57 protein-coding genes (1 of these 57 only partly in view) are annotated in these 57,671 nt (G+C 37.2%); 9 read left to right on the forward strand and 48 right to left on the reverse strand.

Annotated features, from left to right (window positions below; all coding sequences use genetic code 11):
- The 3 genes from hpf to EKM68_RS00515 all read right to left on the reverse strand — a co-directional run.
- Window positions 1-343 carry the 5' portion of a ribosome hibernation-promoting factor, HPF/YfiA family gene (gene hpf / locus EKM68_RS00505; RefSeq protein ID WP_125587716.1) on the reverse strand. 206 nt of this gene lie to the left of the window's left edge, so the window shows 343 of its 549 coding nt (coding positions 1-343); its start codon is at window positions 341-343; the stop codon falls past the left edge of the window.
- A gap of 93 nt (window positions 344-436) precedes the next feature.
- Window positions 437-1,117 carry a ComF family protein gene (locus EKM68_RS00510; protein WP_125587717.1) on the reverse strand — a complete coding sequence of 227 codons (681 nt, stop codon included), beginning with the start codon at window positions 1,115-1,117 and terminating at the stop codon, window positions 437-439.
- Complete coding sequence (locus tag EKM68_RS00515) at window positions 1,114-2,418, reverse strand: helicase-related protein (protein ID WP_125587718.1); 1,305 nt, start codon at window positions 2,416-2,418, stop codon at window positions 1,114-1,116. The genes EKM68_RS00510 and EKM68_RS00515 overlap by 4 nt, the downstream gene beginning before the upstream one ends.
- A 31-nt stretch (window positions 2,419-2,449) precedes the next feature.
- Between EKM68_RS00515 and EKM68_RS00520 the strand changes: the two genes are divergently transcribed.
- Window positions 2,450-3,079, forward strand: a complete 630-nt coding sequence (locus EKM68_RS00520; protein WP_125587719.1) for a YigZ family protein — start codon at window positions 2,450-2,452, stop codon at window positions 3,077-3,079.
- A gap of 43 nt (window positions 3,080-3,122) precedes the next feature.
- Here EKM68_RS00520 and EKM68_RS00525 read toward each other — a convergent pair whose 3' ends face one another.
- From EKM68_RS00525 to EKM68_RS00585, 13 genes are all read right to left on the reverse strand, one after another.
- Window positions 3,123-4,208 carry a glycosyltransferase family 4 protein gene (locus EKM68_RS00525; RefSeq protein WP_125587720.1) on the reverse strand — a complete coding sequence of 362 codons (1,086 nt, stop codon included), beginning with the start codon at window positions 4,206-4,208 and terminating at the stop codon, window positions 3,123-3,125.
- Between the two features lie 131 nt (window positions 4,209-4,339).
- Window positions 4,340-5,905 (reverse strand): ribonuclease Y, encoded by a 1,566-nt coding sequence (rny, locus tag EKM68_RS00530; protein ID WP_125587721.1) that lies wholly within the window; start codon window positions 5,903-5,905, stop codon window positions 4,340-4,342.
- A gap of 127 nt (window positions 5,906-6,032) precedes the next feature.
- Window positions 6,033-7,178 (reverse strand): recombinase RecA, encoded by a 1,146-nt coding sequence (gene recA, locus EKM68_RS00535; RefSeq protein ID WP_125587722.1) that lies wholly within the window; start codon window positions 7,176-7,178, stop codon window positions 6,033-6,035.
- Between the two features lie 96 nt (window positions 7,179-7,274).
- A complete protein-coding gene (locus EKM68_RS00540; RefSeq protein ID WP_125587723.1) occupies window positions 7,275-7,829 on the reverse strand; it encodes a nicotinamide-nucleotide amidohydrolase family protein in 555 nt (184 codons plus the stop codon).
- A 23-nt stretch (window positions 7,830-7,852) separates the two neighbouring features.
- Window positions 7,853-8,437: a CDP-diacylglycerol--glycerol-3-phosphate 3-phosphatidyltransferase gene (gene pgsA / locus EKM68_RS00545; RefSeq protein ID WP_125587724.1), complete on the reverse strand. Its 585-nt coding sequence runs from the start codon at window positions 8,435-8,437 to the stop codon at window positions 7,853-7,855.
- Between the two features lie 117 nt (window positions 8,438-8,554).
- Window positions 8,555-9,406: a helix-turn-helix domain-containing protein gene (locus EKM68_RS00550; protein ID WP_125587725.1), complete on the reverse strand. Its 852-nt coding sequence runs from the start codon at window positions 9,404-9,406 to the stop codon at window positions 8,555-8,557.
- A gap of 65 nt (window positions 9,407-9,471) precedes the next feature.
- Window positions 9,472-10,191, reverse strand: a complete 720-nt coding sequence (gene ymfI, locus EKM68_RS00555; RefSeq protein ID WP_125587726.1) for an elongation factor P 5-aminopentanone reductase — start codon at window positions 10,189-10,191, stop codon at window positions 9,472-9,474.
- Between the two features lie 10 nt (window positions 10,192-10,201).
- The gene (yfmH, locus tag EKM68_RS00560) at window positions 10,202-11,428 is read right to left on the reverse strand and encodes an EF-P 5-aminopentanol modification-associated protein YfmH (RefSeq protein WP_125587727.1); all 1,227 of its coding nucleotides are present in this window, start codon (window positions 11,426-11,428) and stop codon (window positions 10,202-10,204) included.
- 9 nt (window positions 11,429-11,437) lie between these two features.
- Window positions 11,438-12,715 carry an EF-P 5-aminopentanol modification-associated protein YfmF gene (gene yfmF / locus EKM68_RS00565; protein ID WP_125587728.1) on the reverse strand — a complete coding sequence of 426 codons (1,278 nt, stop codon included), beginning with the start codon at window positions 12,713-12,715 and terminating at the stop codon, window positions 11,438-11,440.
- Window positions 12,712-15,150, reverse strand: a complete 2,439-nt coding sequence (locus EKM68_RS00570) for a DNA translocase FtsK (protein WP_125587729.1) — start codon at window positions 15,148-15,150, stop codon at window positions 12,712-12,714. The genes yfmF and EKM68_RS00570 overlap by 4 nt, the downstream gene beginning before the upstream one ends.
- Before the next feature lie 143 nt (window positions 15,151-15,293).
- Window positions 15,294-15,707: a DUF1149 family protein gene (locus EKM68_RS00575; RefSeq protein ID WP_125587730.1), complete on the reverse strand. Its 414-nt coding sequence runs from the start codon at window positions 15,705-15,707 to the stop codon at window positions 15,294-15,296.
- A gap of 68 nt (window positions 15,708-15,775) precedes the next feature.
- On the reverse strand, window positions 15,776-16,285 hold the full coding sequence (gene trmL / locus EKM68_RS00580) for a tRNA (uridine(34)/cytosine(34)/5-carboxymethylaminomethyluridine(34)-2'-O)-methyltransferase TrmL (protein ID WP_125587731.1): 510 nt from the start codon (window positions 16,283-16,285) through the stop codon (window positions 15,776-15,778).
- Between the two features lie 192 nt (window positions 16,286-16,477).
- On the reverse strand, window positions 16,478-17,686 hold the full coding sequence (locus EKM68_RS00585; RefSeq protein WP_125587732.1) for an AI-2E family transporter: 1,209 nt from the start codon (window positions 17,684-17,686) through the stop codon (window positions 16,478-16,480).
- 76 nt (window positions 17,687-17,762) lie between these two features.
- Between EKM68_RS00585 and EKM68_RS00590 the strand changes: the two genes are divergently transcribed.
- The 3 genes from EKM68_RS00590 (at window position 17,763) to EKM68_RS00600 (ending at window position 20,371) form a co-directional block, all read left to right on the forward strand.
- Window positions 17,763-18,782: a lactonase family protein gene (locus tag EKM68_RS00590; protein WP_125587733.1), complete on the forward strand. Its 1,020-nt coding sequence runs from the start codon at window positions 17,763-17,765 to the stop codon at window positions 18,780-18,782.
- Window positions 18,783-18,808: 26 nt separating this feature from the next.
- On the forward strand, window positions 18,809-19,651 hold the full coding sequence (locus tag EKM68_RS00595; protein ID WP_125587734.1) for an undecaprenyl-diphosphate phosphatase: 843 nt from the start codon (window positions 18,809-18,811) through the stop codon (window positions 19,649-19,651).
- A gap of 81 nt (window positions 19,652-19,732) precedes the next feature.
- Window positions 19,733-20,371, forward strand: coding sequence for a copper homeostasis protein CutC (locus EKM68_RS00600; protein WP_125587853.1), 639 nt, complete (start codon window positions 19,733-19,735; stop codon window positions 20,369-20,371).
- A 23-nt stretch (window positions 20,372-20,394) separates the two neighbouring features.
- Here EKM68_RS00600 and EKM68_RS00605 read toward each other — a convergent pair whose 3' ends face one another.
- From EKM68_RS00605 to EKM68_RS00665, 13 genes are all read right to left on the reverse strand, one after another.
- Window positions 20,395-21,180: a shikimate kinase gene (locus EKM68_RS00605; RefSeq protein ID WP_125587735.1), complete on the reverse strand. Its 786-nt coding sequence runs from the start codon at window positions 21,178-21,180 to the stop codon at window positions 20,395-20,397.
- On the reverse strand, window positions 21,173-22,012 hold the full coding sequence (locus tag EKM68_RS00610; RefSeq protein ID WP_225422941.1) for a prephenate dehydrogenase: 840 nt from the start codon (window positions 22,010-22,012) through the stop codon (window positions 21,173-21,175). Before EKM68_RS00610 ends, EKM68_RS00605 begins: the two co-directional genes overlap by 8 nt.
- Complete coding sequence (gene aroA / locus EKM68_RS00615) at window positions 22,012-23,292, reverse strand: 3-phosphoshikimate 1-carboxyvinyltransferase (protein ID WP_125587737.1); 1,281 nt, start codon at window positions 23,290-23,292, stop codon at window positions 22,012-22,014. Before aroA ends, EKM68_RS00610 begins: the two co-directional genes overlap by 1 nt.
- A complete protein-coding gene (gene aroD, locus EKM68_RS00620) occupies window positions 23,276-23,992 on the reverse strand; it encodes a type I 3-dehydroquinate dehydratase (protein ID WP_125587738.1) in 717 nt (238 codons plus the stop codon). Before aroD ends, aroA begins: the two co-directional genes overlap by 17 nt.
- A 15-nt stretch (window positions 23,993-24,007) precedes the next feature.
- Window positions 24,008-25,066: a 3-dehydroquinate synthase gene (aroB, locus tag EKM68_RS00625; RefSeq protein WP_125587739.1), complete on the reverse strand. Its 1,059-nt coding sequence runs from the start codon at window positions 25,064-25,066 to the stop codon at window positions 24,008-24,010.
- A gap of 3 nt (window positions 25,067-25,069) precedes the next feature.
- Window positions 25,070-26,056: a 3-deoxy-7-phosphoheptulonate synthase gene (aroF, locus tag EKM68_RS00630; protein ID WP_125587740.1), complete on the reverse strand. Its 987-nt coding sequence runs from the start codon at window positions 26,054-26,056 to the stop codon at window positions 25,070-25,072.
- A 26-nt stretch (window positions 26,057-26,082) separates the two neighbouring features.
- Window positions 26,083-26,883, reverse strand: a complete 801-nt coding sequence (gene aroE, locus EKM68_RS00635; protein ID WP_125587741.1) for a shikimate dehydrogenase — start codon at window positions 26,881-26,883, stop codon at window positions 26,083-26,085.
- A 17-nt stretch (window positions 26,884-26,900) separates the two neighbouring features.
- Window positions 26,901-28,874 (reverse strand): transketolase, encoded by a 1,974-nt coding sequence (gene tkt / locus EKM68_RS00640; protein ID WP_125587742.1) that lies wholly within the window; start codon window positions 28,872-28,874, stop codon window positions 26,901-26,903.
- 18 nt (window positions 28,875-28,892) lie between these two features.
- Window positions 28,893-30,068: a chorismate synthase gene (aroC, locus tag EKM68_RS00645; RefSeq protein WP_125587743.1), complete on the reverse strand. Its 1,176-nt coding sequence runs from the start codon at window positions 30,066-30,068 to the stop codon at window positions 28,893-28,895.
- A 504-nt stretch (window positions 30,069-30,572) separates the two neighbouring features.
- Window positions 30,573-31,946 (reverse strand): magnesium transporter, encoded by a 1,374-nt coding sequence (gene mgtE, locus EKM68_RS00650; protein ID WP_125587744.1) that lies wholly within the window; start codon window positions 31,944-31,946, stop codon window positions 30,573-30,575.
- 5 nt (window positions 31,947-31,951) lie between these two features.
- Window positions 31,952-32,860, reverse strand: a complete 909-nt coding sequence (locus EKM68_RS00655; protein ID WP_125587745.1) for an RluA family pseudouridine synthase — start codon at window positions 32,858-32,860, stop codon at window positions 31,952-31,954.
- On the reverse strand, window positions 32,847-33,659 hold the full coding sequence (locus tag EKM68_RS00660; RefSeq protein WP_125587746.1) for an NAD kinase: 813 nt from the start codon (window positions 33,657-33,659) through the stop codon (window positions 32,847-32,849). Before EKM68_RS00660 ends, EKM68_RS00655 begins: the two co-directional genes overlap by 14 nt.
- A gap of 2 nt (window positions 33,660-33,661) precedes the next feature.
- Entirely contained in the window at window positions 33,662-34,318 is a 657-nt protein-coding gene (locus EKM68_RS00665; RefSeq protein ID WP_125587747.1) for a GTP pyrophosphokinase, read from the reverse strand.
- 158 nt (window positions 34,319-34,476) lie between these two features.
- On the opposite strand from EKM68_RS00665, the gene EKM68_RS00670 reads away from it, so the two are divergent.
- Window positions 34,477-35,127 (forward strand): DsbA family protein, encoded by a 651-nt coding sequence (locus EKM68_RS00670; protein WP_125587748.1) that lies wholly within the window; start codon window positions 34,477-34,479, stop codon window positions 35,125-35,127.
- Between the two features lie 2 nt (window positions 35,128-35,129).
- Here the strand turns inward: EKM68_RS00670 and EKM68_RS00675 are convergent, their stop codons facing one another.
- The 11 genes from EKM68_RS00675 to EKM68_RS00725 all read right to left on the reverse strand — a co-directional run bounded on the left by EKM68_RS00675 (window position 35,130) and on the right by EKM68_RS00725 (window position 44,311).
- Window positions 35,130-35,996, reverse strand: coding sequence for a competence protein CoiA (locus EKM68_RS00675; RefSeq protein WP_125587749.1), 867 nt, complete (start codon window positions 35,994-35,996; stop codon window positions 35,130-35,132).
- Between the two features lie 69 nt (window positions 35,997-36,065).
- A complete protein-coding gene (locus EKM68_RS00680; RefSeq protein ID WP_125587750.1) occupies window positions 36,066-36,785 on the reverse strand; it encodes an ATP-binding cassette domain-containing protein in 720 nt (239 codons plus the stop codon).
- The gene (locus EKM68_RS00685; protein WP_164509314.1) at window positions 36,766-37,728 is read right to left on the reverse strand and encodes an iron ABC transporter permease; all 963 of its coding nucleotides are present in this window, start codon (window positions 37,726-37,728) and stop codon (window positions 36,766-36,768) included. Before EKM68_RS00685 ends, EKM68_RS00680 begins: the two co-directional genes overlap by 20 nt.
- A complete protein-coding gene (locus tag EKM68_RS00690) occupies window positions 37,715-38,599 on the reverse strand; it encodes an ABC transporter substrate-binding protein (protein ID WP_125587752.1) in 885 nt (294 codons plus the stop codon). Before EKM68_RS00690 ends, EKM68_RS00685 begins: the two co-directional genes overlap by 14 nt.
- Window positions 38,577-39,374 (reverse strand): NEAT domain-containing protein, encoded by a 798-nt coding sequence (locus EKM68_RS00695; RefSeq protein WP_125587753.1) that lies wholly within the window; start codon window positions 39,372-39,374, stop codon window positions 38,577-38,579. Before EKM68_RS00695 ends, EKM68_RS00690 begins: the two co-directional genes overlap by 23 nt.
- Complete coding sequence (locus EKM68_RS00700) at window positions 39,374-41,182, reverse strand: coiled-coil domain-containing protein (RefSeq protein ID WP_125587754.1); 1,809 nt, start codon at window positions 41,180-41,182, stop codon at window positions 39,374-39,376. The genes EKM68_RS00695 and EKM68_RS00700 overlap by 1 nt, the downstream gene beginning before the upstream one ends.
- Before the next feature lie 182 nt (window positions 41,183-41,364).
- On the reverse strand, window positions 41,365-41,739 hold the full coding sequence (locus tag EKM68_RS00705; RefSeq protein ID WP_125587755.1) for a type II toxin-antitoxin system PemK/MazF family toxin: 375 nt from the start codon (window positions 41,737-41,739) through the stop codon (window positions 41,365-41,367).
- A 2-nt stretch (window positions 41,740-41,741) separates the two neighbouring features.
- Window positions 41,742-41,963 carry a type II toxin-antitoxin system PemI/MazE family antitoxin gene (mazE, locus tag EKM68_RS00710; RefSeq protein ID WP_125587756.1) on the reverse strand — a complete coding sequence of 74 codons (222 nt, stop codon included), beginning with the start codon at window positions 41,961-41,963 and terminating at the stop codon, window positions 41,742-41,744.
- A gap of 159 nt (window positions 41,964-42,122) precedes the next feature.
- The gene (locus EKM68_RS00715; RefSeq protein WP_125587757.1) at window positions 42,123-42,899 is read right to left on the reverse strand and encodes an SDR family NAD(P)-dependent oxidoreductase; all 777 of its coding nucleotides are present in this window, start codon (window positions 42,897-42,899) and stop codon (window positions 42,123-42,125) included.
- Window positions 42,900-42,963: 64 nt separating this feature from the next.
- A complete protein-coding gene (locus EKM68_RS00720) occupies window positions 42,964-43,437 on the reverse strand; it encodes an S-ribosylhomocysteine lyase (protein WP_125587758.1) in 474 nt (157 codons plus the stop codon).
- 28 nt (window positions 43,438-43,465) lie between these two features.
- Window positions 43,466-44,311, reverse strand: a complete 846-nt coding sequence (locus tag EKM68_RS00725; RefSeq protein ID WP_404810779.1) for a MetQ/NlpA family ABC transporter substrate-binding protein — start codon at window positions 44,309-44,311, stop codon at window positions 43,466-43,468.
- 521 nt (window positions 44,312-44,832) lie between these two features.
- Here EKM68_RS00725 and EKM68_RS00730 point away from each other — a divergent pair.
- Window positions 44,833-45,036, forward strand: coding sequence for a hypothetical protein (locus EKM68_RS00730; protein ID WP_125587760.1), 204 nt, complete (start codon window positions 44,833-44,835; stop codon window positions 45,034-45,036).
- Between the two features lie 23 nt (window positions 45,037-45,059).
- Here the strand turns inward: EKM68_RS00730 and EKM68_RS00735 are convergent, their stop codons facing one another.
- The 4 genes from EKM68_RS00735 to EKM68_RS00750 form a co-directional block, all read right to left on the reverse strand.
- Window positions 45,060-45,743 (reverse strand): adaptor protein MecA, encoded by a 684-nt coding sequence (locus EKM68_RS00735; RefSeq protein WP_125587854.1) that lies wholly within the window; start codon window positions 45,741-45,743, stop codon window positions 45,060-45,062.
- An 84-nt stretch (window positions 45,744-45,827) separates the two neighbouring features.
- Window positions 45,828-48,449, reverse strand: coding sequence for a BspA family leucine-rich repeat surface protein (locus EKM68_RS00740; RefSeq protein WP_125587761.1), 2,622 nt, complete (start codon window positions 48,447-48,449; stop codon window positions 45,828-45,830).
- A 262-nt stretch (window positions 48,450-48,711) separates the two neighbouring features.
- Entirely contained in the window at window positions 48,712-49,110 is a 399-nt protein-coding gene (spxA, locus tag EKM68_RS00745) for a transcriptional regulator SpxA (RefSeq protein WP_025023189.1), read from the reverse strand.
- 259 nt (window positions 49,111-49,369) lie between these two features.
- Window positions 49,370-50,092, reverse strand: a complete 723-nt coding sequence (locus tag EKM68_RS00750; protein WP_125587762.1) for an MBL fold metallo-hydrolase — start codon at window positions 50,090-50,092, stop codon at window positions 49,370-49,372.
- Between the two features lie 43 nt (window positions 50,093-50,135).
- Between EKM68_RS00750 and EKM68_RS00755 the strand changes: the two genes are divergently transcribed.
- The gene (locus EKM68_RS00755) at window positions 50,136-50,579 is read left to right on the forward strand and encodes a hypothetical protein (RefSeq protein ID WP_125587763.1); all 444 of its coding nucleotides are present in this window, start codon (window positions 50,136-50,138) and stop codon (window positions 50,577-50,579) included.
- Here the strand turns inward: EKM68_RS00755 and EKM68_RS00760 are convergent.
- Together EKM68_RS00760 and EKM68_RS00765 are read right to left on the reverse strand one after the other, a co-directional pair.
- Window positions 50,569-52,527: an ABC transporter permease family protein gene (locus EKM68_RS00760; RefSeq protein WP_164509315.1), complete on the reverse strand. Its 1,959-nt coding sequence runs from the start codon at window positions 52,525-52,527 to the stop codon at window positions 50,569-50,571. The two genes, EKM68_RS00755 and EKM68_RS00760, sit on opposite strands and share 11 nt — an antisense overlap.
- Window positions 52,528-52,558: 31 nt before the next feature.
- Window positions 52,559-53,335 carry an ABC transporter ATP-binding protein gene (locus tag EKM68_RS00765; RefSeq protein WP_125587765.1) on the reverse strand — a complete coding sequence of 259 codons (777 nt, stop codon included), beginning with the start codon at window positions 53,333-53,335 and terminating at the stop codon, window positions 52,559-52,561.
- A gap of 72 nt (window positions 53,336-53,407) precedes the next feature.
- Here EKM68_RS00765 and EKM68_RS00770 point away from each other — a divergent pair, with 72 nt between their 5' ends.
- Complete coding sequence (locus EKM68_RS00770; RefSeq protein ID WP_125587766.1) at window positions 53,408-54,082, forward strand: response regulator transcription factor; 675 nt, start codon at window positions 53,408-53,410, stop codon at window positions 54,080-54,082.
- A gap of 11 nt (window positions 54,083-54,093) precedes the next feature.
- Window positions 54,094-55,089 (forward strand): sensor histidine kinase, encoded by a 996-nt coding sequence (locus EKM68_RS00775; protein WP_125587767.1) that lies wholly within the window; start codon window positions 54,094-54,096, stop codon window positions 55,087-55,089.
- Between the two features lie 80 nt (window positions 55,090-55,169).
- Here the strand turns inward: EKM68_RS00775 and EKM68_RS00780 are convergent, their stop codons facing one another.
- On the reverse strand, window positions 55,170-57,236 hold the full coding sequence (locus EKM68_RS00780) for a heavy metal translocating P-type ATPase (protein WP_225422937.1): 2,067 nt from the start codon (window positions 57,234-57,236) through the stop codon (window positions 55,170-55,172).
- On the reverse strand, window positions 57,233-57,652 hold the full coding sequence (locus EKM68_RS00785) for a CopY/TcrY family copper transport repressor (RefSeq protein ID WP_125587768.1): 420 nt from the start codon (window positions 57,650-57,652) through the stop codon (window positions 57,233-57,235). The genes EKM68_RS00780 and EKM68_RS00785 overlap by 4 nt, the downstream gene beginning before the upstream one ends.
- Between the last annotated feature and the right edge of the window lie 19 nt (window positions 57,653-57,671).

The following is a 57,671-nucleotide window of genomic DNA, read 5'->3' on the forward strand; positions in this document are numbered from 1 at the left end:
AAACATCATCTAAAGGAATATCCTTGATGCTGCCTGATTCACGTCCCTTACGATTTACACGTGTCTTAAATTTCTTAACTTGTCTTTCAAGCTTATCAGTAACAAGGTCAACTCCTGCATACATGTCATCATTCATTTCTTCAGCTCTTAGAGTCATGTATGGTAGTGGAATGGTTACTTCGACCTTAGTCCCCTTTGATGGATAAGTTTTCAAATTAACGTGAGCAATTGGATTGCTTTCGTCACTGAAATATTTTTCCATTTTGGATAGTCTTTTTTCAACATAGTCGCGAATTGATTGTGTTACCTCGATATTTTCACCACGAACATTAATTGTTAACATAAGAATCTCTCCTTCCGACGATAGGAAATTAAAGAGTGTATCTACTCTTCAATATAATTATATAGTTCTTACGTGAATGTGACAACGGTTTCACTACCTAGATAATGAAAAAGTACAAATATTATTGAATCCGACTATTTCAAGAGCCTGTCGCGCGTGCATCATTGTGCGCCCTGTAGTATAAATATCATCCAAAATCAGAACCTTACTTTTTCTTGATATATCAAGGTCATCTGACTGAAAATAAAAGGTCTGCGGCGTTTGAAGTCTTTCATAGCGGTTCTTTTGAGCCTGAGGCTTATCGGCATCAAGCTTGACCAACATTGGCGTTAAGTCAAATATTTGGTGGTACATTTTCCATACCGGATCGAAACCTCGTACCTGTAAATGCCCATTGCTTGCAGGAATATACGTAATTATATCGAATTTATTCTTTTGGGACCAATTATGTAAATCTTTAGAAAACAACTCTGCTAATAAGATATCGCCATACCTTTTATAGTTTTTAAAATAACTATGTATGAATTGATTATACTCAAACAGCGCCTGATGACAATTGATAATTTGATATTTTTCTTCCCACGATCGACAATCTTGACAAATGCTTTCATTATTTTTTTTATAACATCTCATACAACCATCCCTTGAATTTAATGGTTCCAATTGATTACGACATTGTTGACAAATTTTATCACGAATTATTTTATCAAAACCAAACAATTCTTTTAATGTCCAATCATTGATTATTGAACCACCACAGAATAAACATTTCATATTTTTGCTTGCCGATTCAAATAATGTATTTCAGAACATGCATGCTTGATCTGCCGATTATAGCTTTGATAATAAAAATGAACCTCATCATCAAAATACTTTTTGTCTCGGCCAGCACGACCAGCTATTTGAATCAAAGCAGTCTTAGAAAACTCATTAGCATCTGCATCAATGACTATTACTGTTATATGCTTAAAAGTAACGCCACGTTCTAAAATAGTCGTGGTCAATATTGCCTGGACCTCACCATTTCTAAATTGTGCAACTTTGTCCAAGCGAGCATCATCTTTTGAACTTACATCTACAAATGTCAAATTTGGAAACAATAATCTTAAATTATCCGCAAACTCCAACATTTGAGGAATTTTCGGAAAAAACAGCATAAATCTTTCTCCATTTTTAATCATCTGTTTTATTTTCCATTTCAATCTGATATTTATTTTTTTGTAATTACTCGGTCGAAATAACATATGACACACGGGCTCAGGTAATGGATGCGTGTGAAATCTTTGATATAATTTAGAGATAGTAATACTTTTACTTTCGACCTTCTTCAGGAGTTCTTTTGGTGGTGTTGCTGATAAATAAAGTGTGTTACCGATTGGTTTTACGGATTTTTGAATAGCCATATTTAACATTTTACTCCCTGCCAAGGGATATGAATCAACCTCATCAACTACCAATATGTCAAACGCTTGTTCAAACTTTACTAATTGATGAACTGTTGCCAGTACGATCTGGGTCAATGAATATGGAGTTTCGCTTCGACCATGAAACAATCCAATGCTAACTTCCGGAAAAGCTGCCTGGATTCGAGGATACAATTCAATGCAAACATCAATTCTGGGTGAACAGATAGCAATTCGCTTCCCCTGAGCAACGGCCTTGTTGATCATTGGAAAAATCATTTCCGTCTTGCCTGCTCCAGTTACAGCCCACACTAAATGATCTGTATGTGTATCAAAAGCCGTTATTAGCTCTTCAGCGGCTTTTTGTTGCATTGCCGTTAATGTACCATTCCACTTAATTGAATCGGTTAAACATGGCAAAACAACCTCTGATGGTGAAATAATCAGTTCATCCCCTTGAGTTATTCGACCAAGGTTTATACAACTTCGACAATAGACCATTTTTGATTTACTATTCTTAATATCAATTGTCATTAAACATCGCTGACATTTTCGATCAATTATTGCCGGTTTTCTTTTACCGCCGATACTAATTAAAAATTCAATCTCTGCCTGAGACAATTCCGCCGAGTTAAATATTCGACCACCTAAATACGCTTTTATATTTTCCATATACTAAATTACGAGAGGAAGTTAAATTTCTTTGCAAAATTACAAAACAATTGCCAAAAGTGGCAGTTTCGAAAAAGACATTAAAAAATCTCGCTTCATAGCCCATATTGCTCAGACGTTCTCTGAAAATGAAGCAAACGAATTCATTCAACAGATTCGTGACCAAGAATCGAGTGCAACTCATAACTGCACCGCCTTTATCGTCTTAGAAAATGTCGAAATTGAACGAATGTCCGATGATGGTGAACCTAGCGGAACTGCTGGTTCCCCAATTCTAAATGTTCTTCAACAAAATAATTTAAAAAATGTCACGGCCGTAGTTACCAGATATTTCGGTGGCATCAAGCTTGGTGCTGGAGGATTGATTCGTGCATATTCCTCAACCACCGCCGATGCCATCAAAGAAATTGGCTTAGTCGAGAATCGACTACAACAAGGCTATAATCTAACGATTCCGTACCATTTGTATGATAAGTTCGAAAATTATGCCAAGAACAAAAAAATTATATTAGAAAACAAGGCTTTTTCGACTGACGTAACCTGCGAAGTATCCTTGGACTTAGACAATCATGAAGACATTATTCAGGACATAACTAACCAATTTCAAAACCAAATTCAGTTTGCAGAAACAAATCAAGTTTATAAACAAGTTGCAATTTAAACAGCTAAAAAGGGAATGCCATCAAAACGGCATTCCCTTTATTTTAATCTTTCTTTTCTAATCGCTTAACAAACTTCTGAATCGCTCGCAGCAAAGGCTGTCGATTATCACCGATCAAACCAATCGATTCAACGAACAACTCAAGTCCAAATAGTACCCCAATCGTTAATAACACGCTGCCCCACAAACTTGATAGTGGGTATAGTAATGAAATAAACGCGAAAACTAAGGATAAACCATAGATGACTAAAACTGTTTGTCTATGTGACAATCCCAATTGCATCAATCGATGGTGCAAGTGATGCTTATCAGCTTGTGTAATTGGCTTCTTATTCAAGAATCTTCTCAACATTGCATAAACAGTATCAGTAATTGGTACACCCAAGATAACTACTGGAATCAGCATAGTGACGAACGTAACATTCTTTAATCCCTTGAGCGAGAATACAGCCATCATGAAGCCGATGAACAACGCTCCGGTATCTCCTAAGAAGATACTAGCCGGATGGAAATTATGCGGCAGGAAGCCTAATAGCGATGCCACTAGGGCAAAGATCCAGATTGATACATATACGTTAGTTGTATTCAAGAAAAAGTAACCAACGATTCCCATTGTGAATAAGGCAATTATTGAAACACCTGTCGCCAATCCGTCTAATCCATCAATTAGATTAACCGCATTAGTGATTGCTAAGATCCAAATAATTGTGATTGGGAAACTCCACCAACCCAAATTGAATGTCCCCAAGAACGGTATAACAACTTCATTCATCTTGATGCCAGCAAGGAAGTAAATCACACATGCAGCTGCGAAGATACCTGCCATTTTTGCTTTTGGAGATAATTCTCTAATATCATCGATAATACCAGTCAGAATAATTATGCATTCAGCTAAGAAAACACTGAATAATTCATGACTCGGAAATTGATTCCGTAACAATACAAAAGTCGAAAATGTAAAAGCAATAAAAATAGCCATTCCACCCATTGTAGGCATTGGCTTCTTATTCACACGACGCGCATTGGGATTATCAACAGCACCCAAAATGTAAGCAAGTTTAATTACAAAGGGAGTTATTACCGCTGACAATATCATTGTCAAAAACAAATATACAATTACATTAAACATACATGGATTACCCCCGAAACTCACTTTCTCATAATATTTCAATTATACAATAATTGAGTTCAATACTAAAACTTAATTAAAAAAAGACCGCAACTCATTACAAGTCACGACCCCCCTTTGCTTACAAGTAACTACTTAGCAAGCTCAACTTTTCTAACCTCACGTACAACTGTAACTTTAATATGTCCAGGATACTCAAGGTTCTCTTCGATTTCATTCTTAATGTCACGTGAAAGAATTGCTGCTTGATCATCGGAAATTTGTTCTGGTTTAACCATAACACGAATCTCATGACCGGCTTGAATAGCATAACAATGATCAACACCATCATGCTTATTCGCAATTTCTTCTAGTTTTTCTAGACGGTGAATATAATTCTCCATCGACTCTGATCTTGCACCAGGTCTTGCGGCTGAAATTGCATCAGCTGCAGCAACGATAGTAGCAATCAGAGATGTTGGTTCAACATCCCCATGGTGCGAAGCAATTGTGTTAATAACTGTTTCTGGTTCTTTATATTTAGTTGCGATATCCACACCTATTTCTACGTGCGAACCGTCAACTTCACGATCTATAGCTTTACCTATATCGTGTAATAAACCTGCTCGTTTTGCCATCATAACATCTTCACCCAACTCCGCTGCCATTATGGCGGATAATTTAGCAACTTCGATTGAGTGACTCAAAACATTTTGACCATAACTTGTACGATACTGCATACGACCGATAATCTTGATCAAATCCGGATTAATGGAACTGATACCCAAACTATAAATAGTCTGTTCACCAATTTCACGGATATGATCATCCATTTCTTTTCTAGCTTTATCAACCATTTCTTCGATACGAGCTGGATGAATTCGTCCATCTTCGATCAACTTCTCCAAAGCCATACGAGCAACTTCTCTTCTAATTGGATCATATCCACTCAGAGCAACTGCTTCCGGAGTATCATCGATAATCAAATCAATCCCTGTTAGGGCCTCGATCGTACGGATATTTCTACCTTCTCGACCAATAATTCTACCCTTCATGTCTTCGTTTGGTAATGAAACGGTTGTAACGGTTGATTCAGATACGGTATCGGCAGCACTTCTTTGAATAGCAGCAACAATCAATTCTTTTGCTTCTTTACCAGCATATTGTTTTGCTTGTTCATTACTGTCATTAATCATCGTAGCACGTTCATGTGTTAACTCTTTATTCAAATCTCCTAGAATAATCTTTCTCGCTTGATCACGAGTCAAATTACTTACTCTAGTTAATTCCGCCTTTTGTTCTTCAAGAGTTGCAGTCAATTGTTTGTCTTTTTCGTCAAGCTTATGTTGACTAGCAGCAATATGGTTCTCGTTCTTTTCGATATTTTCCTCACGTTTTTCAAGCGATTGGTCTTTTCGATCCAAAATATCTTGACGTTCAAGGGCACGATTCTCTTGTTTCTGAACATCTTTACGACGTTCCTTCAAATCATTCTCTTGCTCTTCACGATACTTATGAATTTCATCTTTTGCTTCAAGTAGCGTTTCTTTTTTCAAAGATTTAGCTGCTTTGTTAGCATTATCAACGATATCATCAGCTGTTTGTTTAGCTTGCGAAAGTTTTTTTTCATAGGCATCTTTACAGAATGCATATCCGAAGAAGATACCCACAATTAATGTTATTAACGCGAAAGAGAAGGTTACGATAGCATGATACATGCCATCACCTCCAAATCGGTAATTATTTATTTGTTTGTAAAAGCAATTATTACAGAATTTTTACATACAACGTTTATATTATAGAATAAATATCCCCTGTCAACCAAATAAAAAGCAAAAAAGAGACCTATTTGGTCTCTTTTTCTTCTGAAGTACCCAAATCTAGTTCTGTACTAGCGTTTTTGGACTCATCTTTTTTGTCAGTTTTTGAGTTTTTGTCATCAGAATCTTTTTCTTTTGAATCTTTTCCCTCAAGTTCTTTCTTTTCTTCTTCAGCTTTACCATCCATATTGTAAGCATCACGAACTAGCTGACGAATCTCGGCCATCTTTTCAGGGTTTTCTGCCAAGAATGTCTTAGCATTCTCACGACCCTGTCCAATACGTTCATCGTTATATGAATACCATGAACCAGCTTTGTTGATAATGTCCTTCTCAACGGCCATATCAACTAATTCACCAGTTTGTGAGATACCCTTACCATACATGATATCAACTAAAGCAACCTTGAATGGTGGAGCAACCTTATTCTTAACAACTTTGATCTTAGTTCTATTACCAATAACATCAGATCCATCTTTGATCTGTTCAGCACGACGAACCTCAAGTCTAATAGTTGAATAAAACTTCAAAGCACGACCACCAGGAGTTGTTTCTGGGTTACCAAACATAATACCGACTTTTTCACGAATCTGATTAATAAATAAAGCAATGGTCTTAGTTTTATTGATTGAACCAGATAGTTTACGCAAGGCTTGTGACATTAATCGAGCTTGCAAACCAACGTGGGCATCACCCATGTCACCTTCGATTTCGGCACGTGGTACCAAGGCAGCAACTGAATCGACAACAACGATATCAACCGCACCACTGGATACCAAGGCATCAGCAATCTCTAATCCTTGTTCACCAGTATCTGGTTGAGATAATAACAGGTCGTCAATATTAACACCTAATGCTGTGGCGTATGCAGGATCCATCGCATTTTCAGCATCGATGTAGGCGGCAGTTCCGCCTTCTTTTTGTACTTGAGCAACGGCGTGAAGCGCTACTGTAGTCTTACCAGAACTTTCAGGTCCATAGATTTCAACGATTCTACCACGTGGAAATCCACCTACACCTAAAGCATTATCTAATGCTAAAGAACCAGTTGATACAGTCGAAATTTGGGTATTCAAATCATCACCCATACGCATAATGGCACCTTTACCAAAATCCTTCTCGATTTTCTTTAAGGCAACATCTAATGCTTTTTGTCGTTCATCTTTAGCCAAATTGTTTTCCTCCTAATGCATTCATCATTAGTATCTTATTAGTAATTATTCAAAAAAGCAAGAAAAAAGCGAACAAATGTTTGTAATAAAAAATAATTATTGATGAATGAGTCTTTGTACGAGGACGAATGCTGTAATAACGGATTTTAATCGTACTGCCCGTCTTGATCCTTCAAAATGAAATTCTCTCGCTACACCAGAATCTTCCGTCTTATCGTAAACACCAATAAAGACGGTTCCAACCGGACTACCTTCAAGTGGATCAGGTCCAGCCACACCGGTCAAACCCACGCCAATGTCGGAGCCAATTATCTTAGAAGTATTCTCAGCCATTGCCTGCGCAACAGTGGAACTGACGACCGTATACTTCTCAATAATATCAGCATCAATATGCAGCAATTGTGACTTAACTTCATCAGAATAGGTCACAAAACCACCTTCAAATATCTTTGAAGCTCCAGGGACATCAGCAATAGCTGATTGAAACATCCCTGCAGTCAAACTCTCGGCAGCTGAGATACTTAAATTAAGTTCCTGAAGCTTCTTAACCGTATCTTCAGGAATCTGCTTATAATAATCCGAAATACCTGATTCAAAGTCAGCAGCTTCGATCATTTCACGAAATTGAGCAAAAGTTTTTACGTTTTCCATTGTCCTCACTTCTAAATTACGTTTTATTTTTTGAAAAGGTCTTTAGATTGGATGAAATAATCTGCACCAGAGTACAAAGTAAAGAATAAGCAGATGTATAAGAAGATTTCACCAATTGGAATATTGATAGCTGAGAAGAAAATATTGTGTAGTAGTAAGAAGATAATTGCAAACATCTGCGTTGTTGTTTTGATCTTACCAGGCATTTGGGCAGCCATAACAGTACCACCTTGCTCTAGAACTAACATTCTTAAACCTGTAACAGCTAACTCACGACAAACGATAATGGCAACTACCCAAGCTGGAGCCATTTTTAATTCTACTAAAAAGACAAAAGCTGTCATAACTAACATTTTGTCGGCTAATGGATCAGCGAACTTACCGAAATTGGAAACAAGGTGATTGGCACGAGCAATTTTACCATCTGCCAAATCAGTTAATGATGCCACGATGAATACGACCGTTGCCCAAACATGACTAACAGGAATCAAGTCATTGGCAACGTACAAGTCACCCATTCCCGTCCAGTTAAATGCCAATAAGATAATAAAGATAGGGATCAAGATAATACGGAACATAGTAAGTTTATTTGGTAAATTCCATTCCATTTTTAGATTTCCTCCGATTTTTTACAAAATAAAATGAGGCTGGACACAAAGTCACAACCTCATTATTTTAACAGGCTGGGACAAATAGTTTAAGCCTCTTTATTTTTTCTTAAATAATTACTCAACATTAAATGTCAATGTTTGAACAATTGAACTGCCATCACTAACACTGCTCAAATCAACTGACTTCCCACCAATCGATACCTCAGTATTGTTGATGTTACCTGTTTGAATTGAGAAGGTTGAAGTGCTGCTTGTGATCTTAGTTGTCTTCTTATCACCAGAACTCAAAGCTTGCTGCCAAGTTGTATTTGAACCTTCCTGGAACTGAATCCAAGCTTGTCCATTCTTAGCTGTAACAACCACGTTAGTACCACTTGAAGGTAAGTTCTTAACTGTATAAGTGCCTGATGTACTTGATTCTTTAACAGATAATGTTGTTGAACTCTTCTTAGCAGTTGACTTAGTTGTTGATTTCTTAGTTGAAGTTGACTTCTTAGTATCTGAACTCTTCTTAGCAGTTTGTTCAGTATTATCCTTAGGAATAGTTACTGATGACGCACTTTGATTCTTGTGAACCATACCAAATGCAATAACAGCAATAATTACGATTACAATAATTCCCACGATGATTTGTGGAATATAGTTACCTAAGTTAGAGAAGAATGAACTTGATTCTTCCTTGATAGATCTAGTATTGTTTTCTTCACTTTGGACTGGTTCTTTTGGTTGAGAGTCAGGAATCTCTGACTTGTATTCTTCCAAAAGATCGTCACTGGAAATACCTACAGCATCTGAGTATTGTTTGATAAATGCTCGAACATAAAAGTCACCTGGTAAATGATCAAATTGTCCTTCTTCTATCGCAATCAAATATCTCTTTTGAATCTTAGTGACTTGTTGTAAGTCATCAATTGTATATCCTTTTTTTATACGTGCATTTCTTAATTTTTGGCCAATTTCGTCCATTATTTACCACCGATTAACTAATTTTTCTAAGTATAACATATATTATTACTGAACTACTAGCGACGTTATAACAACCATCCACCAGCAAAATAAATCGTTTGTCCCGTCAAGTAATTGGACTTAATATTGACTAAATAACTGACCAAGTCAGCTATCTCATCAGGATTTGCCAATCTATCTGCAGGAATTTCTTCTTTGATACTTTCCAAATCTTCTGATGAAAATTCAGCATTCATTTTGGTGTTTACAGCACCAGGAGCAACCACATTAACTGAGATACCTAGCGACGCCACTTCCTTAGCATACGCATCTGCGAACGATGTCATAGCGCCCTTGACAGTACTATAAACAACTTCCATTGCTGAACCGATCTTACCATAGATAGAACCGATAAAGACCACTCGGCCATGATGTGTCAGAGCTAACTTATCTTGTAACGCCTTGAGTATCAAAATTGGCAGCTTGATATGGATCTTCCACAACGCATCGATCTCTGCTTCCTCAATATCTACTAATAACTTGTAGAAGGTATTGCCTTGAGCAAATACAATGGCATCTAAGCCAAAAATCTGTTCAGTCAAAGTCTCTACCTTGTCCGTTTCCATATCGAATTGAACAGGAATGAAATCTTGATGCAGATACTTCTCAGCTAACTCTGATTGCAGATCAGCAATTCGTTCACGATTCTTGTTGTAATGAAGATACAGTGACCAGCCCTTTTCAGCCAGTGCTCGAGCCGTACTCGCACCGATGTCACCGGAACTTCCCATAACTAATGCATACATAAAATACTTCCTATTTTGGCAAAATATTGTAGTAGGTACAATTATCATCTGTGACAAATTGTTCAGCCACTCGTAAAACATCATCGTAACTAATTGAATCGATCAATGAAACCAATCGCAAATAATCAACATTATAGAAGTACAATTCTGCCATTTGATTAGCAATCGCATCTGGAGAATTCTGAGCGAACAAGTATGAGCCAATAGCATCACGTTTGATACGTTCAAATCTCTTTTCGTCTAAGACATCTTTTAGTTCATTGAATGACAAGTGTTTTTTCAAATATTCTTGGAATTTCTCAGGATAATTTGTTGACCCACTTACAATGATAAAGCAATAGTTGTTTTCTGCAACAACATTATAAGAAAAACTATCATCAATTATGTTTAAATTACTCATTTTTTCATAATTGTCTGAAGCTTCGCCAATCAACGTTTCCATAATCATATTCAATTCAAATTGTAATTTAACCAATTCTGGCAAAGATACATCCGCATTTATTCTAATTCCATAAGCTGAACGTCCTTGAGTGATCTCCATTGATTCATGACCACCAGTACCGATTGGCTCAAACACTTGTTTAGGAATTGGTTTGAGTTCAGGAACCTCATGGAAATTAGAATTTCCAACAATATTTTCAATTTTTTTGAAGTCAACATCACCAACAATGACTAAATCCATATTATCCGGACGATAATTTTGTCGATAAGTATCTAGCAGATTGTCTTTATTGATGTGTTGAAGTGATTCGCTCGTACCGGCGATGTCTTGAGAAATGGGATCATTAGGATAAAGCTGACCTAGTATACGTTGTTCCAAGACCCATTCTGGCATATCCAAATACATTTGAATTTCTTGATCGATAATACCACGTTCAGAAGCAACGTTTTCTTCAGTGAAATGTGGATTCTGAACTAGATCCAATAAAACTTTTAAATTTTCGTATGGCTTATCTAGAGTCTGAAACAAATATGCTGTCTTAGTATAACTAGTATAAGCATTGGAATTAGCACCATACTCAGCAAATTTTTCAGATACATCATAGCCTGGTTTAGCGAATAATTTGTGCTCGATGAAATGAGCGATACCGGCTGGCAATTCGCCATTGCGAGTATTAACTGATCCAAAATCGGTCATCGCTAACCCATAAACTTGATTATAGCCCGGCAATGGAACAACTTCGATCTCATAACCATTCGGTAATTTTTTAGAATATTTTTGTAATTTGTCGGCCATTCTACTCTCCTAATCTCCAATAAGTCGATACTGTGCAATCGCACTCATATCTTGTGCAACTGTAACAATGTGTTTCCGATCCATTTTATTTAATTCACCTTTGAACTGTTCATCATTTAATAATGACTTAGAATAAACAGTTTCCCAGATACTTCGCATAATATAGTGTTGGATCGAATCAGACGATATTTCACGACGAGTGTCGAGAACTTTTTTGGCATGTTCGATTTGATCATCACTGAATTTGTCATTCTTCACAAAGTCGATTTGCTTATTGATTAAATCAATTGCCTGTTCAATCGTCTTAGCGTCAAGTCCAGCTTGAATCGTAACTAGATGATTTATCGGTTGATAAGAGCTAGAAACAGAATAAGCAAGACTGTTTTTCTCACGAACTTGTAGGAATAATTGTGATTGATCATCCCCGCCAAGAATCAAATTCATTGCTTGTGGTGCTAAACGACTGACATCTTGATCAATTTTTTTAGTCAAATAAGCTAATGCCAAACGACTCTGGTTCAAATGCTTATGTTCTTCCTTTTTGGCCGGAGATTCAACTAATTCATCAAATTTGTCAAAATGAATTTTTAGATCATGTCTACTGCCGTCAATATTATCAGCAAACATACTATTCATAAATATTTTTTCAAATTCGCCTTCATCCACATCTCCAACGACATTAACAATGATGGCGTCATTTTTGATAACGTCAATGTAATGCTTATATAATTCTTTGTTCGTCAGCTTATCCAGTTGATCAATGTTTCCAAAAATAGGAATCTGACGATCTGGATTATTCTGATACAACAAACTTGTCAGACCTAAAATACTTACTAAGTCCTGATTATCACCAACCGATGCCAAGTTAGACATTAAATTACGTTTTTCAGTATCAAATGCCGTATTATCAAACTCGCCTTGGCTCTGTAAATTAGGTTGAAATACTATTTCACCTAGTAACTTCAAGTTCTCTTCTAATTGGTTGATATCATGTAGCAAAAACTTAGGATCAGCGAATTCAACACTGAATGCTAAGTCATTGAAGTTCAATAGATTACGTGTATAAACGTTGATCTCTGAACCGTACAATTCCATTTCACGATCGTTCAAAGCCTTGAACGTTGGATAATGTTTAGTTGAATTGGACAACACATTTGCCAACAAGCGGCGTTTGGTCGTTTCATCCTTAGACAAAGGCCTTAGAAAATCGATTTGAATCTTAATAGTACGGAACTTCTTAATAGGATTAACATTTAGTACAACATTGTTTGCGATTGACTTTCTCAATTTTTCACCTGTTTTTCTTTAATTGCATCTAATTGTTCTTGAGTTAATAAAACTTTACGAGGCTTGCTGCCTTCAGATGGTCCTACGATGCCTTTTTCTTCCATTTCATCGACCATACGTGCGGCTCGATTGTAACCGATTTGGAAACGACGTTGCAACATCGATACGCTGGCTGACTGTTGTTGCACAATCATGCTGACAGCATCATCCCAATATTCATCATTTGGTTTATCATCCTTAGAGTTCTTTTCTTCAATATCAGTGGGAATCATATCTTCATCGTATTCGGCTTGTTGTTGCTCACTGACGAACTTAACGACGTTCTCAACTTCATTCTCTGAAATAAACGCTCCTTGTAAACGAACTGGCTTACTCTTTCCAATTGGTTGAAATAACATATCTCCTCGTCCAAGCAATTTTTCAGCCCCAACTGAATCTAGGATAGTTCTTGAATCAACACCACTGGAAACAGCGAATGCCATTCTTGATGGGATGTTGGCTTTGATCAAGCCAGTAATGACATCAACTGACGGACGCTGAGTGGCAATGATGATATGTAGTCCAGCAGCACGCGCCATCTGAGCTAATCGAACAATTGCGGCTTCAACTTCATGGCCAGCTACCATCATCAAATCTGACAACTCATCAACGATAACAACAATAAACGGTAATCGTTCCATTTTTTCATCAGCTTTAGCAGTCTTATTGAATTCATCAACATCAGCGTTATATTCACCAATATTACGATGATTTGTTGAAGCAAACAACTTGTAACGACGTTCCATTTCAGTTACGGCTTTTTGTAAGGCTCCAGCTGCACGTCTAGCGTCAGTTACAACCGGAATAAGCAAATGTGGGATACCGTTATAGACATTCAGTTCAACCATCTTAGGATCGATCAGGATCAACTTAACTTCACTCGGCTTGGCCTTCATCAAGATACCAGTAATAATAGTATTAATAGCAACTGACTTACCACTACCAGTTGAACCAGCAATAAGCAAATGGGGCATCTTAGTTATGTTGATCTCAATAATATTACCAGAAACATCCTTACCCAATGGCACAATTAACGGATGCGTCTTATCTTGTTGGTTCTCAGTAATATCTCTGAACGAGACCGTTGAAATCGCCTTGTTCGGAACTTCAATACCAACAAATGATTTACCAGGTATCGGCGCTTCAATACGAATATCTTTGGCGGCCAAAGCCAGCGCCAGATCATCGGCTAAATTAACGATCTTACTTACCTTGACTCCCACGGCCGGTTGAACTTCGTACTTAGTAATCGTAGGTCCAAGGCTGGCCTTCTTGACCTCAACATTGACACCAAAACTCTTAAAAGTTTGTTTTAGTTTATCTTTATTTTCATCAATAAGTTTAACTTCACCGCTTTGATCAACTTGTGGTACTTGCTTCAACAAGTCTGACGGTGGCAATTTATAATCGTCATCATCAACATTTCTCGAACTAACCGGCGTTGGAAGGTCTTTTTTATCGGTATTATCGATGCCATAAGGTTTTGACATAATCTGTGCAGATCCATTTTTCTCTGGTTCAACATGCGACGGTTCCACCGGTGGTGCAGGCGTTGGCATATCGATTTGAAAATCTGCTTCGTCCTTTTGTTGTTCATCATTATTTTTGGCGAAACTATTAACATCTCTAAATCGATCATCATCACGTTGTGATTTTTTAGATGCAGATGCTGTTGGCTGAGCTATATCTTGGGCTGCCTTCTTGTCTTTACGTTCGTCAACATAATTACTATATCGACCTGACAAGGCCTCTTTAACAGAAACAAATCCATGTTTGACGTGCACGAGAATATTAGTTGTTGCTACAGCAACTTGCTTCATCGTTACTCCAAATAACATCATTATCCCAATAATGATAATGACCGCAGTAATAAAATAAGTCCCCCAAGTTGAGAATAATGGCATAAATATACTATACAAATAAGATCCGATCATCCCTCCACCGACTGACTTATCAACGGTAAAGTTCGCCATATCAGCTGACAAAGTATTCCAAGTTATCATGTTGTAATTGTGATATAACTCAATTTTTGAAAACATTATTATATGTAGTATTACTAGTGTTCCTAAATAAGTAAATAAGAATCCAAAGTTACGTTTGGGCGTCATAACGGGTAATCTGCCAGTTGCAATCAGAAAGGCTCCGGCAAATATACTGATGATCAACATAACTGGATAACTGTCCCCGACAAAGATTCGATAAATATTATCAAAAAAGTTACCAATGATTCCAAACTTAAATAGACCTAAGACTGACAGTACGATCAGCAATAAGCCCAAAACGGATCTAATTAATCTACTATCGTTAGTTTTCTTTTTAGTAGTTTTCCTAGTACTTTTAGTCGTACTTTTTCTAGTTCTTTTTGTAGGCGTTGATTTTGCCCTTGTCTTTGCCATATAAACCTCACACAATTCTTGTTAATCATAGAAAATTATACATTTAGAAGTTAGGTAGTACAAACTTCTAGTAAAACTTTTGCCAAAATAAAAACAGCCTTTCGGCTGCGATTATTTTTTATTCTTTTTTTCCTGTGCTTCTTTCATTGCTTCGTTAGGTTCGCCTTACTATTAGCGGTGAAATTCAACGAAATACCACGATTAAGAGCCACAGCTGTTACTTGATATGTCAAGGTTTCAATATATTCAACAACTGGACGTGAAATTTGTTCTACTTGCTTAGGTTCAAGATCTTCTTGTTCACCTTCGAATCCAACTAATTGAACAACTTGACCGATCAAACCTGAAACTTTGAACGGAGCATTTTCGGGATGAATTTCAAATGGAATGATTATTTGGAAAATCTTACCTTCAGACTCATCCAAATTATTTCCTTTTTCATCTTTAAAATCAGGATGTTCAATTTGAATTTGTAAATCTGACTTAACGTCAGCTGCTGGTGATTCTACATCATAATGAAAAGATTGAACCGTAACGGCTCCCTTATGTGTTTTCATAATACATATCCCCTTTTATAATCTTAAACGAGTTGCAGTAGTCTGCCGCACTGCTTCTACTATCCCTACTAGTCTAGTTTATCATGTTCATAGTGATGAGATAGTTCAAGTCCGGCAAAATTTTGTTGTCTAACTGCCTCATAAATTACTAAAGCACAACTATTGGAAAGGTTCAATGCTCGAATATTATCACTCATGGGAATTCTTAGACACTTATCAGGGTTATCACGCATAAAATCTTCGGGAAGCCCAGTTGTCTCTTTGCCGAATAAGAAATAATGATCTTTTGAAGTATCAGAATAATCTTGATCACTATACACTTTGTCTGAAAACTTAGTGATCAAATATAAATACTGATCATCAGGAACTGATTCTAAAAACGCATCTAAATTATCATGATATGTAATATCCACTTTGTTCCAATAATCTAATCCAGCGCGCTTCATGTGTGCATCATCAGTACTGAAACCCAGTGGTCTAATTAAATGTAATTTTGTATTTGTTCCAGCACAAGTACGGGCAATATTTCCTGTATTGGCTGGCATAAGTGGTTCGTACAAAGCTATATGGTTAGTCATTTAAACTTCTCCTCTACCTACAATTAAATTAAAAAAACGCATGCCCTCGGTGATCGCCACAGCAAGGACATGCGTTAGTTAAGCTTTTACCTTTACTTGCTTTTGTCAAAAAAATTTCTGAGAAAAACAAGTAACCGCAAAGTTTATAAACATTATACATAAAAAATAATTCAACTACAATATAAATTTGAATTATTTGTGAACTTTTTCTGAAGCGTCTGTGTCCTCAATAGCTTCATCAACTATTTCATCTTCAGCTTCATGATCATCATACCAATGGGAGTTCCGCTTGATCCATCTAAATACTCTGGTACAGATAATCTTTAGAATAGCAAAAATCGGAATTCCGGCAATCATTCCGATCAGTCCAAACAATCCAGCAGAAACTAACAAGACCAGAATAGTTGTAACAGGATGCATCGACATCTTATTACCAACAATTATTGGAGAGATGACACGAGTTTCAATCGTTTGTTCAACGGCGAAAACTATCAAAATTTTGATAACCATCGCTGGTGCAATGAATGCTCCAATGATCAATGAAGGTATTAAAGCCAAAGTTGAACCAACGTATGGAATTAAATTCAAAATTCCGGCACTGATACCAAGAATCAAAGCATATCGTTGACCGATGATCAGATAACCAACGAAGAACATCACTGCTACCCAGAAAGCAACTGTTAATTGACCAGTAATATAAGAACTAAGTGATTGGCTCATTTCTGTTAGCATCTCACCTGTTGACTTCTTCAATCTGGTTGGCATCAACGAAACAACTGACTCCTTAAATTTATTCTTATCTTTTAACATGAAGAATAAGATGAACGGAGCCGTTAACACAATAATAATAATATTGGTTACCGTGCTGACGGCTGAACTGATTCCACTAAAAGTCTGTGGCAAAATCTTGTTGATAGCTTGTTCAAAATTCTTAGCTATCTTAGCATTTGAATTTACCAAGTTTTCACGGAAAATATGTAATTTAGGATCTTTAAACATATTTTGCAAACTAGTATTCAATGCATCCCAGTAGTGTGGCCAATTTTCAACCAATGAATCAATTTGACTTTGAACAAACGGAATCAATGACATAACACCCCAGATCAGCAAAGCTGCAATAATAATAAAGACAAAGATTATTGAGATTACTCGACTGATATGAAATTTGTTTTCAAGCACATCAATCAATGGATTGATCAAATAATAGAGAACTAACGCCAGGATAACCGGTGGCATCGTAATTCCCAAAATCTGATTGATTGGGTCAAAGACAAAGTTTATTTGTGAAAATAAGAAAATAACTAGAAAAATAACGAAAATATTCAATAAAACAACTGTAACTTGGTTATTCAAAAACCATTTGTAAAACCAAGTTTCTTCTTTTTTTGGATTTTGTTTCATACTCGCTCCTTACGTGTACAAAAAATATCATAGTAAGATTATACTGTATACTATACATTGTTTGGAGGAATTTGTAATGAAAGAAAAAGTTCTCTTTAGTGGCTACACCAAAAAGGCTGGCAAGGGCGTCTATCAAGCTGAATTAGACTCAGACACTGGTAAATTGTCTACACCAGAAGTACTAGTTGAACTAGATAGTCCAACTTATATTGACGTGACCAACGATTTAAAACTTATCGCATTGGCTAAAAACGGCGATAAAGGTGGTATTGTAACTTACGATATCAGCAGTGGAAAAGCTGAATTACTAGATGAGGACTTCTCCGAAGAAGGTTCTCCATCATATGTAAAATTTGACGCAAGTCGTAGTTTAATTTTCAGTGCTTATTTTCATTTGAGTAAAGTTACAATTGATCATTTGACTAGTGAAGGTAAGATTGAGCGTTACTCCGAAACCAACTTCAAAGGTTCAGGACCTCGCCCTGAACAGGATCAATCCAAGCCTCATTACGCAGCACTAACACCAGATGGAAAACTTATCATCTGCGATTATGGTGCTGATCGTATTTATATTTATAATATTGACGATCCAAAGAATCCCGAATTATTAAACAACTATATTGCCCCATCAGGCTACGCTCCTAGACATTTAGTATTCCATCCTACTAAGCCATATGTCTATGTTGCTTGTGAATTGTCTTCAAAAGTTCTTGTTATGGAGTATAGCGAAGAGGACTCACGACTAACATTGGTAGACGAAATGGATGCTGCTAAGGACGAACAAAAAAACACTACCGCTGCGATCCGTATCAGTAAAGATGGTAAATATCTTTATGTATCAACGCGTGGAGCTGACACCATCGCTACGTTTGAAATCGACCCCAACGGAGATCGTCTCAAAAAAGTCGATACTGTAAAGACTAAGGGAAACGGACCCCGAGACTTTGAACTTGACCCCTCAGAAAAATATTTGCTAGTCGCAAATCAAGATTCAGACAATTTGACCATCTTCACACGTAGTTCAAAAAAGGGAAGATTGAATATTCTTGAAGAAAATATTTCCATTCCTGAGTGTGTATGTGTACACTTTATTTAGTTTCAAAATTATAGGAGAAAATAATTATGTTCATTGAGATTATAAAGACCATCATACTAGGTATTATCGAAGGTTTTACTGAGTTTCTACCTATTAGTTCAACCGGACATTTATACTTAGCTGATGAATTCGTTAAACTGAATGAAACAACTGCTTTCATTCGCATGTTTATGGTTGTTATTCAATTTGGCGCAATTCTAGCAGTTATCCTTATTTACTTTCACAAGTTAAACCCCTTTTCACCAAAGAAGAATCATCATGAAAAACGCCAAACATGGGATATTTGGTTTAAAGTTCTTGTAGCTATCATTCCTTCAGTTGTAGTTGGATTGCCATTGAATGATTGGATGGATAAGAACTTAACTAGCTGGCAAGTTATCTCCGCCACATTATTGATTTACGGTATTTTATTCATTGTCGTTGAAAATTACTTCAAGGGTAAACGTCCACAAGTCACTGATCTTGATAACTTATCATATGGAACGGCCTTTAAAATTGGACTTTTCCAGGTTCTCTCTCTAGTTCCTGGTACTTCACGTTCAGGTGCTACTATCCTTGGTGGTATCTCAATTGGTACATCAAGATTCGTCGCAACCGAATTTTCATTCTTCTTGGCTATCCCAACTATGTTTGGTGCCAGTTTACTGAAAATTGTGAAATACTTTGCTGGTGGAAATACATTTAGTGCTAGTGAATTGACTATTTTGTTAATTGGTACTTTTGTATCATTCATCGTTGCATATGCTTCAATCAAATTCTTATTGAACTATATTAGAAGCAATGATTTCAAGGCCTTTGGTTGGTACAGAATTATCTTAGCTATTCTTGTAATTCTATACTTTGGTTTCATAAAAGGTATGATTGCTTAAAATTAATACCAGAACGTCGCAAGACGTTCTTTTTTTGTGTACAATTATATTGGCCTAAAAAAATCGAAAGAAGTGATTCTTATTTATAAAGAAATCGCAGTAGAAAACTTTACGACTATCCCTCAAGCTGTCTTAGCTGGAGCTAATAGAATCGAATTAAATGACAACTTAGCCGTCGGTGGTACAACTCCTAGCACTGGCGTTTTACAAGAAACTACAAAATACTTGCAAGAAAAATCTATCCCACTAGTTGAAATGATCCGTCCCCGTGGTGGAAACTTCGTATACAATGACCTCGAGTTAAAAATGATGGAAGCAGATCTGTTCCAAGCTCAAAAACTTGGTGTTGATGCTGTTGCCTTCGGAGCATTGACTGCAACAGGTGAACTGGACGAAGAAGCTATGGAACAACTAATAGCCTCAAGTTCAGGCATGCAAGTGGTTTTCCACATGGCTTTTGATGATATTCCTGAAAATAAACAACACGATGCCATCGATTGGTTAGTCGAACACGATGTCGATCGCATCTTGACACACGGTGGCCCACTTAACATCAGTATCAATGAGACCATGGATAATATTAAGAAAGCCATGAATTATGCTGCTGATAGAATTACTATTTTACCAGGCGGCGGGATTACGTACGAAAACTGCGATGAAATTGCTTCCAGCTTAAATGTTAAAGAATTACATGGAACACGTTTAATTGATCTAGTTTAATAAATTATAAAAGCCGACTGAAATTAGTCGACTTTTTTTATTTGTTCATTTTCATACTTAATTGAATTACTGAATAAGATACTCATCATATCCTCAATCAATTGTTCTGAAATATTTTTATTATCTTTAAAATCATTTTTTAACTCAGCACGCATTTCTTTCATTCGTCCTGTTTTGACAACGGAAGTATGTGCTTGCTCCTTAACAGTAGCGACTTCTTTTACTACATCAAACCGTTGTGATATTAACTCAAATATTTGACGGTCAAGACTGTCGATCTTACTTCGTAATGGTAACAAATCATTTTGCTGTTGGGATTCAATAATTTCACGAGCGATCTTAATTGGTTTCTTATTAGTCGTTTCAATCGTTACATCAGATAGCAATTGATAAAAAGTACCTCGACGATTCCAACAATTCTGTAAGTCGATGACTGACATTCTACGTAGCATGGGGCGAACATTATCATGTGACAAACGTTCCAGAACATTAGATAAGTTAGTCTTCAAGTAAATCACTTGTGCAGTTGATTCTTGGATAAGTTGACGATTGATTCTTGACTCAACTACTCCGCCACCAGTACTAATAATGCCATCAAAGCTAAGTTGACTCTCCAGAATTTTTGTTTCCGCTTTTCGAAATTTCTCTTCACCAAATTGTTCCATAAATTTTTTAGGAGATAACTTCCTTTCACGGGTGAATTCGTCATCTAGATCAAGTAATGGTCGATTAGTAATATTGGCTAGAACTGTCCCTACAGTCGTTTTTCCAGCTCCCATAAAGCCGATCAGAATTATTGTTCTACTCATGTAATTCACCTACCTCTTGACGTATTCGCTGTGCTACTGTAATTTCCCCAGTTAATTTCGTAATATTACTTTCGATTAAATTCTGCTTGTAGCTTTGTAATGTAATAATTAGTTGATCAATACCATCCACAACTGAATCACGGTTACTTAATAATATTTGTGACCACATTTCTGGATTAGATTGAGCAATTCTGGTCGTGTCAATGAATCCACCAGCTACATTTTCTTGCCAATTCAATTGATTGTTTGGTAATCCATTATCAATTGAATTAACTAATGCAAATGCTGCCACATGAGGCAAATCACTGATACTCGTTACTAGCTTGTCATGTTCTATAGCTGAAATAGCTTGAATCTTGGAATGTAATGGTTCTAATAAATTACTTAATAATTTTATTTTCTGGATCTCACCAACCAAGAAAAATGGCTTATCAACAAACATATCTTTGTTTCGATTACGAATTCCTCTTTTATCGGTCCCTATCATTGGATGCCCGCCAACAAAATTTGGTAATCCTTTAGCTAACTCCATGATTTCATATTTGGTTGAACCGATATCTGTGACTATAGTTTTGTTTGATAGATTCATATACTGCAGCAATTGCAGATATTTTTTGATCATTTTAATGGGACCAGCTAAAATTATCAAATCAGAATCTTTAACAACTGGTGAATCCCAGGAGATCATTTCATCCACTACTCGTTCCTCAAGTGCTATCTTACAAGTTTGTCTGTTACTATCGATTCCTAGGACCTTCGAATTTGAAGTACGCAATTCTTCAGCGATTGATGCTCCCATAGCTCCCAATCCAACAACGATTATCGTTCTCATCAAACCACCAGCTTCCCTAATTCGTGAAAAAAGGTTGGATATGAAATATCCACTGAATCATCATCATCTAGAATGACTTCACCATCAGTTATCAATGATGCAATTGTCAGCATCATAGCAATCCGATGATCTTTATGTCCTGAAACATGTGTCTTGTCGGCCTTTAATTGTACAGGGCCATCAATAATGAATCCGTCGTCTGTTGCTTGAATTTTGGCACCTAATTTTTTCAATTCAGTTGTAACGGTTATAATTCGATCACTTTCTTTTAACTTAAGTTCAGCGGCATCTTTAATAATCGTACGACCAGTTGCCCGCGTGGCTGCCAGCACAATTATAGGAATCTCATCGATACATGCTGGTATTACTTTACCGCTAATATTAATTGCTTTTAACTTGCTAAAGTGTGGCGTTATGTCGGCAATGGGCTCACCATCAGAATTGCTTGCTTGAATATCGACCATAGCATTCATTTGATTCAAAATCTCAATGACACCGGATCTGGTTGAATTGATTCCAACATTCTTAATCATCAAATCACTGTCTTTGACTAACAAACCAGCAACTATCCAGAATGCTGCTGAAGAAATATCCCCAGGGACTACAACATTAGCAGCGGATAAGTGTTGATCAGATGGAATTGAAATTTTTGCCCCGTCGATCTTAACTTCAGCACCAAATTGTTGCAGCATTACTTCAGTATGATTACGAGTCTTGAATTCATCGACAACAGTTGTTTCCGCACCACTAGTGACCCCAGCTAATAATACTGCGCTCTTAACTTGCGCTGAGCCAATTGGTAATTCGAAGTCGATTTTACTTTTCAAATGGCTTTGATGAATAGTCGTAGGCAATTTGCCATTGTTACTACTAATGTTGGCACCGACATTACTTAAGGGATTGATAACTCGATCCATTGGCCGCTTGGACAAACTATCATCACCTATAATCCTAGCGTTTAAGCCTGCCCCGACGATTAATCCCGTTAATAATCTAGTTGATGTACCTGAATTGCCCATATCAAGAACTTCATCAGGATCATGCAAACCGGACACTCCATGCCCTTCTACCTCAGTTATATTAGCTTGTTCAGTTATTTTGACACCTAAGTCCATCAAAATCTGCTTAGTTGTATTAACATCTGCTGAATTCAGTAAATTAGTAATCCTAGTCGTTCCATCAGCTATTGCGCCAAGCATCAAAGCTCGGTGAGAAATACTCTTGTCCCCAGGAACTGAAATTATTCCCTTCAGAGATGTTGCTTTATTTAATTTTTTCATTCTTCTCCTCCATGAAATATCTATTCAATTCCTCAATCGTTGGTTGTCCGGGAGCAGATGATTTACCCAAGGTACCAAAAGTAAATTGTGATCCATATTTGATACCTTCGTAACGGCTACTCATTCCCTGTTCACCCATACTGATTGCAATTGTTGGTTTAACAATGTTATTCGTCACATTCAGAACAAAGTTCACATCTTGTTTGGATGTGGGTGTAACGGCTGCTTTTACAATATCAGCTGTACTATGATCAATCTCCACCATAATGTCTAATAAGTTATCGGGCGTACTTTGAAAATTGTGATATGAACCAATTATCTTTGTCTCATGATCATGTGCCAATTCAAGTAAATCTTTTACTTCTGAAAACAATCTGTATTCAATGTCAATTACTGAGATACCTGCTGAGATAGCACTAGCATAGATTCGCTCATATTGTGCTTTATTGAAGTCAACCTCTCCACCTTCGGCTTTAGTTCTCCAGGTGACAATTATTGGCAATCTCGTCGATTCATTTATCACTTGAAAGGTGGAAAATGTCAACGTACTCAAGTTATTCCAATAATCTATTCGAAGCTCTATCATATCTGCAGGAGATTGATTAATATCCGTTATAACGGCTAAAGTGTCATTTAAATTTCGTTCAACGATGGGAACAATCAAATTAGGACGATCATCATTTAAAGTAATTTGCTTCATAACTCATTCACCTGATTAATTATTCAAAAATTCTGGTATTGATTCTAAAGACTTTGGCACAATTATAGGTAGACCAATTTCAGACAAAGCTACCAAATTTAGTTGTTTACCATCGTTCTTTTTGTCATTTTTCAAATGCTCAAAAAATTCATTTGTACCAATCAAATCTGAATCAATGGGTAATCCAACAGCTAATAGTCTGTCAGTTATTTCTCTAGTTACACCCTTTTTAGTTAACCCAATGTTTTCAAAACACTGACTGATTCTGACCATTCCGATTGCTACTGCTTCGCCGTGCTTAAGTTCTCCATGTGCTAATAACTCAATTGCATGGCCAAATGTATGACCAAAATTTAAAACTCGACGTAAGTTTTGTTCCTTCTCATCCTTCATGACAATGTTAGCCTTTAAATTGATCGAGCGCTTTATCAATTCAGTAGCATTATCCAATATTCCAACTGGATCCCTGATTTTTCCAGTTAGTTCAAAAAATTCTCCACCTTTCAGTGCACTACACTTGACGACTTCACCATATCCTTCAACCAAATTTCGTTGAGATAGAGTTTTTAGAAACTCAGGATCAATAATAACCAAGTCTGGTTGATGAAATGTACCAATAATATTTTTGACTTCACCCAAATTAACGGCTGTTTTGCCACCAACACTTGAATCGACCATAGCTGTCAATGAGGTAGCAATCTGAACGAATGGGATACCACGCATATACAAACTCGAAACTAATCCTGATAAATCACCGACAACTCCACCACCAAGCGCTACAACACCATCTTTTCTTGTAAATCCTTCTGTTGCCATCTCAGAAATGATTTTGCTGACGGTGACTAAGCTCTTGGATTGTTCACCAGCTGGCACGACTTCAGTTAAAATTTCAAAGCCAGCAGTTTCTAATTGTGATACAGTCTTGTCTAAATAATATTTTGCGACCTGCTTATCAGTAATTAGAACGATTTTTTTTGCTTTCCAAATTGATTTAACTAGGTTACCAATTTCTTGATGCAATCCAGACTTTATTTCAATATTGTAAGTTTTGGTTGGTAAAGTTACAGTTATCATTTTTTACGCTTCTTTCACTAATTCATGAATTTGATCAGATAAACTTGCAAGATGCTTGAATTGTTCTGGTGTTAAAGCTTGTTTACCATCAACAAAGGCTTTTTCAGGATGATCGTGAATCTCAGTCATTAAACCATCTGCTCCGGCGGCAACAGCAGAAATGCCAATTGGTGTAACTAAGTCAGATACACCGGCAGCATGTGACGAGTCGGCAAGAATTGGGTAATGTGTTAATTGTTTTAGAACAGGAATAGCAGAAACATCCATGGTATTACGCGTGTACTTATTGTCGAAGGTTCTAATTCCACGTTCCATCAACATGATCTGTGTATTACCGCCAGCGGCAATGTATTCGGATGCGTTCAATAAATCATCAATTGTTGCAGACATACCACGCTTAAGAATAATTGGTTTGCGTAATTTGCCTAAAGCTTTCAAAAGAGAAAAGTTTTGCATATTACGAGTTCCGACTTGGAAAATATCCGTGTACTTGTCGACCAATGCAATATCTCTGGTATCCATAATCTCAGTTACCATATCCATTCCTAATTTATCGGCAGCAGCACGGTGGGCTTTTAAACCGATTTCCCCGTTACCTTGGAATGTGTATGGATTAGTTCTGGGCTTGAATGAACCACCACGTAACATCGTTCCACCAGCGTCTTTAACCGCTTTCCCCATCTTCAAAACATGCTCAGGAGATTCGATTGAATCGGGGCCTGCAATTTTAGTAAATGAACCATCTCCTACGACACTGTGTTTTGTACGAATAATAGTATTCTCAGGATGGAATAATCTTGACGCTTGCAATGCAGCAGGATTATCGGTGATAACTTCTTCAGCTTCGATTTCAAAAGGTACATCTTCTAGACTTTTAGCATGGGCAAAACCGACACGATTGTTATGTTGAAAGACATCTTTTAATCCAACTTTTTCAGCTTGTTCCATAATTTTATTAGCACTCTCTGTATTGTTAGCTACGATAATCATATTAATTCCCTCATTTTTCATTATTATTATTTATTTACTACTTCATTCATTAATTCAATTGGTGCTTTTTGCCTGAACCAAATTTCAAAGCTCAATGCTCCTTGTGAGACCAACATATCCAAGCCATTTTTAGTTTTCAACCCTGCCGAATTAGCATATTCAAGAAACTTAGTTGGTTGATCTCGATAAATAATATCGACCGCTGATCCACCATTCATTAATTCAAAATCTGCTTTCGACAAGATACTGGCATCATCTCTCATACCAACATTAGTGGCATTGATAACTAGATTCGTCTCAGGAAGAGTAGCTCTAATATTGGCTAAATCTTCTAATTCAATATTCTTCAATTTTTTAATTTCTTTTGCATGTTGTTTGAACCGAACACTGTGATGATTGAAAACATGTATTGTGACATCATTAGGCTTGGAAGCCAAGATAGATCTTGCTGCACCACCCGATCCAATCAATACCACCGTTTTGGGATGAGAATTGATTGTCTGCCAGAAACCATTACCATCAGTCGAATGTCCGATCCATTTACCATTGACATTTTGAACAGTATTAACTGACTGAAGCTGATTTGCTAAATCGTCAATTCCATCTAGATAATCGATTATTTTGTTCTTGAATGGCATCGTGACATTGAATCCTTGAATATTAAGATGCCTTAAACGTTCTACTTCAACGCTCAATTGATTTGGTGAGAATTCAAAAGCTTGATACTTGGCATTAATATTCAATTTTTTCATAGCGGCGTTATGCATTCGTGGTGATTTAGAATGCATCGCTGGAAATCCAATTAATCCATACAGCTGTTGTTCCATAATCTCCACTCCTTTAATTAAGACGCCAAGCGTTCACGATTACTTCTGACTAATTTCTGAACTTTATCAACTACATCTTCAACAGTGAAGTTGAACATATCTTCAACATCCGCTTCATCACCTGATCTGCCAAAACTATCCATCCCAATGATCTCACCATCTAAACCAACTAAGTTGGCCCAACCAAGTGAACTGCCCATTCCAATTGCAATCCGGCAACGTTGATTATCTGGTAGAACACTCTCACGAAATGATGAGGCTTGTCTCATAAACACATCTTGATTTGGCATCGAAACGACTCTTACATGTACACCATTCATTGCCAACTGGTTCTGGGCTTCACGTGCAAGTGGTAACTCAGTACCATTTGCCATTAGGATCGCTGAAAGTTGACCGTGTTCAAATGATGAAACATAACCACCTCTCGATTGAAGAAGTGTGGCTGAATTATCATTTTGCAATTCTTCAATATCTTGACGACTGAGAATAATTACTGTCGGTTTATTAGTTGACTCTATGGCTGTTCTCCATGCCGCTGTAATTTCATTGGGACTTCCTGGTCTAATTACGTTCAAATTAGGTATGCTCTGCAATCCAGCCATCTGTTCAACTGGTTGATGAGTTGGTCCATCAGATCCTACCGCAATTGAATCATGTGTTAATACAAAAGTGACCGGCAACTTTTGAAGTGCACTCAAGCGAATAGCACCTTTCATGTAATCAGAAAAGACTGTGAAGGTTGATCCGAATACTTTGACCCCACCATGTAATGCCATACCGTTCAAAATCGTTGCCATTCCGAATTCATGAACTCCGAAGGGAATATTTCTTCCCAGTGGATGATCAGCATCAAACATCCCTCCGTCATCAATATTAGTCTTAGTCGATGAAACCAAGTCCGCTGATCCACCAACCAAATTGGGAATTTGGTCAGCCAGTGAATTCAAGACTTCCTTACCAAAGACACGTCCATTCTTCTTAGCACCGATGTCAAAATGTGGTAATTGATTGTCAGCTAACTTGACTGGTGCAAATGATCTCAACAACTCAGAACGTTGATTAGAATTGTGTAATTCATCTTCCCAAGTTAATCTAGCGTGATGACCACGTTCTAAAACTTGTTCTCTAAATGATTCTCTAACCGCATCAGTAACTTCAAAGTCATCATGATGCCAATTGAGATTATCTTTCAATACCGCAATTTCTTCTAAGCTAAGTGGTGCGCCGTGAACCTTGTTAGTCCCTTGATTCGGTGTTCCACGACCAATTACCGTACGAATCTCAACAAAGCTTGGTCGATTCGATTTTTTAGCGGCTGCGATTGCCGTATCTATTTCAGCAACGTTTTCACCATCTTCTACTAAGAAAGTATCGAATCCGTATGATGCAAAACGTTGTCTGACATTGGTCTTAAATGAACGATCAGTTGGTCCATCAAGTGAAACATCATTTGAATCGTACAAAACAATTAGACGATTGAGATTATTATTACCAGCGAACTCCGAAGCTTCATGAGATACACCCTCCATTAAGTCACCATCACCAACAATTACGAAAGTATCATGTGACATCAACTTGCCAAATTGTGCTTCCAAGCGCTTCTGAGTCATTGCCATACCAACACCCATGCCCAATCCTTGTCCAAGTGGACCAGTTGTTGCATCTACACCAGGTACAACGCCGAATTCTGGATGTCCGGGAGTTTTGGAACCCAGCTTTCTAAATGATTTCAAATCATCAATTGATAGATCAAATCCGGCTAAGTGTAAGAAGCTGTATAGCAATGCTGATCCGTGTCCAGCTGATAGAACTAAACGATCACGATTGATCCACTTTGGAGAAGTTGGATCGATTACCAAATGCCGTGTTGCCAGTGTGTATAGAGTCGGTGCCAAATCTATGGCAATTCCTGGATGACCAGAACCGGCTCTAGTAATGGATTGAACTGCTAACATTTTCATGGTGTTTATATTTTCTCTATCTTGTTTCATAATATTTGCCTTCTCTATTTAAAATTGTTTAATTTCTTCACGGTAATTTTTTAATTGTTCTTTTAAACGTCCCAAATTATCTGTATCAAATTTATCTAATATAGCCTTCGCAATTTCAATTGCTACCATATGTTCTGCAATTACTGCAGCTGCTGTAACAGCGGTAATATCTGATCTCTCGATACTCGCCTTGTGTTGAGTGTGTGTATCAACATCGACCGACATCATCGGTCGATACAAGGTAGGAATGGGTTTGACGACTCCACGTACCTTGATCATTTCGCCAGTTGTCATACCGCCCTCAAATCCACCAAGATTGTCAGATCCACGATAGAATCCAGAATCCTTAGACCAAAATATTTCATCCATAACTTCACTGCCAAACTTCTGTGCATTGTCAAAGCTATCTCCGAAATCAACTCCCTTGAAAGCATTGATTCCAACAATACTGGCAGCAATCTTGGCGTCTAGCTTGGTATCGGCTGAAACATAAGAACCTAATCCAGCTGGAACGCCTGTAACAATCACTTCAACTGTTCCACCAACTGTGTTTCCTTCCTGCTTAGCTTGATCAATGACTGCTTGCATCTTAAGATCTGTCGTTGAATCTAAAGTTCTTGTGGGGAAACTCTCACTGACTTTTCTCAAGTCTTCCAAACTCTCAAAATTAGTTAGTAGATCCATATCTGTTTGAACTGGCCCAATGTTGGCGACGAATCCATGAATATCAATATTTAATCCCTTAAGCAATTTTTTAGCTACGGCACCAACTGCCACTCTCATAACTGTTTCTCTAGCTGACGAACGCTCCAAAACATTTCGTAGATCCTTATGGCGATACTTCATCCCACCAACTAGATCAGCATGTCCTGGTCGCGGTCGAACAACTTTTCTAACTGAATTTTCTTTAGTTGGTTCATCATCTGGCGACATTACGCTGGTCCAATGTTCATGATCATCATTGTGAACATTCAAGGTGATCGGTGATCCAAGTGTCATCTGATGTCTAACTCCTGACAGAATAGATACAGTATCACTTTCGATTTTTTGACGATTACCACGACCGTATCCGTGCTGCCTGCGGCTGAGTTCTTGATTGATATCTGCATTAGTGATCTTTAATCCTGAAGGAATTCCCTCAATAATTGCTAATTCCTCAGGTCCATGACTCTCTCCGGCTGTTGTGTATCTCATTTTGAATTCCCCCAAAATTTGTAATAAAAAAATAGCGATAAACCAATCAACTTGGTTTATCGCTATCAAAATAATCTATTATCCTAAAACAAAAATGAACAAGAATAAATTACTATTGAAGTTTACTTAACCAAGTGATGAAATTGTTACCTTCACTCGATTAAACAAACAACAAAATTGTTTTATATCGAGTGTGCCTGATCGACACACTCACGTGACGACCAGCTAGATATAAAACCAATAATAATTTCTCAAATTGTTTGTAAACTGTCTCATTTTTGTTTCCTGCCTTTATTAGTTATTTTTTAATGTTTCTCAGTTACTTTTAACATGCACATAACTTAGCATTATTATTTTTATTGTGCAAGTCCGTTTTCAATATTTAAGTCTTAATTTCTCGCCATTAGTTACAGTCATCATTGTTAAATAGGCGTTTATTGAAACAAATAAATTTTTTAATTAAATTAAAAAGTGGCCCTGATTTACCATCAGAACCACTCTTATTCACATTCGTACAAATGATTGCATAAATAATCCAGCAATACTGAAATAGATCAATACACTAGTCAGATCACTAAGTGTTGAAATAAATGGACCACTGGCAACTGCCGGATCGAATCCAAAACTAGACATCAGCATTGGAATCAAACTACCTGCCAAGTTGGCAACTGTGATCGCAGCACACATTGCTAGGCCAATAACCATTCCTAGAATAAAATTGTGTTTCCACAATCCGACCAATAGTGTGACTGAGATTCCTGTTACAACACCAGTAATAAATCCAGTCAAAAGTTCCTTAACAATTAACTTAAAGAATTCATGACGATCGATTTCCTCAACAGCTAATCGCCTCACTGCAACAGCCAAACTCTGTGTACCTGCATTACCAGCGGTACCGGTAATGGTCGAGATAAATACTGCTAAAATACTTGCTTCCGCTAACAAACTTTCATAATGATTGATCAAAGTAGCTGTAATCATACTCAGTAATAACAAAGTAATCAGCCAAGGCAAACGCTTGGAGGCTGCTTTGAGAGGATTATCCTGATCTGTCTCATCAACACTAACACCGGCAAGTCCTGAATAGTCTTGTAAGGATTCGTCATCAATAACTTCAATAACATCATCAACCGTAACGATACCGACCATCTGGTTAGCATGGTCAACAACGGGAACAGCAAGGAACTCATAGTCTCTGAAGACCTTAGCAACTTCTTCTTGATCAGCATCAACGTTCACCGTTATAACGTCGCTATTCATTTGTTCACCTAAGGTATCTTCAGGCTTCAACATAATGAGATCACGTAAGGACATAACACCGACCAAGTCATCATGATTATCTAAAACGTACAAATAATAAATCGTCTCGGCAGTTTCAGCGAACTTACGCAAATCATTGATTGCATTACCTGCAGTTTCTTCTTCATGAAAACGAACGTAGTCCGTCGTCATAATACCACCGGCAGTCTCCGTGTCGTAATGTAGTAATCCACGAAGATTATTGGCATCTGCTCTTGGCATCTGGCCTAAGAATCGATCAACATCAGCCTTATCCAAATGCTCCAAAACATCAGCGGCATTATCATCGTACATATCATTCAGCATTTCTGCTGCAAAATCCAGATCCATTTCTTTTAAAAATTCGGGAATTTCTGGTAAGTCATCTTCAATAGTATCGAACATGTCACCCATTTCATCTGGTTCTAAAAGTGAATACAAGCTTAAACGTTCTGGCTTATCTAAGGTAAGGTAGAAAGTACTCTGGTCATAAAAATGCATATCTAGATAGGTTTTTCGAAATCGTTTCTTATCACCTTTGTCCAGATAATTTTTCAGTTGTGCAAACTTTTCTTGCAGTCGCTTTTCATTTTCATCCATCACTCTCACCCCTTTAACATACCCCTTAACAATACCATATCTTGGGGAATTGGCGCTTTTAATTTTAGTAAACATTTCGTTATAGGATGAATGATATCTAATTCATAACAATGCAGTGCTTGACGATCTATCCGATTGTCTTTTCGGTGACTATACATTTCGTCTCCAATAATCGGATGTCCTGTTGCACTTAGGTGAACTCGAATTTGATGCGTCCGTCCCGTCAGCAGCTTCAACCTCAATAGGCTAGCTGTTTTAAAACGTTCCACCGTTTTATACATCGTCTGCGAATCTTTGCCTTTTTGCCAGTCAATTACTCGCAAATAATATGCCTTCGGATCAATACCGATCGGTAGATCAATCAATCCTGAAGCAGGCTCCATTTGTCCATCTATCAGCGCCAGATAATACTTTTTGAAACCATCTGTATGCAAAATTTGGTCTAATAAAGAATGGGTATATGAATTTTTGGCAAATACCATTAGTCCTGAAGTATCACGATCCAATCTTGTCACCAAATGAATCGAGCTATTCTCATGTTTTGCTTCTAAATAATATTTAACAACATTAGCCATCGTCTTACTAGTCCTTGCCTTAGCGGGTAAACTAGCAATTCCAGGTGGCTTATTCACAACTAATAAATACTCGTCTTCATAAATAACGTCGACCTCACCTGCCATTGGTTCAATCAGGGTTGATGGTTGTTCATCATTCAGAACTACTAACAGTGAATCATCTGTTTTCATCTTAAAATCAAAATGGCGTTGTTTATGATTAACGAAAATTTGACCGCCTTTATTTTTCAAATTATGCAATTGACTCGAAGAAAAGTGCTGATGCTCTAAAAACTTGCGTAGTATCTTCTTATCCGTATCTTTGATCGTGAATTTTAAATAACGATTATTGTTGCTCATCCTGACCTAAGAAGGCAGTCTCTACTCTAGTCCAGAAATGGCGGTGACGATATTGAGCAAATTGGGCACGTTGATAATTTAATTTAACGGAGATTTTTCTGACGTTTTTCAACTTAGTTGAGATTCCGTCACAAGTGATAACATAATCATCAGCCTTATGTGGATAAAGATCTACCTGTTGATTGTGGGGAATAATAATTGGTGATGAAATTGTTCTATAAACACGGTTGTTGATTGAGGCCATTTCAACCATCTGATAAACACTGATTTTTGGATGGATCAAGGCGCCACCAATGGCTTTGGAATAGGCAGTCGAACCAGTTGGGGTCGAAAAACAGAGTCCATCTCCACGGAAATTCTCAAAGAATTCTCCATCAAGATTGACCTTAGTCTTCATAGTCAGAGCTGACAAACGACGAATAACTGTCTCATTAATGGCTGTCTCGTGGAATGATTCACCCTCAACGCGTTCAACTCTGACATCCAACAGTGGATAACTAGTTGACGGAATCTTCTCGTTACACTTGATAATGCAGTCAACTAATTCGTCGATTTCCTTATCAGTCCAGTCAGAATAGAACCCTAAGTGTCCCGTATGTAACGCCAAGAATTTCACAGTATCCAAGTGTCCCGCATAAGCATGGAAGGTACTTAAAAGAGTTCCATCACCACCTACACTGATGACTAGCAACGGATCACGTCGATCTAATTCCATCCCATTATCAACCAAAGCTTGTCTGATCTTATTAGCAGCAGCTATCGACTGCTCCTTGTTATTATTGTTTACCCAAAATTTCATTATTATTTATCCTTATGCTCCGTTGTATTATTTACATCTCGCTTACGATCAGTGAAATACTGTTGTGCATCTTGAATTTCTTCACGAATCTTCGACATTTCTTCATCCAGCATAAATGAGGCTTCAGCCGCACGTTTCAACCGTTCGTTGATCTCGTCTGGAAAATCACCTTGGTACTTGTAGTTAAGTGAATGTTCGATCGTCGACCAAAAATTCATCGCCAAAGTTCGGATCTGAACTTCTGCCAAGATGTTTTTCTGGCCATTCGCAGTCTGAATAGGATACTCTATAACTACATGGTATGAACGATAGCCACTTGACTTACTGTTGGCAATATAATCACGTTCCTCGATCACACGCATATCTTCCCTGATATGTAATAGTCTAGCAACGTCATAAATATCTTCAACAAATTGACATTGAATTCTAATCCCAGCGATGTCTTGCATATCTTGTTCCAGCAGATCTTCAGAAATATAACGACGACGCATCTTTTCTTTGATGCTCTCAATTGTCTTAACACGACCAGTCACGAATTCAATTGGTGAGTGTTCGTTTTTTTCTAGAAATTCCTTACGAAGATCTCTAAACTTGATTTTTAATTCATCTACTGCCTGTGAATATGGTATCAAAAACTCATTCCATTTGATTTCTGTCATGATAACCCCACTTACTTCCTTATTTAATATATCGTAATTCCGAGTGAGTTGCACTATAATGAGAAAATTACGAAAAAATTAGACTCGTGAGTTAAAAGTTTTACCTTTTATAATATTGCTGTTAGAATGACTATGCTAAAGAGATGGAGGGAATCAAAATGTGGGAAGTATTTATTTATATAAATCCCGTATGTTCGTATTGCCTAAAGGTCGAACAATCAATTATTGACTTCACAAGAAAACATGAAATTGAAACACAATATCATTTTGTTACAAATTTTAACATGGAAACAATTAATGATTACATTCAATTACAAGGTTATAAGTTATGCGACTTAAAACAACGCGCCCGCGCTACTCAAGAAGTAGAAGAAGCTGCTCGCTTGTACAAAGCCGCATCATGTCAAGGAAATAAAAAAGCTCGTAACTTTTTAATGAACCTACAAGAACAGATCAGCATTGAGGATAATCCTTTTAATGATGAAACTATCAAAACTGCTATCGTCAACAGTGGTTTGGACTACAAATCCATAATGGCTGAAAAAAATAGTGAATGCGTTGAACTCGGAATTAAACGAGACAAACAATTGTCTAAAGAAATGCATATCGAAAAAGCTCCAACAATCGTCATCTTCGATAATGAGCACCCTGACAAACCAGGTCTGATGATCAACGACTTTGGTAGCAAAATATCTGAAGAGGTCATCAATCATAACTTAACAATGATGCTAGAATCTACGATGCCTCAAGTTAAACCAGCTTATATTAATAACAGTACTGTTGTAAGTATTGACCAATTCAGAAGATAACATCAGTTATCTTCTTTTTTTGTACACAAAAACGGTTGTCGCAAGTACTCTGGCTTCTCTCCACAAACTAACTTCCATTGATGATTCTGATAAATCGGCTTGAGTGAGCCGAATTTTTTTTGCTTCAAAAAATCCTCCACTGTCTGTTTATTGGATTGATAAAATTTTAGTTTCAGCGCATCGGATTTTTTACCTTTGAGTTTGCGAATCTTCTCCAATTGATATGGATCTATTTCTAACAGCAAGTTCTCAGTCAAGTCAGCTTTGAATTCTAATAACTGCTGAATATCCTCAATTAAAAAAGCCTTTTGTTTATATCTAATTTTATTAAATGGTCCAAATAATTTAATACCGTAAAATAAATTTATTTGTTCATGCTCTGAATCCAACATAATCAAGTAGAACCCCCACGATTTGCGATATGAGATGAACTTCAAGTGTGCCCGGTCAATTTTATTAGACAAGTATTCTCCGCCTAATATCCAAATATTTGGGATTTTCAACGCATGGTAACTTTCCACTCGATTAGACAACTTATCTGCATTAATTTTTGCACACTGATACTCAATGATCGTCTTGCGGTTGATAAAAATATCCGGTCGCTGTTTGATTGTCTTCAAATAATACTCCGACTCAATATCTTGATAACCAAGAATCTTCAGAGCATCGATGATTAATTTTTTGCCCTTCTTATGAATATCACGTTCATTCTCATCATTGTGATTGGCAGTCTCATGCTTAAAAAAAGCATTGTTGTCATTCTTGACCAAAATCACTGGTCGCTCGCATTTTACACAAAAATATTTATCTTCGAAATTACTCTCGACTGCATTAGTCAGTTGCTTATCCTGGTTAAGTGCCGCATACATATTTTTCACCTCTTAAACTAAATTACGTGAAAAATAAAAAAAACGTGCCAAATAGACACGTTAGAACCCTTAGAAATACTGAACCAATCGCTTATTTCCAGTTCCGTCGAAGTAAGTCTGAAAATTAGTATTGAACACATATTCCAGATTTTGGTTGTCAAGAATCGACGTATTGCCACCATTAACGATCATGCCATCCTTATACAGTAAAACCCAGTCTGACAACATTGCTAAGGTATCAATATCGTGGTCAACAATGAAGAAGGATTGATATTGCTTCCGAAAGCGAATTAGATTGACCAACTTAGCCTTATATAGCGGATCAAGATTGTTAAATGGCTCATCTAAAAAAACATAGTTAGTGTTCTCAATCAAGACCGATAAGACCAATAACACCTGTTGTTGCCCGCCAGATAGATTGTTAAAAGACTCATCCAGTTTATCTGACAACCCGAAGTAATCAACGAATTCCATATAGTTAATATTCTGTTGATTACTCATATCAAGAATCGATCTAACACTGATCAAACCGTAGACACGCTCACGCTGATTAAAATACGAAACAAGTTGTGAACGCTGTTTGATCGGCATGTTTAAGAAATTGGTATTTTGATAGAGAACTTGCCCTTGATAATCTTGAATCTGCCCCGTCATGATCTTCAATAAGGTACTCTTACCACTACCGTTGGGTCCAATCAGCGACGTCACACCCTGCTCTGGTAATGTCACTGACAAATTATTTATTATTAACTTATCATCATATGAATAACTAATATTCTTTGCTTCCATGGCTGCCTCTCAATACAAAATAAAATAAGATCGGTGAACAGATCAAACTACTGATCAATCCTGCGGGAACTTCAACTGGGAAGAACAAATTACGGCCAATGAAATCGGAGATCAACATCAAATTAGCTCCCAACAAGACAGTATCAAAGAAATAGTTATTCGTCTTCGTACCATTGATTGACTTAACAATATTAGGAATAACAATTCCGATGAAGAGAAATTCCCCCACAATACCAACAACTGTCGCAATAATAATACTTATGATAACGAGAATATAAATATTTATTTTTTTAATATCAATTCCTAATTCAGTAATCTTGTTGTCATTGAATGAATAATAGGGGATGTACTTGTCGAACAAGACTAGTACTGACAACAAGATGCCACCAAGTATCACCATTAAATAAGTCACATTAGGACTGACCAGATTGAAGCCTGAAAAAAGCGAATTATCAGTGTGCGTAATGTAGCTCATCACCTGATTCAAACTTATGAAGAACACCGTTAAACAGACACCAAATAAAACAAAACGAGTCGGCCCGATGTCCTTAGACTTCAACCAAATCAAAATTGCGACCAAGATAAACGAACCCACAGCTCCGTATATAATATTTGAACCTAAGAATGCCGGTAAAAATATTGCTAATAGATTCTTGAAGAAACTTGTACTAGAAGTCAGCCCAACTAATCCCGGATCAACTAAGTTATTTCTAAAAATCAATTGCAAAAACAAGCCAGCAATACTGATCAAACCACCAGTAAATAGTGCCACCATCGTTCGACTGATCCGTAGTTGTAAAATTGGATAATCACTTGTTTGAATATCAAACAGATTCACCATACTATTGTCACCTGAGAAAATATTCAAGAAGACAAATATTAATAAGACAATAATATTGAAGAACAAAAACTTATTAAACTTACTCTGCTTACTTATTGACAATTTTATCAATCCCATTCATCGCTTTAATAACGTTCATATTGGCAGTGGATGAATAAGTAGGTTCTCTCAGGTAATAAACCTTCTTATTCTGAAAAGCTGGTAATGACTGCCACATCTTATTAGAGAATTCTTGCTTAAATGACTTTTCCACCGTCGCCGGCATCGCATGTGCTAAGCAAATAACAATCTCCGGTTTGGATTTCTGAATCTCTTCCATATTGACTGAAATATATTCACCATGTGAATTCTTCGGTTCGATCACCTTATTATTAGTGATTTCAACCAATGAACCAATGTAAGAATTACTAGTGGCTTGTAAGTAACTGCCGCCAGGCATTCCGAATAATACTAAGACACGTTGACGAGGACGATTCTTATTCTCTTGCTCAATAGCACTTTGCCGCTTATCCAACTTATCAACGAATGCCTGTGCATAAGTTTCCTTATGGTATTTCTTTGCCAGCATATTCATAGACTTCTTCAAGTCAGCGACTGTCTGCAAATTAACATACTTAACGTTGATATCATTAGATTTATAACTGTCACCTTGCATATCCTTCAGAGTCGTCACCGAATAAACCGAATCAGCATTCAGTTTTTTGATTTTTTCCATATTAGGAGCATTCGGTGTTCCCACTCGTTCAACATGCTTGTAGTCCTTAGGTAGAGGGTACTCAGAACTCGGCATCCCCTTCAATTCCATGTGCAATTCATCCGCCATCCAAGTCAATGCATCGGTCGTCATCACAACCGAACCGCTCTGCTTAGCCTGATTGACTGACAAAGTATGCAATAAAAATATTGCTACCAAACTGATCAACCAAAGAAAAAAGACGAAGATTATTTTTTTAGAAGAATTTCTTCGTTGCAAAATATCCTCCGCCTGCTACCAATGCCACTACGGTCGTGACTGCTGTAATTTTTGGAATATTGATATTGTTAACTTTATTTTTTTTGTCTTTTTTCTCGATAGCTTTGGTCTTACTATCTGACTTCTTAACTGGAGCTTTTTTCTTACTACCATTACTGATTTTCTGAGGTTTACCGATAGTAACAGCACGTTCACCATTATCAGCTGAACTATTATCAGTCGAATTTTCGGCAGAGTTACCATCGTTGGCATTGTTATCAGTTTTTCCAGAATCAGCTGCTTGCACATTCTGTCCACTATTATCGCTAGAAGCAGCTGTTGATGCAGAGTTACCACTGCTCAAGCTAGGAGTATCAAGAAACTTCAAAGTAAAAGTATGTGTTGCATGAATATTGTACGAATCAACATTGATCGTCATCGTACCAGTAATATTCGATAATTGATCAGATTCAAATGTAATAGCTGAATAATAATTTCCGGCATCCTCATAATTCTTGATTCCGGTGGTATTAACGTTCATCGACTTAACTTGAACTGGATACTTACCCAACGCCTTCTGAGTTTTGATCGTATAGGTAACTTGGTACTTGTTATTGACGATATCGAGTTGGGCAGGTTTGACCATGTAGGCATCAGCATAACTAGTATCACTCGTTCCAGATTTTAAGGCACTGAAGTTGATAGTTGCGGCATCAGCCGTCAGTTGAAGGCTATTAAACAGTGCCACAATCGAGAACATTAGACTGGCAAAAATTAAATACCCTATCTTCTTCATTATTTTTTACCTGTAAATCTAGCTTTGCCAGCACCAGCCAATGTGACAGCCAGAAGAATGAACCCTGCATACATGATATATACTGGTAAACTTTTGGCGTCCGTTTGTGGTAGTGTGCTTGATGATGTACCCAGCGTTGTTCCACTTGTAGCAGCAGTACTTGTTGGTGTGCCTGCTACTTGTGTATTAGTATTGTTGGACGGATTAGTGATCGGCAAATTAGTTGTATCAAATACTAGGTCAGCTGATTCAGTTCCACTGAATAATCCTCCAGCAATATTCATAGTCATTTTTACAGGAATAACACTGTTCAAATCAGATAAACTGTCAACATTGAACTTGAAACTCGTTAAATAAGTGCTGTCATCTGACGTAGTTGTAACTGTATTTTGATCAACATCTGTGCCATTCACAGCATCGATTTTTACAGCATCTGCACCATATGAAAGTGGGTATTCCATTTGAACTTCCACATTGAACGTACCATCGTCATTTGGTGTTACAAAAGCTGTCTTAGTGAAATACTGTGATGAAGCTGAGGCTGTACTTGTACCTGTCTTGTTGACAACATATGGTACTTTATATTCGTCCGCAATTGTATCATCTGTAGTCGTTCCAGTATTATCAGCTACCGTAACTGGCGTCTTGGCATTTGCATCAGCAATAGCTTGTTGAATAGTTGTACTCATTGCTGAAATTCCAGATTTCAAAGTCGTTATTTTACTGTCAATAGTATCTTTGGCAGTTTTGGCAGTATCAATTGCTGATTGAATCTTGTTAATTTCGGCTTCAGTAGCGGCATCTTTAGCAGCCTTCAAGTCACTTAGATCACTCTTAATTGCAGCTATTTTAGTCTTAAGTTGTGAAATTAATTTATCAATCTGTGCTTTAGTAGCTTGTAGTGATGAGATTTTTGAAGTTACATTATCAATTATCGTTTTAGTAGCATCAGACGTACCAGCGGCATTTTTTAATTCAGCCAATTTAGCTTTTAATGCGGTAAGCTGTGTATCTAAGGCTGTACTTGCTGTATCTAAAGTATCTTTGGCTGTGGATAAGTCTGTTAAATCGGCGTCTGCAGCAGTTATTTTATCGGTTACAGTTGAGTCTGGAGTTGGTGTTGGATCTGCCTTTTTGAATAGTTCCTCGGCTTTTGTTATATCAGCTGTATCGGTTTCCATGAAAGCATCTGCTGTTACCTTAATCGGATCCATTCCAGGAAATAAAATAATCTTCATAGACATATTAATAGGTATAGGATTCTTCAGTTCATTTAAACTACTGACATTAAAACTAAAATCCATTGTATATCCATCGGTATCATTACCACTCTCTGTGACATCATTTGCAGAAATGGTTTTTCCATTTATGGAATTGATGGTAACTGCATCCTTATTTAATCCAGATGGAATTGTAATCTTTAATGCAACATTGTATGTTCCATCTGAATTTTGTGTAATAGTAGAATGTTCATCTGCATTATCAACTGTAGGATCAACGGAAAAATACTTATTTGCAGCAGATAGTTCTGATGTCGGAACTGATTTACCGGTTGAATCAGTAGTTGCTTTATACATTTTAATTTTTGCAGTTGTACTTTGTTCGTCCACTTTAGTAGCAGATTTAGTATTAACCGATAATAATTTACTCAACGTAGTTTTACTATCACCCAAAAGTTTGCTAATCAATGTATCAGTACTAGCAGCACTAACCTCAGTAGGACGGTCAGCAATATAACCTGTAGCAGTACCAACACTCCCCATCAGAATCAACGCCGCACTAAATAGTGTTATTCCCTTATACTTCATAATTTAATCTCCCCTATCAAATTGAAGTTTATCGAATTTCTAATATCGATAAATGTAATTTAAGAGTATAACAGCGTTTTCATTACGTCAATACATAACGTCTATATTTGGGAATAATAAATATTCTTAAATTATATACATAAATAAAGGACTTCAAAAATATAAATTTTGAAGTCCTTTGCCTATAAATTATTTATAATTCTGTCAAACCCGAGTCCATCATTTACAATTTTTGCTGTTTTCATAAAATCTAATGGATTACATTTTTCAACAAATTGAATATTTCGTTCATTAGAAGTAAAATCCAAAGTTTTAAATTGTACTGATATTATTTGTCCTTTGAGTTTATGAGAATGAAGATTCACATATATCGGATTATTTCTAATAGTACTTGTAATGGGACATACTGCTACGTATCCCGTTTTATAATTAAATGTTGTTGAACTTATAACTATAGCAGGTCTTCTTTTATGTATTTCACGACCTACTGAAGGATCAAAATTAATATAAATCAAATCACCTTGTTCTGGAATGTAATCATTAAATTTATAGGGCAATGTTAGATTTCCTCTCGTCCAACGCTTTTACCTTCAACATAGTTCTTATCTTGTCGAAGATCATCGTATTTTTTATCATTACTTTTAAATATATTATCGCCCTTAGGTGTAAAAATTAGACTGCCATCTGATTCTTTCATAGCCATATATTCAACACCTTCAGGAATATTGAATTGTGCTGGAATACTTAAAATCACTGCATTTCCCTGCTTTCTAGTTTTCATATTTTCACCTTATTTCTTTGTAATCACATGGTAACACTAAAAAATGATTTCACCTATTAATATGCAAAAAGGGAAGCTACCATTTGGTAACTTCCTTTTCATGTTTCTTCTATTATATGTTTTATTTTTATCCGGTTCTAAAACGGCTTTCTTCACTCTCTAATTCATAGTCATCCCACCAGTAACATTAATCCCCTGCCCAGTCATATAATCTGACAAATGACTCGACAGGAACAAGACAACATTGGCAACGTCTTGTGGCTGTCCTGTTCTTCCTAAGGGAACTTGGCTGTTATCTTCTTTTTCAATTGCATCTGGTGTTAATCCACGAATCTCAGCACCGTCTTTTCGTTCACGGTGCTTCATTGAAGTTTCAACGATTCCGGGACAAACCGCATTGACGTTGATTTGGTTATGAGCCACTTCGATTGCCAAGGTCTTCGTTAATCCCAACACAGCGTGCTTGGATGCAACATAGGCAGACATTGCTCGATAACCATTTTTACCAGCTTGCGATGCTATCAAGACAACCTTTCCCGGTCGCTTAGCCTTGACCATTTCACTGACGATATACTTGGTGATCAAATATGTTCCTCGTGTATTCACGGCAATCGTCTTATCGAAGTCACTCGTCTTACTCTCAATCAAATAATTCATAGTCGAAATCCCAGCCACATTGACCAGCACATTCGGTATCAAATTATTGGCGATAAGTTGAGCTGTAATATTTTTAACACTATCTTCATCACTGACATCAAGATGAATCTTATACAATCGTTCCGATTTCTTGGCGATATCGTTGTTATCAAAAGCCAAATCAGCACAAACGACGACTGAATTTTCATTTAAAAAGGTCTTCGCAACTGCTTCCCCGATTCCCTGATGTCCTCCCGTGACCAATACCACTTTGTCCGTTAATTCTTCAAATAAACTCATGAACACGACTCCTTAGTCGAGCTACACATGAATTACTCGTCACGTTTCGCTCTATTTTAAATAACTAAATTACATGTCTTTCGTATGGATCATTACTGATCCCTTCATCAAGAATCTTCTTCGACCATTCCTTAGCTGAGAACAATGAGTGATCTCGGTAATTACCACAACTATACTTGTCAGTGCCTTGGACATCTTTCCATTCGACCTTGTTGGCAATGTCATCAAGTGCACCCTTCAAGGCTTCCGCAACTTCTGTCGTTGAATGTTCACCCCATGTGATCAAGTGAAATCCTGTTCGGCAACCGAATGGTGAACAGTCGATGACGCCATCAAGACGGTCACGCAATAAACCAGCTAGTAGATGTTCAATAGTATGCAATCCAGCGGTCGGAATGGCATTCTCATTTGGTTGAACTAGACGCAAATCATAATTCGAAATAGCGTCGCCCTTTGCTCCATGCTCCTCAGTGATCAATCTAACGTATGGTGCTTTAACCTTTGTGTGGTCCAATGTAAAACTTTCAACTTTTGCCATAATATAATTTCTCCTTAAAATTCATTTTTTATTTTAAATAACTCAATGGTCTGTTAACTTCGATCTTAGTTCCGTAATATTTTTTATTGATATATTTTTGAATCGTCTTATTGTGATACAACTTAACAAGTTTTTTGTATTGCTTGTTATTCTTGTTCTTTGCGGCGGTTGCCAAAATATTAACGTTGTCTTTAGTGCTTTGATCAACATTTTCGTGGTAGATAGAATCGGTCAAAACATGCAGACCACCATCTAGGGCAACTGTATTGGAAATCAATACAACGTCAACGTCATTTAGAACACGAGGACCTGTCGTATCATCGATCTCCTTGAACTTCAAGTTCTTGGGATTACTCTTAATATCTTTGGTATTGCTCAAGGCGTCGAATCCTTTATCAAGCGTGATCAGACCTGCTTTTTGTAGTAGCAGCAAATCCCTGGATGTGTTAGCTGGATTATTGGCAATGGCAATCGTTGTGCCATCAGGAATGTCGCTGATTTTCTTGTACTTATTAGAATAAATTCCTAATGGTTCAAGATACGTTGTTCCTAAAGCAGCTAACTTGCCGTTGGGATTTTGCTTATTGTAGGCCAAGTAATATGACCATGATTGAAAGGCATTCACATCAACTTGTCCTTCTGTCGTTGCTTGGTTGAGCTGTGTCCCATCGGTTATTTCTTTGACCTTGATATCTAATCCGGCTGCCTTGGCTTGTGAACTCTTCGCAATATGCTGCCAAATTTCAAGATCTGAACCCTGCGAACCAACTGTGATCGTCTTGCTTTCAGATGCGGAAGCATTGTTACCACACCCCGCCAACAAAAAAACTGATAAACCTAGTAGAACCGCTCCAAAAATTTTACGCCACTTCATCTTCACTTTCATTTCCCCCTCAAATTAAACACACATTAGTTTGAGTACCACATGGGTGGTTTATAAATTACAACTCTCATATATCCGCCTCCTCAAAATCCTATACAACAAAAAAATCGTCCCTACATACACAGACTGATTCTGCAATGTAGGGACGATTACCGTGGTACCACCCTAATTCGTATTCCAGTTACCCAAAATACCTCAACGACACAAACATGTCCGGGATGATATCGCATCCTTGCGTACCTTCGGCTTCCACCTAGGTAAGACTCCAAGCTCATCTTCAGTACGACTTTCGTTCCGTGTTTTCACTATCCGACGGTCACTATTCAAACTACTAGCTGACTTACTCCTCTCTTCAACGTCTAATAAGATTAAATAATCTTTAATTATTTGATTGGTGATTAATCTACACTTTTAAAATTATATTGTCAAATAAATATTTAAATTAATCATGATATACTTACAGTGATCAAACGGTTAAACGTACAAATATCAATATTAGGAGGAATTCTAAAATGCTAAAATTCTTCAAAAAATATTCTATTTATTTAATTATTTCATATGTGATGTTTTTTCTTTTAGCTAATCAACAAGTTCAATTAAAAACCGGTCAAAAGTTTTCTTTAGAAGGAATTTTGTATGCTATTTTTTTGATAATAATTGATACAATTATTAACTGGTTTTTCTTTGGTTATCTTCCTCGAAAACGAGATAAATAAAAAAAAGCCGCCAAAGGCGACTTCTAGTTAGTAAAATAATGTCTCGTTATTTCCAAAGCTGTGTTGCTCATAACTTCTTTGCCGTACTCTGACAATACAGCAGCTGTCACCTTAGTCTTGAAACTATACTCACTCAACATTGCCATAACGTCATTGTAAGTCATATCGTGCATTTCTTCAGTAAACAGGACTAATTGCAAGTAATACTTACCTTGGTATTCCCATAAATTAGAAACTCCACTCTCCAAGTGCAATAGATCAGCGAGTTGAACGTAATCTTCAAAATCTTTAAATTCAACAATAATTGCCTTCGTAGGTGTATCGGGATCATTCAAGTATGGTGCAGTATCCTCATCGTACTCGGCATTACCCAACTTAGCATTATCATATTCAAATTGATTATTATCAGTATCTTCATCATTTGAAACTTGTAACGTATTTAATGGCAATGAACCAGCGCCATCAACATCGTCACTCTTGCTAATAAGTAACTCCAAACCCTGTTTGTTTGGCATAATCTGAAAAGTTACCGGTTCATTGTTAGAGAAAACGTGGTCCTTGTCAACTTCATCCAAAATACTGTAGAAAAATGATTCGATCTGTTTCTTGTTTCCCAAGAGATCAAGAACTGTTACTCCACGATCTTGCAAATCCTGCGTACTAAGAATGACTCTGATTGTGTTCTCATTAAGTCGATCCATTTCCATCATAGTCACCTCAATTCTGTATCTACATTTTAACAGTCTCATAAACTTTGTAAAGTAAAGAAACCTCTGTATGTTTAGACAAAATTATACGCTATTAACCATCGTCCAATCAAGTGTTGTGCTGTACTTACCCATTGGCGTTTGGAAACTATGTAGGTCCATCAAAAAACCATGCTTACTATCCCAGGTTAGACTCTTCGTTCCATTGGCTAGCTTGCCATCATAGATAGTTGTTGGCGCAGTATCGATAACCGAATCTTTACCTGAACCATCACGGAAAATAAACGAATCGTCTAACGTATCACCAGCATTATTAACCAGTGGGGTTTCCATATTAACTGAAATAGTTGTGTTGAGTGTAGTTACAGGATAAACATTGTTGTTCAAAGTAATAGCCCAGTTAGATTGTTCACGTGGTGTAATTCCCTGATTAGGAGATGCTGTCCCATATGACAAATCTGGTACATCCATTGAAACATCCATATATGGTTGTTGTTGCCAGACGTAAGTTTGTGCCGCACTGCCTGTAGTTCCATACAAGTTCAAGAGATCCTCTTGAGTATAAAGTTCACCAGCAGGTTCATGTGGTGTTCCACCCTTTTCTGGTGCCACCTCCTGCCAGCGGTCACTTATTGATTTGTATTGTGTTGGAATTGAAGAATCATAGATAGAATTACCTGGGTTATGTGTTGGAAGCCCCGATCCCTCAGTAATTACTGAATTTTCACCTAGAGTTATCGCCCATAGGTTAGACATACCATTAAACATTTTGGTTGTATCGGCCTTGGTTGTATTCCAATTGGAGAGGTTCAGATTAGACAGTAAATAATCATTAGCAAATAGAGATTCCATATCAGTTACTTTATCTGTATTCCAATTCGATACATCTAAGTTTTCTAATGAAGAACAATTATAAAATGTGCTATCCATTGTTGTTACAGCAGAAGTATTCCAATTGGAGACATCAATATACTTCAGTAACGCAGTCCCTTGAAAAGTATTTTGTAGGTTTGTTAGTTTCTGTGGTGCCCAATTAGAGGTGTTCAAATTTTTTAACTTTGAATCAAAATTGAACATACTATTAAGATTAGATGCCTGAGGCATATTCCAACTGGATGTAGGCACGGTAATTAAATTTGTACAACTTGAAAACATTTCACTAAAATCAGTACCTGAACTAACATTCCAATTTTCTACAAAATTCAGATTGACAGCTTTATTATTTTTAAAAGCTTGTGCAAAGGATGTAACCTTCCTAGTATCCCAGTCCGCTATATTCAAACCGGTAAAGTCAGTTATATTAGAATTATTAAATATTGCATTCATTAACGTTAATGAAGATGTATCGAAATTACGATCTATAACTTCTTCTAAGTTGTTTGTATTAGCAAACGTACTTGTTAACGACCTAACTTTACTAGTCTTAAAATTACTCAGATTCAATATTTTAAAACCAGTACCTGAAAACATTGAACTCATATCAGTTACATTACTCGTATCCATAGTATCTAAACCTTTAAAAGTATCTTCATTTAAAAGAGAGTCACTATTTAATAGACTGGCCATCGTTGTTACTTTACCTGTATTCCAACCAGACAAATCAAGATGCTGTAACTTTGTACACGACGAAAACGTTCCATTTAAATTTGTAACATTCTCGGTATTCCATTTTTCAACCTCAGGCATACTTGTAAAACGGGTTCCTCCAAATGTCTGACTCATATTTGTCACGTTAGTCGTATCCCAGTTTCCCAGACCATTTATTTCTACTAGACTTGAATCTAAATAAAACATCCCCGATATATCAGTGACTTTTGACCTATCCCAATTCGAAATATCGATTGTCTTTAATTTATACATTTGTGCAAACATATATGACATATTAGTAACATTAGAGACATTCCAATTTGAGACATCACTCATATCAGATTTAGCACTGCCCAAAAACATTCTATACATATTAGTGACCTTTGAAGTATCCCAATTTTGTAATCCAACCAGATTTGAAGTATTTGTAACATAAAACATTTCTGACATATCAGTCACATTCGAAACATCCCAAGTTGATACATCTATATTTGAAATTAGTCTTGCCACAGCAAACATGTCTTGCATAGAGGTAACCTTGCTAACATCCCACTTATCAGTTCCAGTAATGGTTGTTAATTTCTCATCGTAATAGAACATGTACATCGCAGAAGTAACATTGCTCATGTCAATATTACTAACATCTATACTGGTCACATTAGGTAACATAGCAAAAAGTGCATTAGAAATTGAGTTAGCTACAACTCCAGGGTCTGCATAAACTGCAGTTATTTTAGATGCATATGGCAACCAATCTGCCTTTGGATAATTATTGTTACTATTGGCAGTATTCCCCGCTCCCAAAACCCCAGCATGAATAGTAAGCAAGCCAGTATCATCAATATCCCAATCACAGGTACCAAAAGTACCACTCGCAGTTGTAGTGGCTGCTAGTGGAGCAATTGTATTTACTGCTGCACTTTGAGTGCTTGGTGCATTCTGAATGACAGCATTATTTTCATTCAACATCCCTTGCAGATCAGAGGTCTCTACCCCGGTACTGTCTGCCTTAACTATCTGTGGTCCACCCAGTATCAGCAATACGCCACTGAGTGCAATGATGAGCCCCAGAACATATTGCTTATTTCGCTCAGATAACTTTATTTTTGATCCAATCATAATTATATCCGCCTTGTATACCTTGTTATGTTTCTAACATATGAAATTATATCAATATTATCATGACGTTTTTGGTCATTTTTTATAAGAAACGTTTACAATTATCGACACATAGTAAATATACAATTGAGATAATACGCAAATAAGCCAATTTTGTGTATTATCTGTCATTTTAATGTCATTTTTACTTAAGAAAATGGTGCAAAAAAAATATCCACCATACACGATGTATAGTGGATACAAATCAACTATCAAGCTGATCTTATAGACCAGCCATAAGTTGAGCTTTTTGTAACTCCATAGTTCTAACACTTCTTGGCAAGAATCTTCTGATCTCGTCCTCATTGAAACCTACTTGGAGACGTTTGTCATCCATGATAATAGGACGTTTTAGCAAACCAGGGTTCTCTTGAACTAGTGTCAACAATTGGTCAATTGTTAAATCGTCAAGATCAACATCAAGGTTTTGGAATGCTTTGGAACGAGTAGAAATAATTTCTTCAGTTCCGTTTTCAGTCATTTGTAATACTTGTTGAATTTCTTGTTTGTTTAAAGGTTCTGAATAAATATTTCTTTCTTTGTAAGGAATGTCATGTTCTTCGAGCCAAGCCTTTGCTTTACGGCATGAAGTGCAACTTGGAGATGTATAAATAGTTACCATTATAATCTCTCCTTTTCTTGTGTATTATTCAATACTATTTGAACACATAAATATTTTACCTTAATACGAAAATAAAATCTATACTTTTTCGTATAAAAACTACGAATATCTGTTCTACAAATCGTATATTGTGAAATATAGCACCTTTAATATCACTATTTGTGTAGCGGGTTCACAATTTATATAACTATAAAATTATTTATAGCATTAGTTATATTTTATGGATATATATCAAAAACTTATAACATCAACATTTTTACTAAACATTGATTTCGAGTTCAGCGAACGCACTCATCACCGGAATATCTCCAGCATATTTTTGTGATTGTTCTAACATAACCTGTGAATCAACTGTTTGTGGCAAATGGCTGATCATCAATCTCTTAACGCCAGCGTCCTTAGCTAGGGTACCTGATTCCTTGGTATTCATGTGCCACTTTCTGCCTGTGACATCTTCTGGGAAATTAGTATCTGTGATCAATAGATCAGCGCCCCTAGCAAAGTCTACCAAACCGTCGAAGTAAGTTGTATCGGCGGTATAAACAATTGTCTTGTCGCCCTTGGTGATCCTCATTGCGTAAGCTGGAACTGGATGGATCGTGCGCATGAACTCGAATTTGAACGGTCCAATCTCGGATGGCTCATAATCGCTATATGCGATACCTTGACTTGCACCCTCACTCGTTAATTGAGCAAAGTTGACAAAATCTTGAGTATGACCGTAAATTGGAAGTGGTTCAGGTTTCTTCGCTGCGAGCCAATTATACTGCAAAACTCCAACATCAGCGGTATGATCGTGGTGATAGTGCGATAGGACAACAGCGTTCAGATCTGTTGGGAAGATGAAGTTCGATAATTCATTAAGAACTCCACTACCGCAATCGATCAAGAGATTGAAGTCATCGTCGCGCAACAAGTAACCCGAGGTACCGATACCCTTATAAGGATATCCTCCATAATAACCTAATACTGTAAGTAACATAGAAAGCCTCCAAAAATTTTTTTAATTGAAAGGATTTCAAATCATGAACATAACATTAAAGTTAGGCACATATTCTTTTTTAAAGAGTCAGCAGAATTCTGCTGATACTTTATTAAAACCCTTATTCGATGATAAAACAGACCATCTTTTAATAAAAGAATTAACCAGAAATGGGCAATACCGCAAGCTGACGGGATTCATCGATTCTAATGACGAGGTGTATTTGTTGACATATCTCAAATTTAATGTAGACCAATCGGCATTATTTCAAAGTAAATTCATCGATTCCGACCAAATCAGCTTCAATTCAGCAATTTACCAACTACGCGATAATTTGCAAGAATATCTAATAATCAGTACTTTTGACAATCAAACTCACATGGAAGATGGTCGTAATTATATCCAAGATAAGATTGATGATGGTATTCGTTCTGACTCAAAGGTACCCTTCGGTTTCTTCACCAAAGAATACCAGGTCATTGGTTAATTCTACGCTTAACGCTACGCCAAGAGATCAAATATGTGATAATGCCAATAATTCCATACAGAACCACATAGCTGGCAAAGATCCACATGAATTCATATCTCAGTGAGTTCCACCCATTATCGGCTAGTATGATCAGAGCGTACGATTGCATAAGTGCAAAGACTAGCGGGATTATGAAGGTCAAGGCATTCTCACTGCGCACAATACCGCGGATTTCGTGATTGCTGACACCGATCTTTTTGAGTGTCTTCAATTGCCGCCACTCATGATCATCTCGCAATAATATCCGTAGCGTCAAGACACTACCAAGCGCAATTAAGAGCGCTATGCTGAAAATTGCAATCATGAAGATGAAGAACCCAACGATTTGATTCAAGTGCTGTTTGGCGCTCTCCTGTCTGACGAAGCCTGATTGAATATAATCATTTTGGGATCGGTTCATCGAACTATACTTCTTAATGGTGAAGTTTGACTCATTCAGACTAGACTTGGCATTAACACTGATCATATACGCATGTCGTAGCCTATCAAGATCTTTTACCTGCTTTTTGGATAATCGATCACCATGCTTGAAATACCAGCCATAGAACGTGTCAGTCGTTTTGGTGGGCAGCTTATGATAATACTTATCCGGCACGATCATCAATGAGCCAGCATACATCCCTCCACCATATGGAAAGGACGAGCCATTCTTTCTAGTTGTGATCTTCTTGGCATTTTTAACGTTCCATTCGACCTTTCGATCAGAGAATCCAAACGTTTCGTCATTGCCAAAACCGATCCGCATGAATTGCTTAGGATTGATCTCCGGATTATTCTGTCGAATCTTGCCGGGTAGTCTCATATATTCCGAATACGACATGAATGATGCTGGTCGTTGAACTAGGATATGCCCTGATGTATCGAGAGTGGAAACCAGTGTGATCTTGATGTTCGAATGATACTCTTTCTTGACCTGTGTTTTACTGTCATTGATAATATCTCTCACATCATTAGCAGTATCACTGTTGGCGGTCAGAGCAAATGGATATTCAGCGTGATAATTATCATACATCAATTGATATCCGAAGTAACAAACTGTCAAAAGCATCAAGGCCAAAGTTGATAGTTCCGTCACGAACCAGAGCACGGACGTATTGCGTTTCATCCGGTTCTTCAGATATTTGAAACTAAACATATTCAAACCTGAATACGATATCCGTTTGGTTTTTTGTAAAATAGTTAATAGAACTGGTAGGAAGCCAAAGTAAATTAGATAAGTTCCAAAGAAAAAGGCAAAGAAAATATAAATCACCTGTAAAACGATTTTGTCACCATAACCGTCGTAACCAAGATTCTCAAAGCTCGCAAACATACTGATAACTACGGCTAGTGCGCTGACAAAAAGTACGATTCCTAACGTACCGGCAGGTATTCGCATCCAGAAGTTAATCTTACGAGCTTTTACCTTTTTGGTTCTAACAATACGATACGTTCTAAAGGCATTCATGATACTAAAAACTAAGATGGCGTAGCCGGCAATCTGCAACAACGTCGTTAAACTAGTCGGTCTGAGATATGCCGTGAAATTGGATCGAATATGCATCAGGTACAACAGTAACATTCCAAAGAACTTCTGAAATATCAGCGCCTCGATTATTCCTACGACCCAGGCGATGACCTGAATAATCAACGTCTGAAAGAAACCGAGCACGATAATCGTGAATTTAGACATCCCGAGTTTTTGAAAAGTTAAGAATTCATGTTCCTGTTGCTTGATGAAGAATCCACCCACATAAGCCATATAGACGAAGGTTGAGACGGCGAAGACCACACTGAGTGAGAAGACTATCGGCATCAGTGAAGTTCGCCACATACTGACGTCATGCTTCATGATCTTGTTATTGATCAGTGAGAGCAAGATGCTGAACAGACCGATGGCGAAACTGCATGACAAAATATAAATCAAGTAACTGTCTCGCATATTTGTGAGGCTTTTTTTAATTATCTTGAGATACATTGAAATAGTTTCCGCCCCCAATCGTCCGTTGCATGTTGATGATCTGTTCGAAGAAGTCCTCACGTTTACCAGAATTGACTATCTCTGAGAAGATCGTGCCGTCCTTGATGAAGATTACCCGACTACAATAACTTGCCGTGAAGGCATCGTGTGTCGCCATCAGGATCGTGGCATTCTCACGTCGGTTGATGACCTGCATGTAATTAAGCAAGACTGTGGCTGACTTAGAATCCAAACTACCGGTCGGCTCGTCAGCGAAGAGAATTTCAGGATTATTGATCAAGGCTCTGGCGGCTGACACAAGCTGGCGTTGTCCTAGAGACAAATCCTCGACGTTACGATTGCTAAGTTCTTCGATATTCAATAAGTAATTAAGATGCTTAACTCGTGCCTCAATGAATTTTTTATTCGCATGATTGAGTGCGAGTGGTAAAATAATGTTTTCTTTGACGTTCAATGAATCGAGCAGTTCAAAGCTCTGATAGATGAAGCCCATCTTATTGCGACGATACTTGGCAAGTTCACGATCATGTAATTGTGTCATGTCGATGTTGTCAATGATGATTTGACCGTGGTCTGGGCGCTCATTAGTCGAGATCATATTGAGCAAGGTCGACTTCCCCGCTCCACTAGGTCCCATGATGCCGAGGAATTCACCTTTGTTGACTTCAAGGCTAATGTCCTTAATGGCATGGACAGCATTCAGACGTTTGCCATAATCCTTGGCAATGTTTTTTACGATAATTTGCACGTTAATTTCTCCAATAATTAAGATAATATTGTTATTATAGTAGATAGTGTCTTCATTTTAGCACGAGGGGGTTTCACAATGGCCAAAATTATGATTGTTGAAGACGATCAATCGATTGCTAAGCTGATCAGTGAGAATCTTGAGAAGTGGCAGATCGACACACACGTTATTGAAGACTTCAATAACGTAATGGAAGAATTCAATGACTACAAGCCGGACTTAGTATTGCTCGACATTAATTTGCCAGTATACGACGGCTACTATTGGAATCAAGAGATTCGTAAGATTTCCAAAACACCGATAATAATCATTTCATCCAGAAATTCAAATATGGACCAAATCATGGCAATGAACATGGGAGCTGATGACTTCGTGGAGAAACCTTTCTCTGTCGATATCTTGGTTGCCAAAATCAATGCTCTATTGCGCCGGACTTATGACTTCACCAAGAATACGAGCGATATCATCGAACACAATGGTTTGAAACTGAACCTATCGAGCGGAACAGTTGAAATCGGTTCTGACAAGATCGACCTGTCGAAGAATGAATACAAATTATTACAGAGACTACTTCGTGATCAAGGTAAGATTGTTACCCGTGAACAATTATTGAACTTCATGTGGGATGACGAGCGCTTCGTTGATGACAATACGCTGACCGTTAATATTAATCGTCTGCGTGGTAAGATCGAAAAATTCGGCTTGAAGAATTATATCGTAACTAAGGTGGGACAAGGATACATCGTCCCTTAAGCGAGGCTAATATGACTTTTTTTAAATATTTGCGTGATCATTTTTTGTCACTACTATCAATTTTATTAAGTGTGACTTTTATCGAAGCAATACTGTTCTTAGATCCGCACGTGAAATTTCAGACCGGTACGTTGATTTATTCATGGATAATTGCCGTTTTGTTCGCCTGCTTAGGCTTGATATTTGCCTTTATTCGCAAAAAAAGTTGGTATGAAACATTAAACGATTATCAAGAGGACCTATCCAAGGAATTACACGGTGCTTCTAATAATGAACAACGATTCATTCAAGATAAGATCAATAATATCGCGCTGGAATACCGCAATGAATTAACCGAATTATATCAAAACCAAAACGACCAAAAAGAATATACCGAGTCTTGGGTCCATGACATCAAAGTACCCTTGGCAGCATTGAAATTGTCACAGGAAAGTGAATTGGATAAAGAATTGATTGATGAGGAAATCGACCAAATAGATTATTTAGTTGACCAAGCATTGTACTTTGCCAGACTAAATAACTTTTCTAATGATTACTTGATCCAAGAACAAGACTTGAACAATATCGTTAAGTCATCGATCAGATCTAATAAGCGCATGTTTATTTCCAAGCGTATCGGAATCAGCTTGGACGTGACTGATGACAAAGTTCTGACCGATGAGAAGTGGCTGAACTTTATTCTTAATCAAATTATTACTAATAGCTTGAAGTACACCGATCAAGGTGGCAAAATCGAAATCTTCACGACTAACAATCATAATAACGTTGAGTTGCACATTAAAGACAATGGTATTGGAATTGAAGATAAGGATATTAGCCGTATCTTCAACAAAGGATTTACCGGCGGCAATGGTCGCAAGTCTGGCAGTAAGTCGACCGGAATTGGATTGTATCTAGTTAAAAAAATGGTTGATAAGCTTGGACATCGGATTGAGGTTAAGTCTGAAGTTGGCGTTGGTACTGAGATTATTATTACCTTTTTGGATCTGCCTTATTATCAGCAATAAAAAGAAGCATGACGATCAACTTAGTTGTTGATTATCATACTTCTTTTTTGTTTTTTAAAGCAGGTTTCGGAAAACAACTTTTACTTTAGAGTCATAGCATTAAGTGCAACGATCACAGTAGATAATGACATGATCACAGCACCAACGGCTGGGCTCAATACGAATCCTATTCCGGCTAAAACTCCGGCAGCTAGAGGAATTGCTAGAATATTGTATCCAGCTCCCCACCATAGGTTTTCAACTGTCTTACGATATGTCTTAGCGGATAGATTCAAGAACTTAGTAATATCGCTTGGGTCTGAGTTGTATAGAACAACATCGGCAGAATCAATAGCGACATCAGTACCAGCACCAATGGCAACACCAATTGTTGCACTTGCCAAACTTGGAGCATCGTTGATACCATCGCCGACCATCATGACGTGGTGTCCTTCTAATTCAAGACTCTTGATAACCTTGTGCTTATCTTCAGGAAGCAATTCGGCTTTGAATTCGTCAATTCCTAATTGCTTTGCGAATGAAGCAGCAGCTTCTTTGTTATCACCTGTCAACATGATAGGTGTAATGTGCTTAGCTTTTAGATCTTTGATAAATTGAACAGAGTTAACTTTGACTTTATCACCTAAGGCTACGAATCCAACAACTTTGTCATCTACCATCAAGTAACTGATTGTATTGCCTTTATCCAAATATTGTTGAGCTGCTGCCTTATCAAAGGTCATTTTGTGAGCTTGTAAATATTTCATATTGATTAATAAATATTTGTGTGAATCTTTAGTTGCACTCATACCATATCCCTTAATAGCTTGGATATTGTCGAGTTGAGCAGCTTGAACTTTTTGTTCTTTAGCATATTCCACAACACTATTGGCAATTGGATGACTTGAGCCACTTTCAATACCAGCAATTAATGATAGAACTTGATTGTCGTCCATATCACTAGATGACTTCAAACCATTAACAGTGAACTTACCCTCTGTTAAAGTACCAGTTTTGTCCATTGCAACATAGTCGATCTTACGACTATTTTCAATAGCTTGGTTGTCACGAATGATTAGACCATTTGTTGCAGCAATTGATGTACTACGTGCCATAACTAGTGGAATTGCTAAACCTAAAGCGTGAGGACATGCAATAACTAGAACTGTAACCAAGCGTATCAAAGCAAGATTTATATTACCAAAGATCAACCAATATACGAATGCCATCAAACCAACGGTAACAGCTGCGTAGAACAACCAACCTGAAACCTTATCAGCTAACATTTGTGTCTTTGATTTGTTAGTCTGTGCATCTGAAACTAACTTACTAATTTGTGATAGGTAACCTTCACTTGAAGTCTTGGTAACTTGAATTCTGATAGTACCTTCACCGTTGATAGAACCACCGACGACCTTGTCACCGATGGATTTCTTAACAGCTTTTGATTCACCAGTAATTAATGATTCGTTGATATAACTTTCTCCACTGATAATTGCGGCATCAAGTGGAATAGATTCACCTGCACGAACTTCAACTACATCACCGGTTTTTACCATTGAGATATCGTGATCCATTATTTCTTCACCGTGAACCATGTGAACTTGGTTAGGTACGAGAGAAGCAATCTTTTGAAGCGCACTACCTGCACTCATAGTTGATTTCATTTCGATCCAGTGACCCAACAACATAATGTCGATCAATGATGCTAGTTCCCAGAAGAAATTCATAGTATTAGTAGTGGAATGTACAATGTTGACCATTACGAATGAGTACATGCTGTAGAAATATGCAACACTGATACCCATTGTGATCAATGTCATCATAGCTGGTTTCTTTGCTTTCAGTTCACCTCGGGCACCAGTTAAGAATGGCTTACCACCGTAGAAGTACAAGATTGAACTGAGAATCATTATGATCCAACTTGAACCTGGAAATGAAACTAGAACTGGTACAATTGATCCCATAAATGGCGATAAAATAAAAACTGGAATAGAAAGAATTAATGAAACCCAGAACTTCTGACGAAGATCTCCCATATCCATCATCACGCCACCGTGGTTCATCATCATATGACCACTGCTCATGCCCATATCATCTGCTCCACCGTGCTCCATGTTATTCATGTCACGCATACTCATTTTTTCACTCTTCGCATTTTTCATCATGCCGTTGCCTCCAAACAATCACACTTAATGTTTTCAGGTGCTGTTTTTTCTTTCTTTTGCAATAGAACAATCAAACCTTGGATATCGTCCTTTGATATATCAGAATTTTGAACTACGTCTTCAATAGCCTCTCCCTTTTTCATACAGCAAAGGCTATTAAATATATTATTAACACTTTGATGAATCGCGTCACTTTCTGTGACTCGAGGATGGTAGACATATGGTCTTTTTGATTCATCAGCCTTTAAGAAATTCTTCTTCTGAAGGCGGACAATCAATGTTTTTATGGTAGCTTGCTTCCACTCAGTTTTACGTTCAAGAACTTCAATAACTTGTTTACTAGTTGCTTCTCCAAGTGTCCAAATGATTCTCATCACTTGCCACTCGGCTTTTGACATATTCTCTATTTCTTCCATAATAATTATTACCTTCTCG

Source organism: Companilactobacillus jidongensis, from assembly GCF_003946575.1.
GTDB classification, from domain to species: domain Bacteria; phylum Bacillota; class Bacilli; order Lactobacillales; family Lactobacillaceae; genus Companilactobacillus; species Companilactobacillus jidongensis.

Excerpts from the sequence above, each read along its gene's own strand:
- EKM68_RS00610 (WP_225422941.1), bottom strand. The coding sequence starts at position 22,012 with ATGAGAACGATAATCGTTGTTGGATTGGGAGCTATGGGAGCATCAATC.
- EKM68_RS00550 (WP_125587725.1), bottom strand. The coding sequence starts at position 9,406 with ATGGACGAAATTGGCCAAAAATTAAGAAATGCACGTATAAAAAAAGGA.
- EKM68_RS00525 (WP_125587720.1), bottom strand. The coding sequence starts at position 4,208 with ATGTTTAATGTAATTGTATATTTGTTTTTGACAATGATATTGTCAGCG.
- EKM68_RS00750 (WP_125587762.1), bottom strand. The coding sequence starts at position 50,092 with ATGTTACTTACAGTATTAGGTTATTATGGAGGATATCCTTATAAGGGT.
- EKM68_RS00695 (WP_125587753.1), bottom strand. The coding sequence starts at position 39,374 with ATGAAGAAGATAGGGTATTTAATTTTTGCCAGTCTAATGTTCTCGATT.
- EKM68_RS00595 (WP_125587734.1), top strand. The coding sequence starts at position 18,809 with ATGTTCATTGAGATTATAAAGACCATCATACTAGGTATTATCGAAGGT.
- yfmH (WP_125587727.1), bottom strand. The coding sequence starts at position 11,428 with ATGGCCGACAAATTACAAAAATATTCTAAAAAATTACCGAATGGTTAT.
- EKM68_RS00755 (WP_125587763.1), top strand. The coding sequence starts at position 50,136 with ATGAACATAACATTAAAGTTAGGCACATATTCTTTTTTAAAGAGTCAG.
- mazE (WP_125587756.1), bottom strand. The coding sequence starts at position 41,963 with ATGAAAACTAGAAAGCAGGGAAATGCAGTGATTTTAAGTATTCCAGCA.
- spxA (WP_025023189.1), bottom strand. The coding sequence starts at position 49,110 with ATGGTAACTATTTATACATCTCCAAGTTGCACTTCATGCCGTAAAGCA.
- EKM68_RS00775 (WP_125587767.1), top strand. The coding sequence starts at position 54,094 with ATGACTTTTTTTAAATATTTGCGTGATCATTTTTTGTCACTACTATCA.
- EKM68_RS00605 (WP_125587735.1), bottom strand. The coding sequence starts at position 21,180 with ATGAGTAGAACAATAATTCTGATCGGCTTTATGGGAGCTGGAAAAACG.
- aroD (WP_125587738.1), bottom strand. The coding sequence starts at position 23,992 with ATGAAGCAAATTACTTTAAATGATGATCGTCCTAATTTGATTGTTCCC.
- EKM68_RS00730 (WP_125587760.1), top strand. The coding sequence starts at position 44,833 with ATGCTAAAATTCTTCAAAAAATATTCTATTTATTTAATTATTTCATAT.
- tkt (WP_125587742.1), bottom strand. The coding sequence starts at position 28,874 with ATGAAACAAGATAGAGAAAATATAAACACCATGAAAATGTTAGCAGTT.
- aroF (WP_125587740.1), bottom strand. The coding sequence starts at position 26,056 with ATGATTATCGTAGCTAACAATACAGAGAGTGCTAATAAAATTATGGAA.
- trmL (WP_125587731.1), bottom strand. The coding sequence starts at position 16,285 with ATGACTAACCATATAGCTTTGTACGAACCACTTATGCCAGCCAATACA.
- EKM68_RS00735 (WP_125587854.1), bottom strand. The coding sequence starts at position 45,743 with ATGGAAATGGATCGACTTAATGAGAACACAATCAGAGTCATTCTTAGT.
- EKM68_RS00780 (WP_225422937.1), bottom strand. The coding sequence starts at position 57,236 with ATGATGAAAAATGCGAAGAGTGAAAAAATGAGTATGCGTGACATGAAT.
- EKM68_RS00575 (WP_125587730.1), bottom strand. The coding sequence starts at position 15,707 with ATGAAAACACATAAGGGAGCCGTTACGGTTCAATCTTTTCATTATGAT.
- EKM68_RS00590 (WP_125587733.1), top strand. The coding sequence starts at position 17,763 with ATGAAAGAAAAAGTTCTCTTTAGTGGCTACACCAAAAAGGCTGGCAAG.
- EKM68_RS00585 (WP_125587732.1), bottom strand. The coding sequence starts at position 17,686 with ATGAAACAAAATCCAAAAAAAGAAGAAACTTGGTTTTACAAATGGTTT.
- EKM68_RS00785 (WP_125587768.1), bottom strand. The coding sequence starts at position 57,652 with ATGGAAGAAATAGAGAATATGTCAAAAGCCGAGTGGCAAGTGATGAGA.
- EKM68_RS00675 (WP_125587749.1), bottom strand. The coding sequence starts at position 35,996 with ATGTATGCGGCACTTAACCAGGATAAGCAACTGACTAATGCAGTCGAG.
- EKM68_RS00515 (WP_125587718.1), bottom strand. The coding sequence starts at position 2,418 with ATGGAAAATATAAAAGCGTATTTAGGTGGTCGAATATTTAACTCGGCG.
- ymfI (WP_125587726.1), bottom strand. The coding sequence starts at position 10,191 with ATGTATGCATTAGTTATGGGAAGTTCCGGTGACATCGGTGCGAGTACG.
- EKM68_RS00770 (WP_125587766.1), top strand. The coding sequence starts at position 53,408 with ATGGCCAAAATTATGATTGTTGAAGACGATCAATCGATTGCTAAGCTG.
- aroA (WP_125587737.1), bottom strand. The coding sequence starts at position 23,292 with ATGAAAAAATTAAATAAAGCAACATCTCTGAAGGGAATAATTTCAGTT.
- aroC (WP_125587743.1), bottom strand. The coding sequence starts at position 30,068 with ATGAGATACACAACAGCCGGAGAGAGTCATGGACCTGAGGAATTAGCA.
- aroB (WP_125587739.1), bottom strand. The coding sequence starts at position 25,066 with ATGATAACTGTAACTTTACCAACCAAAACTTACAATATTGAAATAAAG.
- EKM68_RS00740 (WP_125587761.1), bottom strand. The coding sequence starts at position 48,449 with ATGATTGGATCAAAAATAAAGTTATCTGAGCGAAATAAGCAATATGTT.
- EKM68_RS00570 (WP_125587729.1), bottom strand. The coding sequence starts at position 15,150 with ATGGCAAAGACAAGGGCAAAATCAACGCCTACAAAAAGAACTAGAAAA.
- EKM68_RS00540 (WP_125587723.1), bottom strand. The coding sequence starts at position 7,829 with ATGGAAAACGTAAAAACTTTTGCTCAATTTCGTGAAATGATCGAAGCT.
- EKM68_RS00680 (WP_125587750.1), bottom strand. The coding sequence starts at position 36,785 with ATGGAAGCAAAGAATATTAGTTATTCATATGATGATAAGTTAATAATA.
- EKM68_RS00655 (WP_125587745.1), bottom strand. The coding sequence starts at position 32,860 with ATGAGCAACAATAATCGTTATTTAAAATTCACGATCAAAGATACGGAT.
- pgsA (WP_125587724.1), bottom strand. The coding sequence starts at position 8,437 with ATGGAATGGAATTTACCAAATAAACTTACTATGTTCCGTATTATCTTG.
- rny (WP_125587721.1), bottom strand. The coding sequence starts at position 5,905 with ATGTATCATGCTATCGTAACCTTCTCTTTCGCGTTAATAACATTAATT.
- EKM68_RS00720 (WP_125587758.1), bottom strand. The coding sequence starts at position 43,437 with ATGGCAAAAGTTGAAAGTTTTACATTGGACCACACAAAGGTTAAAGCA.
- EKM68_RS00725 (WP_404810779.1), bottom strand. The coding sequence starts at position 44,311 with ATGAAGTGGCGTAAAATTTTTGGAGCGGTTCTACTAGGTTTATCAGTT.
- EKM68_RS00715 (WP_125587757.1), bottom strand. The coding sequence starts at position 42,899 with ATGAGTTTATTTGAAGAATTAACGGACAAAGTGGTATTGGTCACGGGA.
- EKM68_RS00700 (WP_125587754.1), bottom strand. The coding sequence starts at position 41,182 with ATGAAGTATAAGGGAATAACACTATTTAGTGCGGCGTTGATTCTGATG.
- aroE (WP_125587741.1), bottom strand. The coding sequence starts at position 26,883 with ATGGAACAACAGCTGTATGGATTAATTGGATTTCCAGCGATGCATTCT.
- mgtE (WP_125587744.1), bottom strand. The coding sequence starts at position 31,946 with ATGGATGAAAATGAAAAGCGACTGCAAGAAAAGTTTGCACAACTGAAA.
- EKM68_RS00510 (WP_125587717.1), bottom strand. The coding sequence starts at position 1,117 with ATGAAATGTTTATTCTGTGGTGGTTCAATAATCAATGATTGGACATTA.
- EKM68_RS00665 (WP_125587747.1), bottom strand. The coding sequence starts at position 34,318 with ATGACAGAAATCAAATGGAATGAGTTTTTGATACCATATTCACAGGCA.
- EKM68_RS00670 (WP_125587748.1), top strand. The coding sequence starts at position 34,477 with ATGTGGGAAGTATTTATTTATATAAATCCCGTATGTTCGTATTGCCTA.
- EKM68_RS00660 (WP_125587746.1), bottom strand. The coding sequence starts at position 33,659 with ATGAAATTTTGGGTAAACAATAATAACAAGGAGCAGTCGATAGCTGCT.